Annotated in this window: 55 protein-coding genes and 1 tRNA gene (2 of these 56 cut by a window edge); 32 read left to right on the forward strand and 24 right to left on the reverse strand. The window is 64.1% G+C overall.

Annotation, left to right across the window (positions count from 1 at the left end):
* The 3 genes in view from AAA989_RS05040 to AAA989_RS05050 are tightly spaced (at most 21 nt apart) and all read right to left on the reverse strand, a layout consistent with a single transcriptional unit that may run on beyond the window.
* Window positions 1-886: the 5' portion of an NHL repeat-containing protein gene (locus AAA989_RS05040; protein WP_338241593.1), read on the reverse strand. 332 nt of this gene lie to the left of the window's left edge; the window shows 886 of its 1218 coding nt (coding positions 1-886); it begins with the start codon at window positions 884-886; the stop codon falls past the left edge of the window.
* Between the two features lie 16 nt (window positions 887-902).
* Window positions 903-2033 carry a pyridoxal phosphate-dependent aminotransferase gene (locus AAA989_RS05045; protein ID WP_338241594.1) on the reverse strand — a complete coding sequence of 377 codons (1131 nt, stop codon included), beginning with the start codon at window positions 2031-2033 and terminating at the stop codon, window positions 903-905.
* 21 nt (window positions 2034-2054) lie between these two features.
* The gene (locus tag AAA989_RS05050; RefSeq protein WP_338241595.1) at window positions 2055-2873 is read right to left on the reverse strand and encodes a sulfite exporter TauE/SafE family protein; all 819 of its coding nucleotides are present in this window, start codon (window positions 2871-2873) and stop codon (window positions 2055-2057) included.
* A gap of 93 nt (window positions 2874-2966) precedes the next feature.
* Between AAA989_RS05050 and AAA989_RS05055 the strand changes: the two genes are divergently transcribed.
* Window positions 2967-3770: a class I mannose-6-phosphate isomerase gene (locus AAA989_RS05055; RefSeq protein WP_338241596.1), complete on the forward strand. Its 804-nt coding sequence runs from the start codon at window positions 2967-2969 to the stop codon at window positions 3768-3770.
* Window positions 3771-3790: 20 nt separating this feature from the next.
* Here AAA989_RS05055 and AAA989_RS05060 read toward each other — a convergent pair whose 3' ends face one another.
* The 4 genes from AAA989_RS05060 to AAA989_RS05075 form a co-directional block, all read right to left on the reverse strand.
* On the reverse strand, window positions 3791-4576 hold the full coding sequence (locus AAA989_RS05060; RefSeq protein ID WP_338241597.1) for an enoyl-CoA hydratase-related protein: 786 nt from the start codon (window positions 4574-4576) through the stop codon (window positions 3791-3793).
* A gap of 53 nt (window positions 4577-4629) precedes the next feature.
* A complete protein-coding gene (gdhA, locus tag AAA989_RS05065) occupies window positions 4630-5979 on the reverse strand; it encodes an NADP-specific glutamate dehydrogenase (RefSeq protein ID WP_338241598.1) in 1350 nt (449 codons plus the stop codon).
* An 80-nt stretch (window positions 5980-6059) separates the two neighbouring features.
* Entirely contained in the window at window positions 6060-6932 is an 873-nt protein-coding gene (mmsB, locus tag AAA989_RS05070; protein ID WP_338241599.1) for a 3-hydroxyisobutyrate dehydrogenase, read from the reverse strand.
* A gap of 13 nt (window positions 6933-6945) precedes the next feature.
* Complete coding sequence (locus AAA989_RS05075; RefSeq protein ID WP_338241600.1) at window positions 6946-8442, reverse strand: CoA-acylating methylmalonate-semialdehyde dehydrogenase; 1497 nt, start codon at window positions 8440-8442, stop codon at window positions 6946-6948.
* A 283-nt stretch (window positions 8443-8725) separates the two neighbouring features.
* Here AAA989_RS05075 and AAA989_RS05080 point away from each other — a divergent pair, with 283 nt between their 5' ends.
* Complete coding sequence (locus AAA989_RS05080; RefSeq protein WP_338241602.1) at window positions 8726-10324, forward strand: alkaline phosphatase D family protein; 1599 nt, start codon at window positions 8726-8728, stop codon at window positions 10322-10324.
* Here the strand turns inward: AAA989_RS05080 and AAA989_RS05085 are convergent, their stop codons facing one another.
* Both AAA989_RS05085 and AAA989_RS05090 read right to left on the reverse strand, forming a co-directional pair.
* Window positions 10325-10756, reverse strand: coding sequence for a cytidine deaminase (locus AAA989_RS05085; RefSeq protein ID WP_338241604.1), 432 nt, complete (start codon window positions 10754-10756; stop codon window positions 10325-10327). It lies immediately after the preceding gene.
* A complete protein-coding gene (locus AAA989_RS05090) occupies window positions 10753-11424 on the reverse strand; it encodes a queuosine precursor transporter (RefSeq protein WP_338241605.1) in 672 nt (223 codons plus the stop codon). Before AAA989_RS05090 ends, AAA989_RS05085 begins: the two co-directional genes overlap by 4 nt.
* Window positions 11425-11535: 111 nt before the next feature.
* Between AAA989_RS05090 and AAA989_RS05095 the strand changes: the two genes are divergently transcribed.
* From AAA989_RS05095 to AAA989_RS05105, 3 genes are all read left to right on the forward strand, one after another.
* Window positions 11536-12858, forward strand: a complete 1323-nt coding sequence (locus AAA989_RS05095; protein ID WP_338241606.1) for a NupC/NupG family nucleoside CNT transporter — start codon at window positions 11536-11538, stop codon at window positions 12856-12858.
* 11 nt (window positions 12859-12869) lie between these two features.
* Window positions 12870-13793: an isopenicillin N synthase family dioxygenase gene (locus tag AAA989_RS05100; protein WP_338241607.1), complete on the forward strand. Its 924-nt coding sequence runs from the start codon at window positions 12870-12872 to the stop codon at window positions 13791-13793.
* A 233-nt stretch (window positions 13794-14026) separates the two neighbouring features.
* A complete protein-coding gene (locus AAA989_RS05105; RefSeq protein WP_338241608.1) occupies window positions 14027-16573 on the forward strand; it encodes a TonB-dependent receptor in 2547 nt (848 codons plus the stop codon).
* Between the two features lie 289 nt (window positions 16574-16862).
* Here AAA989_RS05105 and AAA989_RS05110 read toward each other — a convergent pair whose 3' ends face one another.
* Complete coding sequence (locus tag AAA989_RS05110; protein WP_338241609.1) at window positions 16863-18617, reverse strand: DNA methyltransferase; 1755 nt, start codon at window positions 18615-18617, stop codon at window positions 16863-16865.
* Window positions 18618-18895: 278 nt separating this feature from the next.
* Here AAA989_RS05110 and AAA989_RS05115 point away from each other — a divergent pair, with 278 nt between their 5' ends.
* Both AAA989_RS05115 and AAA989_RS05120 read left to right on the forward strand, forming a co-directional pair.
* Window positions 18896-19564, forward strand: a complete 669-nt coding sequence (locus tag AAA989_RS05115) for a recombinase family protein (protein ID WP_338241610.1) — start codon at window positions 18896-18898, stop codon at window positions 19562-19564.
* Between the two features lie 180 nt (window positions 19565-19744).
* Window positions 19745-20524, forward strand: a complete 780-nt coding sequence (locus tag AAA989_RS05120; RefSeq protein ID WP_338241611.1) for a ParB N-terminal domain-containing protein — start codon at window positions 19745-19747, stop codon at window positions 20522-20524.
* Window positions 20525-20611: 87 nt separating this feature from the next.
* Here AAA989_RS05120 and AAA989_RS05125 read toward each other — a convergent pair whose 3' ends face one another.
* On the reverse strand, window positions 20612-22432 hold the full coding sequence (locus AAA989_RS05125) for a DUF6538 domain-containing protein (RefSeq protein WP_338241613.1): 1821 nt from the start codon (window positions 22430-22432) through the stop codon (window positions 20612-20614).
* Between the two features lie 110 nt (window positions 22433-22542).
* A tRNA-Leu gene (locus tag AAA989_RS05130) sits at window positions 22543-22629 on the reverse strand.
* Between the two features lie 266 nt (window positions 22630-22895).
* Between AAA989_RS05130 and AAA989_RS05135 the strand changes: the two genes are divergently transcribed.
* Window positions 22896-23837, forward strand: coding sequence for a complex I NDUFA9 subunit family protein (locus AAA989_RS05135; RefSeq protein ID WP_338241614.1), 942 nt, complete (start codon window positions 22896-22898; stop codon window positions 23835-23837).
* Between the two features lie 25 nt (window positions 23838-23862).
* On the opposite strand, the gene AAA989_RS05140 is transcribed toward AAA989_RS05135, so the two are convergent.
* Window positions 23863-24636, reverse strand: a complete 774-nt coding sequence (locus tag AAA989_RS05140; protein WP_338241616.1) for a hypothetical protein — start codon at window positions 24634-24636, stop codon at window positions 23863-23865.
* Between the two features lie 34 nt (window positions 24637-24670).
* Entirely contained in the window at window positions 24671-25606 is a 936-nt protein-coding gene (locus tag AAA989_RS05145; protein ID WP_338241617.1) for a hypothetical protein, read from the reverse strand.
* A gap of 139 nt (window positions 25607-25745) precedes the next feature.
* On the opposite strand from AAA989_RS05145, the gene AAA989_RS05150 reads away from it, so the two are divergent.
* Window positions 25746-26936 carry a transaldolase family protein gene (locus AAA989_RS05150; RefSeq protein WP_338241618.1) on the forward strand — a complete coding sequence of 397 codons (1191 nt, stop codon included), beginning with the start codon at window positions 25746-25748 and terminating at the stop codon, window positions 26934-26936.
* A gap of 10 nt (window positions 26937-26946) precedes the next feature.
* Here the strand turns inward: AAA989_RS05150 and AAA989_RS05155 are convergent, their stop codons facing one another.
* Window positions 26947-27798: a PfkB family carbohydrate kinase gene (locus AAA989_RS05155; RefSeq protein ID WP_338241619.1), complete on the reverse strand. Its 852-nt coding sequence runs from the start codon at window positions 27796-27798 to the stop codon at window positions 26947-26949.
* 98 nt (window positions 27799-27896) lie between these two features.
* Between AAA989_RS05155 and AAA989_RS05160 the strand changes: the two genes are divergently transcribed.
* The gene (locus AAA989_RS05160) at window positions 27897-28031 is read left to right on the forward strand and encodes a hypothetical protein (protein ID WP_338241621.1); all 135 of its coding nucleotides are present in this window, start codon (window positions 27897-27899) and stop codon (window positions 28029-28031) included.
* Here the strand turns inward: AAA989_RS05160 and AAA989_RS05165 are convergent.
* Window positions 28028-29650: an AMP-binding protein gene (locus tag AAA989_RS05165; protein WP_338241622.1), complete on the reverse strand. Its 1623-nt coding sequence runs from the start codon at window positions 29648-29650 to the stop codon at window positions 28028-28030. The two genes, AAA989_RS05160 and AAA989_RS05165, sit on opposite strands and share 4 nt — an antisense overlap.
* Window positions 29651-29904: 254 nt before the next feature.
* On the opposite strand from AAA989_RS05165, the gene AAA989_RS05170 reads away from it, so the two are divergent.
* Both AAA989_RS05170 and AAA989_RS05175 read left to right on the forward strand, forming a co-directional pair.
* A complete protein-coding gene (locus AAA989_RS05170; RefSeq protein WP_338241623.1) occupies window positions 29905-30747 on the forward strand; it encodes a glycine/sarcosine N-methyltransferase in 843 nt (280 codons plus the stop codon).
* Window positions 30737-31567 carry an SAM-dependent methyltransferase gene (locus AAA989_RS05175; protein WP_338241624.1) on the forward strand — a complete coding sequence of 277 codons (831 nt, stop codon included), beginning with the start codon at window positions 30737-30739 and terminating at the stop codon, window positions 31565-31567. The genes AAA989_RS05170 and AAA989_RS05175 overlap by 11 nt, the downstream gene beginning before the upstream one ends.
* A 16-nt stretch (window positions 31568-31583) precedes the next feature.
* On the opposite strand, the gene AAA989_RS05180 is transcribed toward AAA989_RS05175, so the two are convergent.
* From AAA989_RS05180 to AAA989_RS05190, 3 genes are all read right to left on the reverse strand, one after another.
* The gene (locus AAA989_RS05180; protein WP_338241626.1) at window positions 31584-32468 is read right to left on the reverse strand and encodes an amidohydrolase family protein; all 885 of its coding nucleotides are present in this window, start codon (window positions 32466-32468) and stop codon (window positions 31584-31586) included.
* Complete coding sequence (locus AAA989_RS05185; RefSeq protein WP_338241627.1) at window positions 32461-33534, reverse strand: 4-oxalomesaconate tautomerase; 1074 nt, start codon at window positions 33532-33534, stop codon at window positions 32461-32463. The genes AAA989_RS05180 and AAA989_RS05185 overlap by 8 nt, the downstream gene beginning before the upstream one ends.
* Window positions 33535-33697: 163 nt before the next feature.
* The gene (locus AAA989_RS05190) at window positions 33698-34369 is read right to left on the reverse strand and encodes a 4-carboxy-4-hydroxy-2-oxoadipate aldolase/oxaloacetate decarboxylase (protein ID WP_338241628.1); all 672 of its coding nucleotides are present in this window, start codon (window positions 34367-34369) and stop codon (window positions 33698-33700) included.
* 169 nt (window positions 34370-34538) lie between these two features.
* Here AAA989_RS05190 and AAA989_RS05195 point away from each other — a divergent pair, with 169 nt between their 5' ends.
* From AAA989_RS05195 to AAA989_RS05235, 9 genes are all read left to right on the forward strand, one after another.
* A complete protein-coding gene (locus AAA989_RS05195; protein WP_338241629.1) occupies window positions 34539-35384 on the forward strand; it encodes an NAD(P)-dependent oxidoreductase in 846 nt (281 codons plus the stop codon).
* Window positions 35385-35386: 2 nt separating this feature from the next.
* On the forward strand, window positions 35387-36412 hold the full coding sequence (locus AAA989_RS05200; RefSeq protein WP_338241630.1) for an amidohydrolase family protein: 1026 nt from the start codon (window positions 35387-35389) through the stop codon (window positions 36410-36412).
* Complete coding sequence (locus AAA989_RS05205; RefSeq protein ID WP_338241633.1) at window positions 36409-36726, forward strand: DUF2218 domain-containing protein; 318 nt, start codon at window positions 36409-36411, stop codon at window positions 36724-36726. The genes AAA989_RS05200 and AAA989_RS05205 overlap by 4 nt, the downstream gene beginning before the upstream one ends.
* Window position 36727: 1 nt before the next feature.
* Window positions 36728-37150 carry a protocatechuate 4,5-dioxygenase subunit alpha gene (gene ligA, locus AAA989_RS05210; RefSeq protein ID WP_338241634.1) on the forward strand — a complete coding sequence of 141 codons (423 nt, stop codon included), beginning with the start codon at window positions 36728-36730 and terminating at the stop codon, window positions 37148-37150.
* Between the two features lies 1 nt (window position 37151).
* Window positions 37152-38063 carry a class III extradiol dioxygenase subunit beta gene (locus AAA989_RS05215; RefSeq protein WP_338241636.1) on the forward strand — a complete coding sequence of 304 codons (912 nt, stop codon included), beginning with the start codon at window positions 37152-37154 and terminating at the stop codon, window positions 38061-38063.
* A gap of 99 nt (window positions 38064-38162) precedes the next feature.
* The gene (locus AAA989_RS05220; RefSeq protein WP_338241637.1) at window positions 38163-39125 is read left to right on the forward strand and encodes a Gfo/Idh/MocA family oxidoreductase; all 963 of its coding nucleotides are present in this window, start codon (window positions 38163-38165) and stop codon (window positions 39123-39125) included.
* Entirely contained in the window at window positions 39125-40129 is a 1005-nt protein-coding gene (locus AAA989_RS05225; protein ID WP_338241639.1) for an aldo/keto reductase, read from the forward strand. The genes AAA989_RS05220 and AAA989_RS05225 overlap by 1 nt, the downstream gene beginning before the upstream one ends.
* Before the next feature lie 2 nt (window positions 40130-40131).
* Window positions 40132-40935 (forward strand): CmcJ/NvfI family oxidoreductase, encoded by an 804-nt coding sequence (locus AAA989_RS05230; RefSeq protein WP_338241641.1) that lies wholly within the window; start codon window positions 40132-40134, stop codon window positions 40933-40935.
* 63 nt (window positions 40936-40998) lie between these two features.
* Window positions 40999-41967 (forward strand): alpha/beta hydrolase, encoded by a 969-nt coding sequence (locus AAA989_RS05235; protein WP_338241643.1) that lies wholly within the window; start codon window positions 40999-41001, stop codon window positions 41965-41967.
* 112 nt (window positions 41968-42079) lie between these two features.
* Here the strand turns inward: AAA989_RS05235 and AAA989_RS05240 are convergent, their stop codons facing one another.
* From AAA989_RS05240 to AAA989_RS05255, 4 genes are all read right to left on the reverse strand, one after another.
* Window positions 42080-42496 (reverse strand): DUF4168 domain-containing protein, encoded by a 417-nt coding sequence (locus AAA989_RS05240; protein WP_338241645.1) that lies wholly within the window; start codon window positions 42494-42496, stop codon window positions 42080-42082.
* Window positions 42497-42716: 220 nt separating this feature from the next.
* Complete coding sequence (locus AAA989_RS05245; protein ID WP_338241646.1) at window positions 42717-43223, reverse strand: YybH family protein; 507 nt, start codon at window positions 43221-43223, stop codon at window positions 42717-42719.
* 88 nt (window positions 43224-43311) lie between these two features.
* Window positions 43312-43845, reverse strand: coding sequence for a hypothetical protein (locus tag AAA989_RS05250; protein WP_338241648.1), 534 nt, complete (start codon window positions 43843-43845; stop codon window positions 43312-43314).
* Window positions 43845-44711 (reverse strand): dienelactone hydrolase family protein, encoded by an 867-nt coding sequence (locus AAA989_RS05255; protein WP_338241649.1) that lies wholly within the window; start codon window positions 44709-44711, stop codon window positions 43845-43847. Before AAA989_RS05255 ends, AAA989_RS05250 begins: the two co-directional genes overlap by 1 nt.
* A gap of 496 nt (window positions 44712-45207) precedes the next feature.
* Here AAA989_RS05255 and AAA989_RS05260 point away from each other — a divergent pair, with 496 nt between their 5' ends.
* From AAA989_RS05260 to AAA989_RS05300, 9 genes are all read left to right on the forward strand, one after another.
* Window positions 45208-45588 carry a curli assembly protein CsgF gene (locus tag AAA989_RS05260; protein WP_338241650.1) on the forward strand — a complete coding sequence of 127 codons (381 nt, stop codon included), beginning with the start codon at window positions 45208-45210 and terminating at the stop codon, window positions 45586-45588.
* Between the two features lie 26 nt (window positions 45589-45614).
* Window positions 45615-46562, forward strand: a complete 948-nt coding sequence (locus tag AAA989_RS05265) for a CsgG/HfaB family protein (protein WP_338241651.1) — start codon at window positions 45615-45617, stop codon at window positions 46560-46562.
* Between the two features lie 487 nt (window positions 46563-47049).
* Complete coding sequence (locus AAA989_RS05270) at window positions 47050-47424, forward strand: hypothetical protein (protein ID WP_338241652.1); 375 nt, start codon at window positions 47050-47052, stop codon at window positions 47422-47424.
* Window positions 47425-47472: 48 nt separating this feature from the next.
* Entirely contained in the window at window positions 47473-48717 is a 1245-nt protein-coding gene (locus AAA989_RS05275) for a hypothetical protein (protein WP_338241653.1), read from the forward strand.
* A gap of 155 nt (window positions 48718-48872) precedes the next feature.
* Window positions 48873-50963, forward strand: a complete 2091-nt coding sequence (locus tag AAA989_RS05280; protein WP_338241654.1) for a beta strand repeat-containing protein — start codon at window positions 48873-48875, stop codon at window positions 50961-50963.
* Between the two features lie 111 nt (window positions 50964-51074).
* Window positions 51075-51497, forward strand: coding sequence for a hypothetical protein (locus AAA989_RS05285; RefSeq protein WP_338241655.1), 423 nt, complete (start codon window positions 51075-51077; stop codon window positions 51495-51497).
* Window positions 51494-52243, forward strand: a complete 750-nt coding sequence (locus AAA989_RS05290; RefSeq protein WP_338241656.1) for a hypothetical protein — start codon at window positions 51494-51496, stop codon at window positions 52241-52243. The genes AAA989_RS05285 and AAA989_RS05290 overlap by 4 nt, the downstream gene beginning before the upstream one ends.
* Window positions 52240-52968: a hypothetical protein gene (locus AAA989_RS05295; protein ID WP_338241657.1), complete on the forward strand. Its 729-nt coding sequence runs from the start codon at window positions 52240-52242 to the stop codon at window positions 52966-52968. Before AAA989_RS05290 ends, AAA989_RS05295 begins: the two co-directional genes overlap by 4 nt.
* 18 nt (window positions 52969-52986) lie before the next feature.
* Window positions 52987-54510, forward strand: a complete 1524-nt coding sequence (locus tag AAA989_RS05300) for a hypothetical protein (protein ID WP_338241658.1) — start codon at window positions 52987-52989, stop codon at window positions 54508-54510.
* Between the two features lie 33 nt (window positions 54511-54543).
* Here the strand turns inward: AAA989_RS05300 and AAA989_RS05305 are convergent, their stop codons facing one another.
* Window positions 54544-55488 carry an SDR family NAD(P)-dependent oxidoreductase gene (locus AAA989_RS05305; protein WP_338241659.1) on the reverse strand — a complete coding sequence of 315 codons (945 nt, stop codon included), beginning with the start codon at window positions 55486-55488 and terminating at the stop codon, window positions 54544-54546.
* Window positions 55489-55576: 88 nt separating this feature from the next.
* Here AAA989_RS05305 and AAA989_RS05310 point away from each other — a divergent pair, with 88 nt between their 5' ends.
* Window positions 55577-56305, forward strand: a complete 729-nt coding sequence (locus AAA989_RS05310; RefSeq protein ID WP_338241660.1) for a nuclear transport factor 2 family protein — start codon at window positions 55577-55579, stop codon at window positions 56303-56305.
* Window positions 56302-56387, forward strand: partial view of a nuclear transport factor 2 family protein gene (locus AAA989_RS05315; protein ID WP_338241663.1) — the beginning only. It continues 454 nt past the right edge of the window; only the first 86 of its 540 coding nucleotides appear in the window; it begins with the start codon at window positions 56302-56304; its stop codon lies off the right edge, out of view. The genes AAA989_RS05310 and AAA989_RS05315 overlap by 4 nt, the downstream gene beginning before the upstream one ends.

Below are 56387 nucleotides of genomic sequence, written 5' to 3' on the forward strand. Positions count from 1 at the left end.
GACGATTGTTGCGGCGGTCGCATACGTAGATGGTGTCGTCCGGCCCGCGGGTCACGCAGTGGACGATATCGCCGAAGCTTTCGCTTTCCGGATTGGCGCCGCCATCACCGGTGCTCGATGCCTGCGACTGGTCGAATTCGCCTTCGCGCGTGCCCCCGTCGGGATCGGTGCCATAGGCGCCCCACAGGTGTTCGAAGGCGAGGTCGTCGGCTCCGAACTCGATGATGCGCTTGTTGATGTAGCCGTCGGCCACCAGCACGCTCTCGCCGTCGAAATTGATATCGGCGGGGTTGCCCAGGTACTGCTGCGACATGTTGCCATCGGTCTGCTGGCGCGTGCCGATCTGGCGGATGTATTCGCCGTCCGTGGTGAAGTTCAGCACCACGTGGTCGCCGCCGCCGTTGCCGCCGATCCACACGTTGAGATCGTCATCGACGTAGAGCCCGTGGACGTTGGCAGGCCACTGCTCGTCACCGATCTCGGTGCGGTCGCGGCCCTCGCCTTCATAGGTGCTTTCGCCCGGCGCCAGATCGGTGCCGCCCCAGCTGCGCAGGATATTGCCGTCCTGATCGAACTGGATGACATGCGGCGGGGCGTTGCAGCAGGCAACGCTCATCCCGCTGTCCGCGCCGGTATCGGTGAAGTCCAGCGAATTGGGGCGATTGAGGATCCAGATGTTGTCGTTCCGGTCGACCGCGAGACCCGGCGTCTGGCCCAGGGTGATGTTCTCGGGCAGCTGCGGCCAGCTGGCATCGACCGCGAAGGTGGGCATGGGAACGGCCTCGTTCAGATGCTCGCTTTCCACCTCGACCAGGGTGTCGGCCAGGGCGGGCGAACTTGCCAGAAGCGCGGCACCCATGGCCGCCGAACTCAGAAACTTGGGCATCAATTCTGTCTCCCTTTCATGCGGCCCCGAGGCCATCGATCACTTCCGGCAATGCGGCGGTGTAGCGCGCGACGTCTTCGAGCCTGCCGGTACTCACACGCGAATATTGCGTCCACGGGCCGTAGGCGCCGCGAATGATGATGCCGCGATCGCGCATCGCCGTCTGCACGGCGTCGGCGTCGGGCACTTCGATGTAGACGAAGTTGGTCTGGCTGGGCAGCGCCGTCAATCCGCTTCGCGCGGCGGCGTCGAGGATCATTTCCCGCCCTTCGAGGATGGCCGCCCGGCTCTGGTCGAGAAAGCGGGTGTCGTCGTAGCTGGCGATGGCGGCGGCAAGGCCACAGGTGTTGCCGCCAAAGCTCATCATGTGGCTGCGGATGCGCTCGGCGTTCTCCTCCGAGGCGATGGCATAGCCCACGCGCATGCCCGCCATGCCGTAGATCTTGGAGAAGGTGCGGCACACGATCACGTCGCGCCCCTCGCGCACCAGATCCACAACCGAATTGCCCGGGGGATCGTCGGTCAGCTCGTTGTAGGCTTCGTCCACCAGCAGCGTTGCCGTGGGCGTCACCGTATCCGCCAGCGCACGCACTGCCGCAGGGGCGATCAGCATGCCGGTGGGATTGTTGGGATTGCAGATCTGGACCAGCGACACGCTTTCGTCGCAGGCGGAAGCGATGGCCGGCATGTCCACGTTCATGTCGCCCGCCAGCGGCACGCGGATGGCTTTCACGCCCTGCCGCTCTCCGTATTGCACGGTCGTATCCCAGAACAGGCCCGGACAAAGGATCGCTCCCTGGCGCCCCCATGCCAGCGCGATGGCGGAAAGGATCTCGGTCGAGCCCTCGCCGACGACCACGTTCTGGGGACTTACCGAATGCCGTTCGGCAATCATCTCGTGCAGCTTGCGAAGGCCACGGTCGGAGTAATAGCAGCCCTTGGCGGCCGCCTCGCTCGCTGCTCTCAGGGCGCTGGGGGCCGGGCCGTAGGGGTTCTCGTTGCGCGCCAGCATCGCGATGCCGTCTCCGGGTCCGAAGTGGTCTGGGGCGGATCCGGCCGCCGCGCCATGCGCGCGAAGCGGCGGACTTGCCGCCAGGGTTGCCAGCGCGGCTGAACCGCCGAGAAAATTCCGTCGTGCCATGGTCATGGTTTGGGCCCCTTGCATGCGTTACGAATTGAAGATCATCGTCACTCCGACAAAGACGAGGTAAATTCCGAACACCCGCCGCAGCAGCTTGGCAGACAGGCGGTGCGCCAGCGCGACGCCCAGCGGTGCGAACAGCACGCTGGTGACGATCACCGTCAGCGCGGCGGGCAGATTGACATATCCCAGCGATCCCCACGGGAGACCGCTTTCGTCGAGCCCGATCAGCACGAAGCCGATGCTGGCGGGCACGGCGATTATCGCGCCCATGCCGCTGGCCGTGCCGATGGCGCGGTGGATGCTGGTGCCGCACAGCGTCATGGTCATGGTGGTGATGGTGCCGCCGCCGATACCCAGCAGCGAGGACACGAGGCCAAGGCCGCCGGCCAGCCCCGCACGGGTGACGCCGCCGGGCATGGCCTCGGCCAGTTGCCGCTCGTGCACGCGCGGGCTGAGGAAATGCACGGCGAAGGCCAGCACGCCGACGCCGAAAATCAACGCCAGGGTGGAGGAGGTGACGAGGTCCGCCACCCACGCACCCACCACCGTGCCGCCGACCACCCAAGGCGCCCAGCTTTTCAGCACCGATGTATCCACCGCATCGCGGCGCGCATGGCTGAACACCGAACGCAGCGAGGTGAAGATGATCGTGGCAAGACTGGTGCCGACGGCGACATGGGTCAGCTGATCGGGAGCGGTGCCCAGCAAAGGCAGGATCAGAACGAGCGCCGGCACGACCACGAAACCGCCGCCGATGCCGAAAAGTCCGCCCGCAAAGCCCGCCGCCGCGCCTGCCGCCAGCAGGGCGAGAAATGGCATCAGCAAGGCGGTGTCCCCGGTCACGATCCGGCACCCTACGCTGCACCGCAGCATCGGGCGAGACAATTTTTGGTCCGTACTGGTTTTGGCAATGGTTGCCGCCTAGACAGGCTGACGATGCTGCTGCCGATCCGAACCGTGGAGAAAGTCTGGGGCCGCGACGCGCTGCCCGCGCCGTTCGTCGCTCCCCAGGGCAAGCGCATCGGCGAGATCTGGTTCGAACCGCCCGAACGGATGTCCGACCTGCTGGTGAAGTACCTGTTCACCAGCGACAAGCTTTCGATCCAGTGCCACCCGAACAGCCAGCAGGCGCAGGCAGCCGGACACGGCTCCGGGGGCAAGGACGAATGCTGGATCGTGGTCGCCGCCGATCCGGGCGCGACGCTCGGCATAGGGTTCGACCGAGCCCTCGATGCCGACGCCCTGCGCGCCGCCGCGCACGACGGCTCGATAGAGGACCTGATGACCTGGTTCGAGGTGCAGGCGGGCGACGTTTTCTACATTCCGGCGAACACAGTGCATGCCATCGGGCCGGGATGTTCGATCATCGAGATTCAGCAGAACTCGGACATCACCTATCGCCTGTACGATTACGGCCGCCCGCGCGAATTGCACCTCGATGCGGGCATGGAAGTGGCCGATGGCTCTCCGTACGATCGCGACCTGATGCAACGCCTGCCTGGCCACGGCAGCGCGTCGCTGGTGGACGGCCCGTTCTTCCGCATCGACTGGGTCGACGGCGTGCCTGCCGAAGACCTGCTCTACAGCTATGCCGCGCCGCTGCTTGTGCTGCCGCTCGCGGGCGAGGTGCTGGCCGACGGCGAGGTGGTGAAGCCCGGCGAGTGCGCGCTGGCACCCGACCTTGCCAGCGTAACCTTCGCGCCGCAGGGCAAGGCGCTGGTGACCGCGCCTGTCGATTGACGACTATCGCTGCGGGACGCCTAGCGCCCCGTCCACTTCGCCTCGCGCTTCTCGACGAAGGCCTTCATGCCTTCCGCCTTGTCTTCCGTCGCGGCCAGTACCTGGAACAGGCGGCGTTCGTATTTCAGGCCCTGGTCCAGCGTGGTCTCGAAGGCCGCGTCCACCGCTTCCTTGTTGGCCACGGCGGCGAGCGGAGCCATTCCGGCAATTGCCTCGGCAGCCTTCATCGCCTCGTCCAGCAGGTCGTCGTGAGGGACGAGGCGCGCGACGAGGCCGCTTCGCTCCGCTTCCTCGGCGTCCATCATCCGGCCCGTGAGGCACAGGTCCATCGCCTTGGCCTTGCCCACGGCGCGGGTCAGGCGCTGGCTGCCGCCCATGCCCGGCAGCACGCCCAGCTTGATCTCCGGCTGGCCGAACTTCGCATTCTCCGAAGCGATGATGAAATCGGCCATCATGGCCACTTCGCAGCCGCCACCCAGCGCGAAACCGTTGACCGCGGCGATCCACGGCTTGCGGGTACGGCGGGCAAAATCCTCGGTCCACCCGGAGAAGAAATCCTCGGCGTACATCTCGGCAGAAGGTTTGTCGGCCATCTCCTTGATGTCGGCACCGGCGGCAAAGGCCTTGTCGCCGCTGCCGGTCAGCACCAGGCAGCGCTGGCCCTTGTCGGCATCGAAGGCGGCGAAGGCCGCGATCAGTTCGGCCAGCACGCCGGAATTGAGCGCATTGAGCGCCTGGGGACGATTGAGCGTGACGAGAGTAACCGCGCCGCGCTGTTCCACGAGAATGTTCTGATAGTCTGCCATGTGCCTCCTGATAGGCCCGCCGCCGCGCGACATAAAGGGCCAAGCTCGATTGCCTACACCACGCCGAATGCCAGCATGGCATCGGCCACTTTCTTGAAACCGGCGATGTTCGCGCCCCTGGCATAGTCGACGTAACCGTCGTCTTCGCCGTACTCCACGCACTTGCCGTGGATGTCGCGCATCAGGTCGGCGAGCATGTCTTCCAGCCTGTTTCGCTCCCAGCTCACCCGCTCGGCGTTCTGGCTCATCTCCAGCCCGGATACGGCAACGCCGCCAGCGTTCGCCGCCTTGCCCGGCGCAAAGAGCACCCTGGCATCGCGCAGGATATCCACTGCGTTCGACGTGGTGGGCATGTTCGCCCCTTCCACCAGGGCACAGATGCCGTTCTCCACCAGCGCCTTCGCCTCCTCGTCACCGATCTCGTTCTGGGTCGCGCAGGGCATGGCGATATCGGCATCGACGCTCCACGGGTCGCCGCCTTCCTTGAACGAGGCGGAGGAGAACTTCTCGGCATATTCGCTGATCCGTCCGCGCCGCTCCAGCTTCAGGTCCTTCACCCATTGCAGCTTGTCCGCATCTAGGCCCTCGGGATCGTGGATGCATCCGTCGCTATCGGAGAGGGTGAGCACTTTCGCGCCCAGCGCGACCAGCTTTTCAGCTGCGTGCAGGGCGACGTTGCCCGAACCGGAAATGACGACTTTCTGCCCTTCGATGTCGCGGTCGATGCCCTCCAGCATGTTCCGCAGGAAATGCACCGCGCCATAGCCCGTCGCCTCCACCCTGACGGCCGAGCCGCCATATTCGCTGGCCTTGCCCGTCAGCACGCCTTCCCAGCGTCCGGTGATCCGCTTGTACTGGCCGAACAGGTAGCCGATCTCGCGGCCGCCGACGCCGATGTCGCCGGCAGGCACGTCCACCTCTGTGCCGATGTGGCGATAGAGTTCGGTCATGAAGCTCTGGCAGAAGCGCATGACCTCTGCCTCGCTCTTGCCCTTGGGGTTGAAATTGGCCCCGCCCTTGCCCCCGCCCATGGGCAGGCCGGTAAGCGAATTCTTGAAGGTCTGCTCGAAGGCGAGGAACTTCAGCACGCTTTCGGTCACCGAGGGATGGAAACGCAGGCCGCCCTTGTACGGCCCGATGGCGTTGTTGTTCTGCACCCGCCAGCCGCGCTCCACGCGGATGTTGTGATCGTCGTCCTCCCAGCAGACGCGGAACGAGACGATCCGGTCCGGCTCCGCCATGCGCCGCAGGATTTCCGCCTCGTGATATTCGTGCTTGTCCTCGATCCAGCCGAAGATGTCCTTCGACACCTCGTGCACGGCCTGGACGAACTCGTCCTGGCCCGGATTGCGCTTCTTCACGCCCTCCATGAACGTATCGAGATCGGGACACTGGGCAGACATCGGCGCTCCTCGTGCAATCGCGGACGCGCGGCCTTGCGCGCCTCTGGATCAGGCGCTTGAAGGACCCGTCGGTTCCTGACCTAGTCGTATTCGGTGATGATCGCCGAGAAGTCGCGGCTGCCGTTGCCCGCTCCGTCGAACGCCTCGTAAAGCTCCTTCGCCAGCGAGCCGATGCGCGGATTGACGTGCGCGGTGGCCGCGGCGTCCATCGCCAGTTTCAGGTCTTTCAGCATCAGCGCGGTGGCAAAGCCGCCTTGGTAATCGTTGTCCGCTGGCGACTTCGGCCCCACGCCGGGCACGGGGCAATAGCTGGTCATGCTCCAGCACTGGCCCGAACTGACAGAGGAGATGTCGTAGAAGGTCTGCGGATCGAGGCCGAGCTTCTCGGCCATCTTGAACGCTTCCGCCGTGCCGATCATCTGCACCGCCAGCAGCATGTTGTTGCAGATCTTGGCGGCCTGCCCGTTGCCGGCGTCGCCCGCATGGATCACGGCCTTGCCCATGTCCTTCAGCACCGCCTCGGCGCGCTTGAAGGCCTTGTCCGTGCCGCCGACCATGAAGGTGAGCGTGCCGCCTTCCGCCGCGGCAATGCCGCCCGATACCGGCGAATCCACCATGTCGTGTCCGGCCTCTTCCGCCGCCGCGATCACCTCGCGCGCGGTGGCGACGTCGATGGTGGAGCAATCGATCAGCACGGCATCGCCGGGAGCGTGACCGATCACCTCGCTTGTGTAGACCGTCTTCACGATCTGGCCGTTGGGCAGCATGGATACCACGGCCTCGACGCCTTCACAGGCCTCGGCCGCGGTGGCGAAGGTCTCGCAACCGTTTTCGCGCGCGGCCTCCAGCGCCTTTTCCGAGAGGTCGAAGGCGCGCACCTCGTGCCCCGCCTTTGCCAGGTTCGCGGCCATTCCGCCGCCCATGTTGCCAAGGCCGATGAATGCGATTTTCATGCTGTCCGCTCCTTCAGAGAGTGGGAATCAGGAATGCGTTCGAACCATTGCCGCCGCCGTCCGGCCAGCGCTGGGTCACGGTCTTCACCTTGGTCCAGAACTTCAGCCCCTCGGTGCCGTACTGGTTGGTGTCGCCAAAGGCGCTGCGCTTCCAGCCGCCGAAGGTGTGATAGCTGACCGGAACCGGGATCGGCACGTTCACGCCCACCATGCCGACCTCGACCCGGCTGGCGAACTCGCGCGCCGCGTGGCCGTTGCGGGTGAAGATGGCCACGCCGTTGCCGTACTGGTGCTCGCTCGGCAGGCGAACGGCGTCCTCGAAATCCTTGGCCCGCACGATCTGCAGCACCGGGCCGAAGATCTCTTCCTTGTAGCTTTCCATGTCGGTGGTGACATGGTCGATCAGGGTCGGGCCGACGAAGAAGCCGTCCTCGTGCCCCTGCAGGCTGAAGCCGCGCCCGTCGATCACGATCTCCGCGCCTTCCTTCTCGGCGGTGTCGATCCAGTTCTCGATGCGGGTGCGATGCTCGGGCGTGACGACCGGGCCGTAATGCGCCTCGGGATCGTTGGACACGCCCACGCGCAGCCCCTCGATCGCGGGGATCAGCTTTGCCTTCAGCCGTTCCGCCGTATCCTCGCCCACGGGCACCACCACCGGCAGCGCCATGCAGCGCTCTCCGGCAGAGCCGAAGGCCGCACCGGCAAGGTCGTTCACCACCATGTCGAGGTCGGCGTCGGGCATCACGATGCCGTGGTTCTTGGCCCCGCCCATCGCCTGCACGCGCTTGCCGTTGTCCGCGCCGCGCCGGTAGACGTAGTGCGCGATATCGCTCGAGCCCACGAAGCTGATGCCAGCGATGTCGGGATGGTCGAGAATGGCGTCGACCATTTCCTTGTCGCCGTGCACCACTTGCAGCAGGCCCTTGGGCGCGCCCGCTTCCACGAACAGCTCCGCCAGCCGCACCGGCACGCTGGGATCACGCTCGCTGGGCTTGAGGATGAAGGCGTTGCCCGCCGCCGTCGCCATGCCGAACATCCACATCGGGATCATGGCCGGAAAGTTGAACGGAGTGATACCCGCGCCGATGCCGATCGGCTGGCGCATGGAGTAGACATCGATGCCGGTGCCCGCACCCAGGGTATGCTCGCCCTTGGCGACCTGCGGGATGCCGCAGGCGTATTCGATCACTTCCAGGCCGCGCTGCACGTCGCCCTTGGCATCGTCCACCACCTTGCCGTGCTCGCTGGAAAGCAGCTCGGCCAGTTCCTGCATGTTGGCCTCGATCAGCTCCTTGAAGGCGAACATGACGCGCGCCCGCTTCTGCGGGTTCATCGCCGCCCACTCGGGCTGCACCTTCCTGGCGCCTGCCACCGCGCGCTCCAGCAGCTGCGCGTCGCCCAGCGCAACCTGCGCCTGGACTTCGCCGGTCGAGGGGTTCCAGATATCGTGAACACGCCCGCCTTCGCTGGCGTAGTGTTCTCCATCGATGAAATGCCGGACCTGGCGCATGGCTGTGGGTTCCTCTCTCGCGATTGGTCTTGCCGCCCCGCCTGTCAGGCGAGATAGTTTCACGCAAGACTATTTTTCCGGGGCGTGCCGCAACTGCGCCCGTTCGTGCTCCAGCCCCGAAACGCAGGCGCGGCGGCATTGGTGCCCGGAAAGACAGAACGACGACCTCGCAGGGGCCCGACGGTCCGGACTATGCGCACAAAAATCAGCGCGATGTAAGAATGGCTTCACAAGCGCGGGGCACGGGGCACGCGTCGTCCACTCTCAAGAAAGCGCGAATCGCATGTCGGACCTGCTCGGCAAACGACTGGAACTTTCCCGCCGGCACCTGCTTCAACGCTTCGGCGGCGGCGCGGTAGCCGCAATGGCGCTCGTGCAGGCAGGCCCGCTGCTCGCCTCGCCGGTGTTCCGCACCTATCCCTTTCAACTGGGCGTCGCATCGGGAGATCCGGCCCCGGACGGGTTCGTCATCTGGACGCGTCTGGCGCCGGACCCCCTCGACATCGATTACGGCATGCCCGCAGCCGCCGTGGAAGTGGGCTGGGAAGTCGCCGCGGACGAAGTCTTCCGCGAAATCGTGCAGACCGGCACGGCTCTCGCCCGGCCCGAACTTGGCCACGCGGTCCACGTGGAAGTCGCGGGCCTGCAACCGGGTCGCCCCTACTGGTATCGTTTCACGGCCGGGCGCGAGCGCAGCCTGTGGGGACAGGCCCGCACGCTGCCCACCGCAGGCGCGCCCGTCGAAAGGTTGCGCTTCGGCGTCGCCGGGTGCCAGCACTTCGAGCAGGGCTATTACACCGCCTATCGACACCTCGCGGCAGAGAACCCCGAATTCGTCTTCTGTTACGGCGACTACATCTACGAAGGGCGGTCGAACCGCGTCTGGAACGGCGGGGAGATGGGCCCGATCGAGAACGTACGGCAATACGCCGGGGACGAGCTCTATTCGCTAGGCGACTATCGCCGCCGCTACGCCCAGACGCGCATGGATACCGATCTCCAGGCGGCGCATGCCGCAGCCCCCTGGTTCATGACCTGGGACGACCACGAGATCGACAACAACTGGACGGCCGAGATCGACCAGGACGGAACGCCTGCGGCCATATTCGCACTGCGCAAGCAGGCGGCGATGCAGGCCTACTACGAGCATATGCCGCTGCGCGCATCGTCCATGCCCGTGGGGCCTGCCATGCGGCTCTATCGCCAGGCCAGCTATGGCGACCTGCTCGACCTGAACCTCCTCGACACGCGGCAATACCGGAGCGACCAGCCGTGCGAAGACCGGTGGGGCCAGCCCTGCGACACGATAGGCCGCCGCGATGCAGAGGTGCTGGGCCGCGCGCAGGAGAGCTGGCTTTTCGAGAGGCTGCGGCAGTCGCAGTCGCGCTGGCAGGTGCTGGCGCAACAGGTGATGATGATGGACCTCGACCGGACGCCGGGAGAGGTGCGCACCGAGAACCTCGACAGCTGGGCCGGCTACCGCGAACCGCGCCGCCGCCTGCTGGAAACCGTGCGCGAACAGGGCCGCGGCAACGTGGTCGTGCTGACGGGCGACGAGCACCAGAACTACGCGGGCGAACTGCACCTCGACGGCCAGCGGCCCGACGCACGCCCGATCGCGACCGAATTCGTCACCACGTCGATCTCGTCAGGCGGGAACGGCGTGGACCAGCGCGCGGACACCGCCGCCATCCAGCAGGAAAACCCGCAACTCAAATGGCATAACGCCCGGCGCGGCTACGTGATCTGCGACGTGACGCCCGATGTCTGGACTACCGAATACAGGACGCTGGACAGCGTGACCGAACGCGGGGCGGAGATCCGCACCCGCATGCGCATGGCGGTGGACCACGGCAGGCCGGGCTCGCTGGCCGAAGCGTGATCAGCCGCTGGTCAGAGTGAAGGCGGAGGGCAGCAGCGCACCGATGGTCGTCGTCACGCGTTGCCTGCCGCTGTGATCGCAGCAGACGACCGCGATGTCCCGGCCCGATAGGGTGGCGGCCTCCATGATTGCCTGTCGACATCCGCCGCAGGGCATCACCGGCTCTCCCTCGTCGCTGGCGGCGAAGCGCGGACCACCGACCACGGCCAGCCGCGCGACGTTCTCCAGCCCGAAGGCGATCTGCGCCGCCGCCAGCGCCGATTGCTCGGCACACACGCCCAGCCGGTAGCAGGCGTTTTCCATGTTCGCGCCCAGGGCGATGACACCCTGCGTGCTTTCCACGGCGCACCCGACGAGGAAATCGGAATAGGGCGCATGGGCCTTCCCGCGCGCATCCAGTGCGGCCTTCACCAGTTCGTCCGTGTCACTCATTGCGCGATCCATCCTTGCCGTGCGTCGAGCCGTCGCGCCACTGCAATCGCGCCGACGATGAGGAAAGGCACCAGCACGAAGGACAGGACGACCTTGGTCACGGCCTGCCCCACCAGCAGGCCGCCGATCGGAAACTCGCCATAGAATGCCAGCGTGATGAAGATCAGCGTGTCCACCGCCTGGCTGATGGCCGATGCGATGGCACCGCGCGCCATCAGACGGAACCCGCTTCCCTCTCCGGCCCGGCCGCGCAGCCTGTCGAAAATCCACACGTTGAGCAGCAGCGAGATGCCGTAGGCCACCGGTCCCGCCGCCATGATGCGCGGGGTCTGCGCATGCACCCGCTCGAAGGCGGCCAGATTTTCCGTGGGCATGTCGGGCGAAGGCGGAAGGACCAGAACCAGCCCGATCAGGGCGATCGAGGCCGCCAGCGGAAGGAACCCCCACAGCACCATCCGGTCCGCCGTGGCCTTGCCATGCAATTGCGACACGGCGCTGGAAATGACGACCAGCAGCAGGAAGGCGAGAATTCCGCTCTCGACGATCAGCGGACCAATGGCGAACTGCTTGTAGGCCAGCACGCCCGCGATCACCGTCATCCCGCCGTAAAGCATGGCGAATACGAAGAGAGATCGTGGCGGCGATTCGACGGGCAGCGTACGGTCCATTCCGGTTCGCTATTCAAGCCGGATGGCAATTGAAAGACTGCTGCCGAGAATTCGTTTGAACCGCGTCTTGCCATGGGCAAGATGACGGCCCGCACAGCCACAGGAGTATGCGTGCCTCCCCAGTTTGTTTCGCTTGCGGGGATCGCCGTGATCCTGCTGATCGCGGTTGTGCTGTCCAGTGCCAGGCGAAGCATCAGGCTGCGCGTCGTGGCCTCGGCCTTCGCCCTGCAGGCCGGGATCGCGGCCCTTGTCCTGCGGACCGAATGGGGCGCGGCGATGATCCAGGCGATGGCCAACGGCGTGGCCGCGCTGCTTTCCTATGCCGATGCCGGCACGCAGTTCCTGTTCGGCAGCAACGATGCCAATCCGCTGTCCGACACCTTCGCGCTGGGCGCGCTGCCGGTGATCGTGTTCTTCGCCTCGCTGGTGTCGATCCTCTATCACTTGGGCGTGATGCAGCGGCTGGTCCGCTGGCTTGGCGGAGCGATCGGCTGGATCACCGGCATATCAAAGGTGGAATCGCTCGGCTCTGCTGCGAACATCTTTGTCGGACAGTCCGAAAGTCCGCTGGTCGTGCGCCCGTATCTCGCTGCGCTCTCGCCCTCGCGACTGTTCACCCTGATGACCGTGGGCATGGCGGGCGTGGCCGGCACGATCCTGGCCGCCTACGCCGGGCTGCTGGGCGCGAGCTACCTTCCCGTGCTGCTGGCCGCAGCCTTCATGTCCGCGCCCGGCGGCATCCTGATGGCCAAGATCATCATGCCCGATACAGAGGAGGCTTCGCCCGAGGCGGAGGGCGAGCTGACTCTGCCGCGCAGCCGGATCAGCGCCGAAGGCCCAGCCGCGATAACCGAGGGCGGCGAACTGCCGCACGAGGTCGAGGTGGCCGCGCATTTCGATGCCGATGGCCGCGCCGCCAACATCATCGAAGCCGCGGCGCAGGGCGCGCAGACCGGCCTGCGGCTGGCCGTGGCGGTCGGAGCCATGGTGCTGACGTTCGTTGCCCTGATCGCGCTTGCCAACGGCATCCTCGGCGGCGTGGGCGGATGGTTCGGCGTGCCCGACCTGTCCTTCCAGCAGATCCTCGGCTGGGTGTTCGCTCCGATCATGTATCTCATCGGCGTGCCCTGGGCGGAGGCGGGAACGGCGGGAGGCCTGTTCGGCACCAAGATCGTGCTCAACGAATTCGTCGCCTTCATAGACCTTGGCGCGCTGGAAGACGGGACGCTGGGCCCGCGCTCAGCCGCCATTGTCACCTTCGCCCTGTGCGGCTTTGCCAATTTCAGTTCCATCGCCATCCAGATGGCCGTCACCGGAGGTCTCGCTCCCAACCAGCGGCCCGTGATCGCCCGGCTGGGGCTGAAGGCGCTCGCCGCCGGTTCACTCGCCAACCTGATGAGCGCGGCCCTCGCCGGGCTGCTGCTGCCGCTGTAAGGATTTCGCCCATGGATTCGATCGCCACCATTTCGCTCGCCCGCCCGCTGCCGGAAATCGCAGACGAGCTGGGGCGAAGCTTCGCCGAGTACGGCTTTGCCATCGTGCGCGATCACACGATCCCGCAGGACCTGATCGACCGAGCCGAGACAATGGCGCGCGAATTCTTCGCCCTGCCCGCTGACGTGAAGCATGGCTATCATGTCGAGGGCGGCGGCGGTGCGCGCGGCTATACGCCGTTCGGGACGGAGATCGCCAATGATGCCGAGGTTCACGACCTCAAGGAATTCTGGCACATCGGCCGCAGCCTGCCCGCCGATCACCCGCTTTCCCGCTACATGCAGCCGAACATCTGGCCTGCCGAGGTGCCGGGCTTCCGCGACACCTTCGAACGCCTCTTTCATGCCTTCGAGGACACCGGATCGCTGATCCTGGGCGCGATCGCCCTCCACCGGGGCCTGGATGCCGACTGGTTCGAGGACAGCGTGAAGGATGGCAACTCGGTGATGCGGCTGCTGCATTACCCGCCCCTGCCCGCCGATGCGGCGCCGGGGGCGATCCGTGCGGCGGCGCATGGTGACATCAACACCATCACCCTGCTGCTTGGCGCGGAGGAAGCGGGGCTGGAATTGCTGGACAGGCGGGGCAACTGGATACCCGTGTCGCCGCCGCCCGGCGCTCTGGCCGTGAACGTTGGCGACATGCTGGATCGCCTCACCAACGGCAGGCTCCGGTCCACCACTCACCGCGTGGTCAACCCCACTGGCGAGGCGGCCAGGCGCTCGCGCTATTCCATGCCGTTCTTCCTGCATTTCCGGCCCGACTTCCTGATCGAGCCGCTGGAGAGCTGCGTCGAGCCCGGAGAGGAACCGCAGCCCCCGATCCTTGCGCACGATTACCTGCTGCAAAGGCTGCGCGAGATCGGGCTGGCCTGAGCCACCCGAAAGCCGGGAAAGCAGCCCGGCCCCTTTCCGAATCCGCCCCATTCCTGTTGCAATGCAGCAACAGGCTGCATGCCGAATGCTGCAATGCACCAAATGTGTCCGCGACGGGTTCGCCAGCGGGCCGGATGACACGCGGGTGCAAAAAAACTGTTGGGATCGAAAGCTAGGGGGAACGCGGCAAGCCAGACGGCTCCGATTCACACCTTTCTTGGGACATTCCTGACATGAAACTCCGCTATCTCCTCGCGGCGAGCGGCATCAGCCTTGTTGCTGTCGCCCTGGCCAGCCCCGCAGCCGCCCAGTCGACGGGCTCCACCGATTTCGAAGAGAGCACGATCATCGTCACCGGCGCGGTGAACCGCGATGTCGGCGGCGTACAGATCCCCGAAACACCCCGCGCAAAGCAGGTGCTGGACGAGGAAATCATCCGCCGCCAGCGTCCAGGCCAGTCACTCAACGACATCGTCAACCTCGTGCCCGGCGTCAGTTTCCAGAACAACGACCCCTGGGGTTCGTCCGGCGGCGGCTTCACGATCCGCGGCTTCGGGGCGGACCGCGTCTCGCAAACGCTCGACGGCATTCCGCTGAACGACAGCGGCAACTACGCGCTCTACACCAACCAGCAGGTCGACACCGAGGTCCTGTCCTCGATCAACGTCAACCTCGGCACCACCGACGTCGACAGCCCGACTGCTTCTGCCGCCGGTGGCACGATCAACATCCGCACGCGTGAGCCTTCGGACTTCGCCGCCGTCACCGCGACGGCCACCTACGGCCAGGTGCTGGCCAGCAATTCCGAGAACACCGATTACTATCGCGGTTTCGCGATGATCGACACCGGCGACATTACCGGCAACGGCCTAAAGATGTTCGGCGCGATCAGCTACACGAACTATGGCGTGCCCTACAATCCGTACGGCGAGATCGACAAGACGCAGGTCAACGCCCGCATCTGGCAGGACCTTGGCAGCAACGGCGACTTCATCTCGCTGACCGGCCACTTCAACGAGAACGTCAACAACTTCGCCGGCTCGGAAAGCTTGGGCGCACTCGTCGCGCTTTCGGACGGTGACGTTCAGGAAGCTCTGGAGGAAGAGACCGGCCTCTCCGTTGGCGAAGCACGCTTCGAACTCTACCGTTTCAGCGGCGAATTCCCCTGCACCGTCCCCTCCAACGTCCTTCTCGGCGGCGGCGGCACGAACGGCGAATCCGAACGCTACGACGATCGCAACGGTTGCGGCGCGGCGTTCTATCGCCGCTACAACCCCTCGCGCACCGGCAACCTTCGCGCGAACTCGCTGTTCACCCTCACCGACCAGCTCACCTTCGCGCTCGATGCGAGCTACCAGTACGTGAAGGCCAACGGCGGCGGTCCCGACGACCTGCGCGAGGCATTTTTCGTGCCGGACGGAACGACCTCGGAACTCACCGGGGCGTTCAACGGCGGTTATTACTTCGGGCGCGACCTCAACGGCGACGGCGACATGCTCGACCGCATCGCTGGCAACGACCCCAGCCAGACCCGCACCGACCGCTTCGGCGTGGTGGCCAACCTGATCTACGAGATCAACGCGGACCATAGCGTGCGCGCGGCCTATACGCTGGATCACGCCCGGCACCGCCAGACCGGCGAGATCACCACCATGCTGGAGAACGGCGAACCCCTCGACGTCTACGCGATCGACAGCCCGCTGCTCGACGTCAACGGCATTGAGGTGAACAAGCGCGATCGCCTGTCCTACGCAATCCTGAACCAGCTCTCGGCGGAATATGCCGGCCACTTCGGCGACCTCAACGTGGTCGCCGGCCTGCGCCTGCCGTTCTTCACCCGCGAGCTGAACCAGTATTGCTACACCACGTCGGACAACGGCTTCGTCGATTGCCCGAACCCGGGTCAGGATCTAGCCGCATACGAAGCGGCCAATCCCGACTATGTGCCGCCGATCTCGCGCGAATACGACTATGACAAGCTGCTGCCCTCGGTCGGCTTCGTCTACGAGATCACCGACGCGGTATCGGCCTTCGGCAACTATAACATGGGCATCTCGGTGCCGGGCACCGACCCGCTCTACGATTCGCTCTACATTCCCGAAGACCAGCGTGCCCGCCCGGTTCCGGAAACCACCGACAGCTTCGATGCGGGCTTTCGCTACACCAGCGGCCGCATGCAGGCGCAGATCGCCGGCTGGTACACCCGTTATTCGAACCGCCTTGCTTCGGCCTTCGACCCGACGGCGCGCAACGGCGAAGGGGCCGTGGTGTTCCGCAATCTGGGCCGCGTCGACAAGTACGGTCTCGACGCCTCGGTATCCTACGCGCCTACCGACGACACGCTGCTGTACGTCTTCGGCTCGCTGAACGAATCCGAGATCAAGGACGACGTCCAGACAGGCGTGAACGATGCCGGCAATCCCGTCTTCCTGCCGACCGGTGGGAACGAGGAATCGGGCACGCCGAGCTACAGCTTCGGCGGCCGCGCCCAGGCGTTCATCGGCGACCTGGAAGTGGGCCTGCAGGCCAAGCACACCGGCCCACGCTGGATCAACGACCTCAACACCGACAAGGCACCCTCGTACACGCTGGTCGACATCGACCTGCGCTACAACATCGCCGAGTTCGGCAACGGCACCACCGCCGCATTGCAGCTCAACGTCACCAACATCTTCGATGAATACTACATCGGCTTCTTCGGCGGCTCGCTGGACGGCTTCGGCTTCGCCCAGATCGGCGCTCCGCGAGCGGCCAGCGTTTCACTGATCCTGGGCTACTAGAGGGAGAAACCTGGGGCCCTGGGCGGCGGCACCCTAACGGGTTGCCGCCGCCAACTTTTTGGCGCCTCGACGTTTGTTGCACGGGGAAGCGAAGACTGCATCGCGCAAGGCGGGATTTGGGCGAGAAGGTCGGAATTTGCTGAAATGGTGCCAGAAGAGGACCCACACCCTGAAGTTCAAAACAAACGGATTTCCGCCGTTTCTCGTAAGCTTCACTTTGGCGTATGTGCTCTGCATTTGCACCTTCTTCAAGTGCGGAAAGCAGGAGCAGCAGCCAACTAAGGGTGACTTACAGGAATGACGACTGCTTGCTGGCGCCAGCGGCCTTTTTGTAAATCACGGTTGGATCGACATAGGGCAACCTGGGCCTTTCGCCTTCCAGAATTTCCTCAACTGTCAGGATTTGAAGAGCGTCATATTTTACGCCGTGGACCTCGATTTTACCGGCCTTGCGAGCGAATTCTTTCATCTTCGCAGTTGGCTTGTTCAGGCACACGAATACCCCAAATCCCATGCTTTTGTTATCGTCGCGGGTAACACCGTGAAGATCGCGAAGGTCTGAAAGCTGAGACTTGCCGGATTTTACCGAGACCACAGCCCACTTCGCTGCTTTTTTGTAGCCATTCGGTTTGAACGGTATGCGACCATCTACGCCTCCGTCAGCGCCTTTTTTCTCATTCGGCTTGCCGTCGACCGTAGTTACTGCCCATATCTCAAAGGCCTTCCGATCTCGCAGGGCGAGCAATTCAGCTCCTTTGATATCTTGTGGTAGCCCATTGACTTCGTAGTCCTTTCCAATGCCTTCTTGAAGGTCTGGAAACGAGCCTCCCAACCTTGTTCGTTTGATCAATTGAATAGCAAACGACGAAATGTCGATTCCTACCCATTGGCGCCCCAGACGCTCGGCGGCTTCGATTGTGGTGCCGCAACCACAGAAAGGGTCGAAAACCACGTCATTGGGATTTGAGCTTGCCTCGATAATTCGCGTCAGCAGGGAGAGGGGCTTCTGAGTTGGATATCCCAACCGTTCAGCTGCGCGAGTGGAAAGCCACCTAACATCTTCGTCTATTCCATCGGTAGTGCCGAACACCGTGCCAGATGTGTAAGGCTGGAATGCCCAAATATCAGAAGCAGCGACGCCTCTAGTGGGGTCAACTTCCATATTGGGCAACGGCCAAGCTTCGCCGGGAGTGATGGTGATCAACCCCTCTTTGTAAAGTAGCTCCAATTTCTCGGGGGTCGACAGATCTGAGATGTCAGGCTTTTCAGCGAACCCTTCCCAGATAGATTTGGGAATTGCCCAATGGCGACCCTTTGCTGTCGGATTGAAGCCCCGCCAACTATCACCGGATGAGCCGGTCCGCGTGCCGCTTCCCGTCAGCACATTGCCGTAGTAGTCGGTGCGATACTTTCCGTCTGCACCACGAACCAAGTGTTCCTTCACGTGACCAAGCATGTATGGCCGTCGAGGTGGGTTCCAAACGAATTCATCAGACTTTGTGTAGTAAAAAATTATGTCGTGTATGGGAGCCCATCTCTTGGCCTTCCCATGGCTCCCCGTGCGTCTCCAAACGATTTCGCTGCGGAAGCGGCTGGGTCCAAATATCGCGTCGAGGACCAATTTGAGATAGTGGGACGCGGTGGGATCGCAATGAAGATAGAGCGATCCTGTTGCCTTCATGATCCGGTGAATTTCGATCAGGCGAGCAGCCATGTTCACCAAATATGCCATCATTGGAGAACGACCCAAGCTTTCCCTGAGCGCATCTACCAGAGTGACAAGCCTTACCGCGCCGCGTTCACGAACGCGCTCTAGCGCCTCGTCCGCCGCCTCATCCCATATCCAAGTATCTTTAAAGGCGGTCCACTGGGCCTCATCAACATCGAGCTCTTCATTCTCAAAGAAGACGTTGTAATCTTCATCCGACTTGAAGGGCGGATCAAGATAAACAAGGCCGACTAACCCATCGGGCAGCCGCCCCATCACCTCAAGGTTATCGCCGAAATATAGTCGCCGGAGCGGTTTGGTCGCCTCAGAGCTCACCTGCAATCCCTTCAAACATCTCGAAACAACCACACCACGTCGCATCGCCGAGAACAACAACAGAGCGTTGGCTTTACCGGAATTTTTGAGGTCAGCTCATAGCGCCGCTCATGGGACCTTATGCGCCGAGATATGGGACCCTATTCCAAAAGCGAGCGTCAACGGTTCCATTTTTTGGACCCCCGACAATCCCGCGCCCGCCGTGGTCCAAAGCGGTTGCGGGAATGAGGTTTTTCTGTATGATTTCTGACAACGTCCGTTGACTGAAAGCATACACAATGACCACATTCGTCGCCTACGCCCGTGTATCGACAGCAAAGCAAGGCCGCTCAGGATTGGGGCTGGATGCTCAAGAGCAGGCAATTAGAGCCTTCGTCGGGCCAGGGGATAACCTTCTCGCACCAACATACGTCGAAGTGGAGAGCGGCAAGCGTAACAATAGGCCGGAGCTCGCGAAGGCGCTCGCCCACGCAAAACTTACTGGGGCCACACTCTTGGTAGCCAAACTCGACCGGCTCGCGAGGAACGTTCGGTTTCTCCACACTGTTTTGGAGAGCGGCGTAGAGGTGGCGTTCTGCGACTTGCCGCAGGTTAAAGGGGCGATGGGTCGCTTTATCATCAACCAGATGGCTGGAGTGGCCGAGCTCGAGGCTGGACTGATCTCAGAACGGACGAAGGCTGCCCTCAGTGCGGCAAAGGCGCGAGGCGTCCAGCTTGGGGGCTATCGCGGAGGTCGCAAAGTCGACCCAGCTCATGGCCTCGCTGAGCGCCAGCGCAGAGCTGCAGAGTTCGTCGAACGCGTTTCGCCCGCTATCACAGAGGCTAGGCAAGAGGGGGCGAAAAGCCTGCGGGAAATCGCCTCCTATCTGACAGAGCAAGGTGTTAAGACCCGCCGCGGAGGGCCTTGGGATGCGGCGAAGGTCCGTCAGGTCATACTAGCGACCTAACTGGTTGTTCTCCAAAGCTTCTGGCTCTTGCGGAAACTTGGCCCAAAGCGTATCAGCGCGTGTGCCTATGCACACTGCATAGGTCTTTTTCATAGACTGGACCTGACCTTGAATGGTGTCGACGCCCCCAATCGGATGGCGTGGAAGCATGAAGCTGACACGCTTGTCACACTTGATCGCATGACGACCGAACTACTCGAAGCCGAGCCGTCCGAACTCCAGCTCGACGAGATCAACCAAGCCCCGGCTGTCTTTCAGGTTCGTTATGACAGCTTGGCCTTTTCTCCCGGGCAGAGCGCCAAACACGTCGAGAACCTATCGAAGGCAATACGGAGTGATGGAGCTCTCGACCCAGTCAGCGTCGCAGCTTTTGGCAATAAGTGGTATCTCCTTGATGGCCACCATCGTATCGAAGCCTACCAGCGGACCGGCTGGCACGCCGCTATTCCGGTGAGGCCGTTCACCTCTCCTGAGAGAGGGCTTCCCCGCGTCCTTTGGGCTCAAAGTTTAAGCCTCGCGGAAAACAAGAAAGACCGGCTCAACATTAGTGGAGCCGACCGGCAAGATGCCGCTTGGAGGGCCGTGCTCCAAGACTTCGGCTCAATCAGCGAAATTGCCAGCATGGGCGGTGTGTCGCGGAGACAAGTTTCTAACATGCGGCAAGCAAAAACTGCGCTGCTGGAGGCCGGTCATAAGTTACCACGCTTGATGAGCTGGGGCTGGCGACAGGCCATGTTCGAGAGAAGAAGGCTAGACGACGACGGCCCGTCTAATTTTGACTTTCAGGAAAAGCTGAGGCGCGATCTGGCCAAACGCGTTAAGGCCGCGTTGGACCTTCGCCCACCGGCTGCAACTCTGCTCGAAATGCTCGAGGCCATGAGACCCGGGATTTCGCTCGAGCTAGAGACCGTAATACATGCAGCCAAGAAGGAGAGCCGAAATAGCGAGCCGAAAATCTAGTTCCTGTTTGGCGTAAAAGGACAAGCCCAGAGCGAGGGAGAATAACCTAGACGATTGGCTGGATAGGCAGCTTCCCATCATCCTTCTTCAAGACGAACAGGGCGCTTTCCACCGCCTGACTGAAGCAAGGTCGACCCCGAAGTTGGAGATTTTTGCGATCTCCGCACCAAGGGGCGACAAGTCGCCGTATCTCCCAGTCGTCCCAATGGTTTTGTGCCCCATCAGGTAAGCAAGAGCCTCGAAGGATACACCACTGCTCCTAGCTACCGTAGGGAAATTATGACGCAGTTCTCTGAGTTGGCGCTTGCCTTCGCCGATCACGCCATGTGCGCGAATATACTCGCCCCACCATCGCGCCCAGCCGTCATAGAGGCCCTTCGTCGTTTGGGTCAGTTTCGGAAAAAGAGCCAGCTCTGCCTGATCTTCTAGCCAGCGGAGATAATCTGGAAACCCAAGATCAAGGAGAGCCTGAGGGATTGGGAAGGTCCTTTGACCAGAACCATGCTCGGAAGTCTTGAGGCGTCTCGGTCCCATTACTGGGTGGTCGCCTTCGTCGGTGTATCTCATCATCCATTGGCCGCGGCTGTCCTGCCAGAAATCTTCGCAGACCAACTGCGCGATTTCTCCCGGCCTCGCGCCGGTGCACAACGCGAGTAGCGGTATCCAATACGCAGCCTCTCCTCTACCCCGGCTGGGGCGTTCGTGCTGAGTGAAGACCGGCAGTGCAAACATAGCTCGCAATTCGTCTCTGCTCAGTGCGTTACCGCCACTTCTTTTTTCTACGTTGATGGCGTAATCTCGGAAGGGATTGTCATCGCGCTCAATTAGGCCTCTGCGACGAGCTTTGCCCCAGATTGAAGAGAGCACTCCCAAGTGCTGCTGCAAAGTTTTGCCGGTCAAACGCCGCACATCTTTGCGACCGGAATAAAGCTCGACGAGTTTGGGAAGCGGCATTGACGACTGACGCCGATCTAATTTGGCCGGCCTTTCTGCTACCAGATCAAGCCATCGAGTGACGTCTGCTCGAGTGATTTCCTTCCATCCAATGTCGCCATGAACTTCTCGCCACAAGCGCAGCCCTGTTTGCCAGATTTGACGGGTGGAACGGCTGACCGGATTGACCTTCTGCGCTAACAGGTCTTCCGCAAGCGCGTCCATCGAGAGGGAAGCGGTAGGTCTTTGGGGGGTCGACCTCGCAACGGCGACTTCGTTACGCTCCGGCTGGGCCTCCACCTCGACGTCTGCGCCCTCGTCGAGCAGCAGGGCCAATTTTGTGGCGGAGGCCATGTCTTGAGCCAGCAAAGCACGGCAGAGCTGAAAAAACTCATCCGAACGTGTGTCGAAGGTCAGACCATACTCGCAAAGAAGATTTTCGACTGTGTTTCCTTCTGCCTCAATCACCCCGCGTCTATCGCCGTCCGCGACCAGTCGCCTCCAGTGTTCGCGAAGTCCGGGTAATGCCTCGCGCAACCTTTCGGCGTTCGACCACGGTCCTTCTCGACCGGCTAGCGCCGCCCCAGCCGTGTCCATGAAACCAAGAGGTGCGTAGCGCCACGCGGAGGCAGCCAACCACCCTCGCCGTGCGTCATTCTCGTCAAAATGCGTGTCGACAAGGCTAGCCTGGAGCCTATGAGCATGGGTCTTCGCCAAGAATGGTATGTCCGCTTCCGCTAGCGCGGGAAGCTTACCTTCGACCTTTATTCGCGCAGATCGCTCCAGCCGTTCATACTCTGCCTCCGCCTCGCTGAAGCGGCGCTGCGCTTCTGGGTCGGACAAAGTCTTGGCCTTGAGCGACCGTTTCACCTCCCGGGAGGGCACGAATGGCCGCAGCTCGGCTGGGAACACGCGACGATAAGACAAGCGACCAGTCCGCTTATCCCGCTCGATATGCTTGGTCATGATACCCACGAATAACGCCTCCGACGCGAGGCGTTTTGCACCGCCTCTTTGTGCTGCGAAGCGTCCGAAAGCAATGGATTTCAGGGATTTCCGCAGATTTCCGCCATCTGCGAGATTGTTGGTGCCCAGAAGAGGACTCGAACCTCCACGGGGTTGCCCCCACCGCCACCTGAAGACGGCGCGTCTACCAATTCCGCCATCTGGGCACCCTTGGCGTCGTGCGGTCGTGCCGCTGTCGCCGGGTAGGGGCGGGCCGATAGGACAGGTGAGGCGGGCTGTCAACGAGTCGTATCGCGCTGTGCTGTAAAAAGTTCTCCGCCGGGGACGAGCACCGGCGCCGGCATCGTCCATCCCCCAGGCGCGGCGCGACGATGGCCCGACAATCGACCTAGGGAGGCATTGAAGGCCGCGCGCGTTTCGGGCTAAGGGCACCGCGTTCGAAACATCCCTTTCGCTAAGGATCATGGCGCACATGGCACGCACTTCCCCGCTCGACGGCAAGCTGGTTACCCTGATCGGCGGCAACGGCTTCATCGGCAGTCACGTGGCGCAGGACCTGCTGGAGCGCGGCGCGCGCGTGCGTATCGCCGCGCGCGAGCCCGAGAAGGCATTCAAGCTGAAGCCGCTGGCCAACCTGGGGCAGCTGCAGTTCGCCCGCTGCAACGCCATGGACGAGCGCAGCATAGAGGCCTGCGTCGAAGGGTCGGACGCGGTGGTCTACCTGATCGGCACGTTCGAGGGGAACCAGCAGAAATTGCAGGCCGACGCCGCCGGCCACGCCGCGCGCGCCGCCGCGAAGACAGGGGCGACGGGCTTCGTCTACATCTCCGCCATCGGCGCCGATCCCGAAGCCAGCACCGGATACTACCGGACCAAGGGCGATGGCGAACGACAGGTGCTGGACGCCTTTCCGAAGGCCACGGTGATCCGCCCCTCGGTCGTGTTCGGGGAGGAGGACGGTCTCGTCCCCATGTTCGCCGACATGGTGCAGATGATGCCGATCATGCCGGTGTTCGGGGCCGACAGCGAATTCCAGGTCGTGTGGGTGGACGATGTCGCCGCCGGCGTCGCCGCCGCGCTGGAAGACCCGGCTTCTCATGGCGGCAAGACCTACGAGGCGGCAGGCCCGGAGAAGCTCACCATGATGCAGATCCACCATATGATCGCGGACGGTCAGGGCCGCGAACGCAGGTTCTTCGCCATGCCCGATTCCATCGCGAGCATCTTTGCCAGCATGCCGCTGACGCCGATCAATTCGGATCAGCTGGCCATGCTCAAGGAAGGCAGCGTGGCGAGCAAGGGCACGCCCGGCCTGGCCAAGCTGGGCATCAGTCCGAAGCCACTGTCGCTATTCCTCGACAGGTGGATGGTTCGCTACCGCAAGCACGGTCGGTTCAGCGAAAAGCGGGCCTGACACAGGGCCCGTCGCTCGCCCCCGGCTAGTCGTTCTCCGCCACTTCGACGCCGCGAAGGCGGGTGGATGCGGGCAGGTTCGGAATGCCTTCGTACAGGCGACTTAGCCAGGCCGCGTCGAAGTCGCTCAGCTCTTCCGGCTGCTGGTCCTGCGCCGCGAAGAGGTTGAGCATCGTCCCCTCGCGCTCGTTCGCCTCGTCCGGGTATTCGGTCGCCAGCGCGCGCAGCGTGGCGAAGTCGGCGATCTGACGCAGGGTGAGGCCCTGCACGCTTTCCTTGTCCATAAGCACCAGCGCATAGGTAATGTCGTGGCGGACGGGTCGGTAGATGCGCGAATGGGCCTGCCACATGCCGGCCTCGGGCGGAGTGACCAGGTTCTCGTTCCGCCCCACGCGAATGCCGTCGCGGGTACGCGGCGCAACCTGATGCCAGACGCCGAAGGGCCCTGCCTCGGCCAGCATGTCCGCCCGGTCGGCCGGATCCATGTCGCGGAACAGGTAGCCGCGCCGCTGAACAAGGTCCGCAAGATAGGCCTGGCTGTCATCGACGATGGCCACCACGAGGTTGGGATCGCAGTCCCCTTCTTCCGCAAGGCGCAGGCCGAAGCGCTCCGCATTCATGCGCAGGCGCGTGACCACCAGTTCGGCATATTCCTGTTCGAGGCCAAGGATGCCGGGGCATAGCCGGTCCTCGAACCGCGGAAGCGGTTCCTCGATGATGCCGTCCGCCTGGGCGGGCATAGCCACAGCGAGGGCCGACACAGCGGCGGCGATCAGGGTCTTGCGAGCGATGTCGAACATGCAAAGCGACTCCTTCGGTCCTTGCTTATAGCATCTATTCGCCCGCCGCGCGCGCAGCGGCTTCGGCGTCCTCCTCTGCCATCAGGCGCAGCTGGCGCGCGGTGCCGCTGATCTTGCGGTAGGCCGGCAGGTTGGGAATGCCGTCGTAGAGCGAACGCAGGTAGGCTTCGTCGAATTCGGTCATTCCCACCGGGGGCGTGTCGCTGTCGAACAGCGAGAGGATCGAATCCATTACCGTGTCGCGCGGTGCGCGCGTCTGCGCCAGGCCGCGCATGGTGGCATAGTCCGCCAGCTGGCGCAGCGACATGCCGGCAACGGCAGCGCGATCGAAAGTGATCATCACGCTCGAGATGTCGTTGCGGATGGTGGTGTAGATGCGGGTATGCGCGCCGAAGGACCCGGTGCTGGGCGGCGCGGCCAGGTTGCGCACCTGGGCGATCGGCATGCCGGTCAGCGTGCGCGGCTCCACGTTGGTCCACACGTGCACCGGTCCGGGCTCCAGGATGTCGTTCTTCTGCCCGCTGTCGAGAAAGCGGAAGTATTCCGGGCTTTCCTCCATCAGCTGGCGGAACACCGCCTCGCCATCCTCGGCGAACATGATCACGAAATTGGGGCGGCAATCGTCATCCAGCAGGCGGATGCCCAGCCTGTCCGCGTTGGCGCGGATACGCGCGTTGAGGGCGAAGGCGAAATCCTCCTCCAGCCCTACCACGCCGGGGCACAGCCGATCCTCGAAACGGGCGAGCGGCGCTTCCAGAACTCCGCCGTTGCCGACCGAAATATCACGTGCCTGGCGTTGCACCTGACCGACCGAGACCGATTCCTGCGTGCCGGTCACGACGATCTCGCCGCTTTCGCCCTCGCCGCTTTCGTTCGGCGGCGAATCGCGCTCGTCCTGCGCTGCTGCGGCGGCGGGCAAAGACAACGCCGCGAAGGTGGCGAGCCAGGCGAGTCGGGCGGACAAAGTCATCTTGCAGGCACGATAGAAGCCATGGTTTGCGCTGCAAGACGGCAAAAGGTCACAAAACGTCGCACAATGGGTGCCAGTATTTGACTAGCCCCGCCCGGCAGTGCGAAGGCGCACTGCAAACAGATCGGAGAACCGTCCCATGTCCAAGCACGTCCTCGAAAATCTAGCCGATACTAATCCCGATGCGGAAATCTGGTGGGACAGTTCACCGCTGGTCTATCCCAGCTGGAAAGAGGAAACGCTGGCCGCCGCGCCCGACGGCAAGAAGGAAGAGTGGGAAGCTCAGCTTACCCGGTTCTACAAGCCGGATGCCCCCGCAGACATGGGCTTTCGCGGCGTCACCACCAATCCGCCGCTGTCGCTGCAGGCCGTGCAGCTCGACCCCGAAGGCTGGCGCAAGCTGGTGAAGGATATCGCCGCGTCCGATCCCTCGCTCGACGTCGAAGGGGTATACTGGAAGATGTACCTGCACCTGGTGAAGCTGGGCGCCGACGCGATCCGCCCGAAGTTCGAGGCATCGGGCTACAAGTACGGCATGCTTTCGGGCCAGGTCGATCCGCGCTTCGTTACCGATGGCGAGGCCATGCTGGAGCAGGGCCTGTCGATCGCCGCGCAGGGCGACAACGTGATGGTCAAGCTGCCCGGCTCCAAGGAAGGGTACGAAGTGCTGGAGGAACTGACCGCGCGCGGCATTTCCACCAACAACACCACCAGCTTTGCCGTGGCGCAGTACAGCGTGTGCCGCGCGGCGGTGACGGCGGGCCTGCAGCGCGCGAAGGCGGCGGGCGTCGACCTGTCGAAGTGGCGCAGCGTCATCACCCACATGTCCAGCCGCCTTGGCGAAAAGGGCGACTGGAAGACGCAGGCCAAGCAGCGCGGGATCGAACTGTCACTGGACGAAATCCGTGATGGCGAGGAAGCCGTGCTGAAGCGCGCCTACTGGCACGGCAAGGACATCGACCATCCCAGCAAGATGCTGCAATGCTCGATGCGCGTGGAGAAGGACAAGGACGGCAACACCGTCTCGCGTCATATCGAGGACTTTGCCGGCAGCGACATGGTCTACACCTGCCCGCCCAGCTACATCAAACAGCTGATGGACGTGGAGGATGAACTCGCTCCGCTCGATCCCAAGGCAATCGAGCGCGAGGCGAACCCGGCCAGCGTGGAGAAGCTGATGAAGCTCCCCTCCTTCCGCCAGGCCTACGAATTCGAAGGCATGAAGCCGCACGAATTCGCGCAGTTCGGCAGCTTCCAGGCGACCGCGGCCGAGTTCGCCGCCGCCACGCGGCAGACGGTCGACTTCGTGCGGATGGTGATGGAGGGGTAAGCCGCGCGGCTTACAGATCGGCGATCCACTTGCGCGTGCCGAGGTGGCGACAGCTTCGTGCAGCCACCTCGGCGGCGCGGGTCAATGCTGTCGGCACATCTTCGCCCGCCGCCAGGAAGTGGCAATAGGCACCGTGGAATATGTCGCCTGCGCCCAGCGTGTCGATGGCATCGACGCTGGGCGCGGCCACCTCTCCCTTCGCCCCGCCCGCACTCCATGAAATCGGCCCCGGCCCGCGCGTGATTGCCGCGACCGACGGGCCGAGCGCGTGGACCGCCTCGAGAATGTCCGCGTCGCCGTGTCCGGGCGGATGGAACCGCTCCGACACGATGGCGTGATCGACATGGGCGATCAGGTCGCCGGTCCACGGTTTCCACGATCCGCCGTCCAGCACCACGGGGATGCCGCGCTCACGCGCTGCCTGCGCCAGCGGAACGGCGATCTCGGGCAGGAAGCCATCGCAGTAGAGCACATCCACACCTTCGAGGCAGGATGGACCGGGCACCGCGCGGGCTACCGCCTGCGGGGGCTGCTGATCGACGATCGTGCGCGTGCCGCCATCGGGCACGACGATGATGCTGGAAACGGGAAGCACCTGGGCCTCCGGATCGGCAAAATCCTCAACAGGCACGCGGTAATGATCGAGCTCGCCGCGCACGGCGTCGGCGAATGGGCCCGCGCCCAGCAGGGCGAACAGCCGCACTGCGCTGCCGAGCGCCTGCGCAGTTACCGCTCCGTTCAGGGCGGACCCGCCCGCCCCGGCCCAGAACTGCGTTGCCGAAAGCTTGCCGTCTTCCACGGGGAATGTGGGACAGGAATAGCCGAGATCGAAAGTGGCGCGGCCGACGCAAAGTATGCTCATGCAGTTCCCTTAGCCGATCTGCGACGGCCGGGGGAACCGGCCCGCCCGCCAGCCGCTTCTGGCAGGTGCGCTCTGTTGTTGAATTCTTTGTCCACTTCGTGATGGCGATCACCGGCGCGCTGGGCGTGGCGATTGCCTGGGTCGGTGCGCTGTCGCTGCTCGGAGCATTCGGCCTTGTGGGCGGCGGCTGGTTCTGGCGCAGCAGGAAGCGCCGCGACAAGCACCGGCGCTAGACGGCGCCTGCCTTACCTGCCCGCTCCTCCACCCACTGGTCGCGCAGCTTGAACTTGCGAATCTTGCCCGAGCCGGTCAGCGGCCATTCGCTCACCTGCTGCCAGTGCGCGGGGCATTTCTGCGGGCTGATCTGCGAGCGGCAATGGGCGCGCAGGGAATCGGGATCGAACGTCGCGCCCTCATCCACCCGCACGAACGCGGCCACCGCTTCGCCCAGCACGTCGTCGGGCACGCCGACGACGGCACATTCGGCGACGTCGGGGTGTTCCAGCAACACGTTCTCGATCTCCGCCGGGAACAGGTTCTCGCCGCCGCGGATGATCATCTCCTTCACCCGGCCGGTGATCTTCACATAGCCCTGATCGTCCATCGCCCCGAGGTCGCCGGTGTGCAGCCAGCCCTCGCCGTCAACGGCGGCGGCAGTCGCTTCGGGATCGTCGTTGTAGCCGAGCATGGTGGAGGCCGAACGGCAGCGTATTTCGCCCACCTCGCCGCAGGCCACGACCTCGTTCGTCTCGGGGTTGAAGATGCCGACCTCGCAGCCGAGAGCCGGCTGGCCGATGGTGGTGATGATCTTTTCGAAATCGTCGTCCGGGCGGCCGCTGGTGATAAGCGGGCTGCTCTCGGTCTGGCCATAGGCGACCAGCGTATCGGCGCCCAGCACGTCGCGCACGTTGCGCGCCAGTTCGGGGGCGACCATGGCCCCGCCCATGCCGATGCGCTGGAGCGAGGATAGGTCGCGCGGCTTCGCCTTCTGTGCCGCCACCATCGCCACTGCCATGGTTGGCACGCAGATCGTCCAGCTGATCTTCTCCGCCTCGATGATATCAAGCGCGGCACCGGGATCGAAGGCCAGCAGCGGACAGTAGGCTCCCGCCGATTGCAGTGCACCCAGCACGCCCATCGAACAGCCCATGGTGTGGAACAGCGGGGTGAGGCCGATGGTGCCGAGGCCGCGCGGCAGGTCGCCCACCTCGATGAACAGGCGCGCGTTGTTGGTCAGGTTGCGGTGCGACAGGACCACGCCCTTGGGAAAGCCCGTGGTGCCGCTGGTGTACTGGATCTGGGCCGGATCGTGTGTATCGACATCGGGCAGCGAGCCCGAGGGGTCGGTGAACAGCGCCGCCTCGTCGTGCAGGTCCACGATCTCGCGCAGCGCGGGCAGGTCGTCCGCGACCTCCGCCGCGATGGTCGCCATCGGGTTGCCGCGGAATTCCCGCACGAGGAAAAGCGCGGCCGAGGTGCTCTGCTCCAGCACGTAGGCAAGTTCGCGTTTCTGGTAGGAAGGATTGACCGTGACCAGCGTCAGCCCGGCCAGCGCCGCGGCATATTCCACAAGCACCCATTCGGGCACGTTGGGCGCCCATACCGCCACCCGTTCTCCCGGCTGGAATCGAGTGGCAAGGCCCTTCGCCAACCGTTCCGCGTCCGCCAGCAATTCCGCATAGGTCCAGCGCCTGCCGACCGTTCCGTCGGGCAGGCCTTCGAGCAAGGCATCCTTTTCGCCGTTGTCGGCCGCCTGCTGGCGCAGCAGACCGCCGATCGTGGTGTCGTGGATTTCGTCGTCGGCGAACCAGTCGCACAGCGCGCGGTCCAGCCTGCGCTCTTCACCAGCCATGTCTCTCTCCATGCCGTGCCCGCCTGCGGGAAATCTGCAGCGAGACTGTTTTCTGCCCCGGTTATAACCACTTCGCCGCCATGACCAAGAGATGGCCGTTGCAACGTCGAGAATTCTATGGAACGCATGGGTCTCTGCAGGGTCATAACTGTAACGGACCGTCCGTTTCGGACCCACTGCGCACGCCCGGATCGGGGATGGACCCGCCATGGCCCGCCAGCAGCGTGCATTTAGCATCGAGAGGGGATCAACCGATGGCAGAACGCGATTCCAGCGCACGGAGCGCGCCCAGCGTATTCGCTCCGCACGACAAGCAGGATTACGGCGAAGATCCGAACGCCGTTCGCGATACGGATACCTATACCTCGGAATACATCCGCGGTTTCGTGGACAAGTGGGACGAGCTGATAGACTGGGACTCGCGCGCGAAGAGCGAGGGCCAGTTCTTCATCGACATGCTGCGCGCGAGGGGAAAGACCTCCGTCCTCGACGTCGCCACCGGCACCGGCTTCCATTCCGTGCAGCTGTTGAAAGCCGGGTTCGACGTGTCGTCCGCCGACGGTTCGGCTGAGATGCTGGCCAAGGCATTCGACAACGGCGTGAAGAACGATGTCGTGATCAAGACCATCCACGCCGACTGGCGCTGGCTGAACAAGGACGTTCACGGCAAGTACGATGCGATCATCTGCCTCGGCAACAGCTTCACCCATATCCACGATGAAGACGACCGACGCCGAGCGCTTGCCGAATTCTATGCCGCGCTGAAGCACGATGGCATCCTGATCCTGGACCAGCGCAACTACGACACGATCCTGGACGACGGCTTCTCCACCAAGCACAAGTACTATTACTGCGGTGACCAGGTGACGGCGGAACCCGAATACGTCGACGAGGGGCTGGCCCGGTTCAAGTACACCTTCCCCGACGGGTCCACGCACAACCTGAACATGTTTCCCCTGCGCAAGAAGTACGTGCGCGACCTGCTGCACGAGGCTGGCTTCCGCAAGATCACCACCTACGGCGACTTCCAGGAGGAAGGCGACGAGACCCACCCCGACTTCTTCATCCACATCGCGGAGAAGAGCTATGACGGATGATGTGGCGCAGGGCGTCGCCACCGCACGCGACTACTACGATTCGGACGAGGCCGTCGGCTTCTACAGCCAGGTATGGGGCGGGGAGGACATTCACGTCGGCCTCTATCACGATACCGACGATATCCGCGAGGCGAGCCAGCGCACGGTTCACGCCATGGCAGGGAAGTTGGCCCCGCTGGCAGGCAAGCGCGTGCTCGATCTGGGGTCCGGATACGGTGGCGCGGCGCGCGTGCTGGCCGGCGAATACGATGCGCGCGTGACCTGCCTCAACGTCGCCCAGGTGGAGAACGAGCGCAATCGCAAGCTGACCGCCGAAGCTGGCCTTGCCGACGCCATCGAGGTGATCGATGCCAGCTTCGACGACATGCCTCTAGGCGATGCGCAGTTCGATGTCGCCTGGAGCCAGGACGCCATCCTGCACGCGCCGGATCGCGGCGCAGTGCTGGACGAGGTAGCCCGCGTGCTGAAGCCTGGCGCGCTGTTCGTCTTCACCGATCCCATGCAGGCCGACGACCTGCAGGACAGGCAGGCCATGCAGCCCATCTACGACCGCATCCACCTGCCCGACCTCGCCTCCATCGGCTTCTACAGGTCACAGCTGGAGCAGCGCGGGTTCGAGACGGTCGAGATCGACGAGATGACCGACCAACTGGGCACACACTATCGCCGCGTGCGCGAGGACATGCTGGCCCGGCAGGACGAACTGGGTCTCTCCGACGAATTCGTGGAACGCATGTCCGAAGGGCTCGGCCACTGGGTGAACGGCGCTGCAGAGGGTCGCCTGAGCTGGGCGATCATGGTGTTCCGCAAGAAGGGCTGACCCCCCCGGCGGCTTGCTAGTCTGCCCAGTAGAGCCGCATGGGGTTGTCCACCAGCAGCTTGCGCTGCAGTTCGGCGGAGGGGGCGATGCGCGGGATCATGTCCACCAGGTGCCCGTCATCGGGCACTTCGTCCTGCATGTTGGGATGCGGCCAGTCCGTTCCCCAGATGCAGCGATCGGGATAGTCCGCCACCAGCGGCGCCACGGCAGTCGCGAAATTGTCCCACGGATCGCCCTGTCCGCCTTCCTTGATCGCATCCAGCCGGTCCGGGCAGGTGGGTTTGAACCAGATGTCCTCCCGACTGTCGAGCAGGTCGCGGAAGGCGCGCATGTCCGGCCCGTCGGGCCCCTGCGTCACGTCGGGGCGCCCCATGTGGTCGATCACCACCGGCACCGGAATTTCCTGCACGAAGGATTCCATCTGCTCGAGGATGTCGGCCTCGAAATAGATTACCACGTGCCAGTCGCGCGGCAGGCGGTTGGCGACGGCCAGGAACTTGTCCTTGGGGGCGTTGTCCACCAGCCGCTTCAGGAAATTGAACCGCACGGCACGGATGCCGCCATCGTGGAGGGCGTCCAGCTCCTCGCGCGAAATGTCGGGATCGACCACGGCCACCCCGCGCGCCTTGCCCTCGGCCTTGGCGATGGCGTTCAGCGTGGCGGCGTTGTCGGTGCCGTGACAGCTGGCCTGGACGATCACGTTTCGCGAAAAGCCCAGGTGATCGCGCAGAGCGAAGAGCATTTCCGGCCCCGCGTCCTCGGGAATGTACTTCGCCTTCGCACTGAAGGGGAACTGCGCCATCGGCCCGAACACGTGGCAGTGCGCGTCAACCGCGCCGGGCGGCGGGGTATAGGCAGGCTTCGACGGGCTGGGATGCCACGAGGTAATGCGATCAGACATAGACTGTCCCGTCCATCAGTTTTCTTGCGGTGCGCAGCAACGCGGCGCTGGTGACGTCGCCATTCTCGTCGACCTTCATGACGCAGGTCGTCTCGCCGCTTGGATGTTCGATGCTCAGCGTCTTTTTCCGTCCATCGGGGATGTCGGCCACTTCGGCAGCGGGCGATCCTTCCACGAGGCAGGCTGTCGCCGCCGTGACAGCGCCCAGCACGCCGATGCTGGCGTGGGCGCGGTGGGGTATGAAGACGCGGGTGGTGACGGCGCCGCCATGCTTCGGCGGGGCGACCAGTGTCATCTTGGGCACAGACTTCTCTTTCACGTCGCCTAGGTTCATCATCTTGCCGGCCGCCAGCCGGATCGCCTCGATCTTTTCGCGGATCGGCTTGAAGGCATCGGCCTCCAGCTCCTCGCGCGTCTCGTAGCCGGTTGCGCCGACGTCCTCCGCCTTGAAGACGATGCAGGGCATGCCGTTGTCGATCAGCGTGCAGCGCACGCCCTCGATCTCGTCCACCGCGTTGCCGGTGGGCAGGAGAGCGCCGCAGCTAGAGCCCGCCGTATCGCGGAATTCGACCGGGATCGGCGCATGGCTGCCGGGCACGCCGTCGATCTTCGCATCGCCGTAGTAATTGACGTGCCGGCGGCCGATCTCGTCCGCAGGCGTCTGCACGCTGGCGACGGCGGTCTGTCCGGTGTTCTCCATGAAGATGGTGACGTCGGTCACGTCCGTGGTCGCTTCGACCAGCCCGCGCTCGATGGCGAAGGGGCCGACGCCTGCAAGGATATTGCCGCAGTTCTGCGCGTCGGAGACGATGGCCTGGTCCACGAAGACCTGCAGGAACAGGTAATCGACGTCGCAGCCATCGCGCTCCGACTTCTTCACGACCGCCACCTTGCTGGTAAGCGGGTCCGCCCCGCCCATGCCGTCGATCTGGCGCGGATCGGGACTGCCCATCACGCCCAGCAGGAACTGGGCGCGCTCGTTCTCTTCGGCGGGGAGATCGGAGGCGAGGAAATAGCCGCCTTTCGACGTGCCCCCGCGCATCCACATGACCGGTGCCTGGTTCATTGCATGAGGTCCTTCCTCAGTCTCGGTCGATCAATTCAGCAGTTCCGCCGCGATCCATATCAGGAACAGCGCCAGTGCCATGCCCACCACATAGGTGGTGCATGCAGTGGAAAGGACGGTCGGCAGATGGAGTTTCGGCCTGCTCATCGAGCACGTGTCGATCTCAGACCCACTTCAGCCCCATGTCCTTCAGCTTGTCGCGGAAGCCGTACATGTCGAGACCAAGCTCACCGCTTTCCAGCCGCTTGCGCTTCTCTTCCTCGTTGGCCTCGCGCGCCTGCGCCTTCTTCAGCACTTCCTCTGCATCCTCGCGCTTCGTCACGCACACGCCGTCGTCGTCGGCCACGATGATGTCGCCGGGGCGGATGAAGGCGCCCGCGCACACCACGTCGACGTTCACGCTGCCAAGGCTCGCCTTGATGGTGCCCTGCGCAAAAACGCGCTTCGACCACACGGGGAAATCCATTTCCTTCAGGTCGCGCACGTCGCGGATACCGGCGTCGATGATGAGGCCCTTAACGCCGCGCGCCTGGGCGCTGGTCGCCAGCAGGTCGCCGAAATAGCCGTCCTCGCACGGGCTCGTCGGCGCGATTACCAGCACGTCGCCCTCGCGGCACTGCTCGATCGCGGCATGGACCATGTAGTTGTCGCCCGGCGGCACCGAAATCGTCACGGCCGAGCCGCCGATGCGCGCTCCCGGATAGATCGGGCGCATGTAGCTGGCGAGCAGGCCGGTGCGGCCCTGCGCCTCGTGCACTGTGGCGACGCCGCAGGCCCCCAGCGCGCTTACAGTCTGCGGATCGGCACGATCAATATTCTGGACGACGACACCCATAGCTGGCGATTCTCCTCTCGGTATGCTTTTGCCCCGCGTGAACCCGCGACCCGTCCCTCGTCAAGGAGGGGTCGCGACATCAGGCAAACTTGTAAGTAACACTTACAATTGATAGGAGGCCGCGTCGAGAGCGATGTCCGGACAAGATTCGAAAACGAAACCGCCCAAATTGGCAATTATTGGCTTCGGGGAGGCCGGGGAGACCTTTGCGCGCGCCGCGGAATGGGATGGCGCGAAAGGTTGGGACATGCTCCCCGCCCGGCGGGAGGCGATGGCCGAAGCCGGAGTCGGCTCGGCCGAGCATTTCGACGACGTCCTGTCGAGCTGCGAGGCGGTGCTCTCGCTCGTCACCGCGGACCGCGCTCTGGACGCCGCGCGCGAATATGCGCCCTACCTGCCGCAAGAAGCCTTCTGGTTCGACATGAACTCGGTCGCGCCCAAGACCAAGAAACTGGCCGCCGAGGCGATCGAGGCCGTCAACGTGCGCTATGTCGACGTCGCCATCATGGCGCCGGTCGACGTCGGGCTGTCGGTGCCACTGCTGGTATCCGGGCCGATGGTGGACCAGGCCGTGGACATGCTGCGCGCCCTAGGCTTCACCGACGTGCGCGGCGTGGGCCGCGAGGTGGGCAAGGCCAGCGCGATCAAGCTGTGCCGCTCGATCATGGTGAAAGGCGTCGAGGCGCTGACCGCAGAGATGGTGCTGGCCGCGACCGAGGCGGGCGTGCTGGACGAGGTGCTCGACTCGCTCGATGCCAGCATGAAGCCGCAGAGCTGGGCCGACCGCGCCAACTATAACCTCGACCGGATGCTGCTGCACGGCGGCCGCCGCGCGGCAGAAATGATCGAGGCGGCGGAAATGTTGCGCGATCTGGGCGTTTCAGCAGCGATGAGCGACCAGACCGTGGCCTGGCATGCGCAGCTGGGCGGTCTGGAACTCAGGCCGGTGCCGAGCGGCCTCGCCGACAAACTGCAGGCCCTTCGCGCGACGGAGCCTTTCAAGGGAGAGAACTGACAATGACGCTGATCATCGATTGTCACGGCCATTACACCACTGCCCCGCCGCAGCACGACGAGTGGCGTTCGCAGCAGGTGCAGGCCTGGAAGGACGGCGGCACGCCGCCACCCTATCCGGAGATCACGGACGACGAGATCCGCGAGACGATCGAGAGCAATCAGCTCAAGCTGATCAAGGAGCGCGGGGCGGACCTGACCATCTTTTCCCCCCGCGCCAGCCGCATGGCCCACCACGTGGGTGACCAGGGCGTGAGCGAGACCTGGTCGCAGCACTGCAACAACCTGATCTACCGCGTCACCCAGCTGTTTCCCGGCACCTTTGCCGGCGTGTGCATGCTGCCGCAGAGCCCGAAGGCGGACCTTGCCGCAAGCGTGAATGAACTGCGCCGCTGCGTGAACGAGCTGGACATGGTGGGCTGCAACCTCAACCCCGATCCGGGCGGCGGCCACTTCGAGCACCCGCCGCTGACCGACGAGTACTGGTTCCCGCTCTACGAGGAAATGTGCGAGCTGGACGTGCCCGGCATGATCCACGTCTCGGGCAGCTGCAACCCGGCCATGCACGCGACCGGCGGGTTCTACCTCGCCGCCGACACGGTGGCCTTCATGCAGCTGATGGAAGGCGACCTGTTCGCCCGTTTCCCCAAGCTGCGCCTGATCATCCCGCACGGCGGCGGCGCGGTGCCGTTCCACTGGGGCCGCTACCGGGGCCTGGCGGACATGCTGAAGAAGCCGGCGCTCAGCGAATACATCATGAACAACGTGTTCTTCGACACCTGCGTCTACCACCAGCCGGGCATCGACCTGCTGGCCGACGTGATCGAGAACAAGAATATCCTCTTCGGCAGCGAGATGGTGGGGGCGGTGCGCGGCATCGATCCGCAGACCGGCCATTATTTCGACGATACCAAGCGCTATGTTGATGCGCTGGATATCCCCGACGAGGAAAAACACATGATTTTCGAGGGCAATGCGCGAAAGGTCTATCCCCGACTCGACGCCCAGCTGAAGGAGCGCGGGCTGTGAGCGAACAGGCCTTCGTCGCGCAGGGTTTCGCAAAGTGCGAGAATCCCGAGAGGTATATCCAGCAGCTGGTGAAGCACTGGAGCCACAAGATGGCGGCCACCTACGACGAGGGCGACGGCATGGGCGCCTTTCCCTTCTCCGACGTGGAAAGCGCCGTGATGACGGCCAAGCCTGCGGGCATCGCCATCACCCTCACCACCGCGGAGCAGGAGCGCAACGAACACATGCGCGGGGTGATCGAGCGTCACCTCGATCGCTTCGCCTTTCGCGAGGCCCCGCTGGAATACGAATGGAAAGATGCTGAGGAGGCCTGACATGACCGAGAAAAAGAAGGAACGGATCAACATCCACGAATACCTTGCCGAGATGGAGGACATCCCCGGCACGCGCGTGTTCACCGCCCAGCGGGCGCGCAAGGGCTATCACCTCAACCAGTTCGCCATGAGCCTGATGAAGGCGGAAAACCGCGAACGCTTCCTGGCCGACGAGAAGGCCTATCTGGATGAGTGGAACATTTCCGAGGAAGCCAAGCAGGCGGTGATGGATCGCGACTACAACGCGATGATCGATCACGGCGGCAACATCTACTACCTCGCCAAGCTGTTCTCCACCGACAAGAAGAGCTTCCAGTTCGCCGCCGGTTCGATGACCGGGATGAGCCAGGAAGACTATGCCAAGATGATGCTGGAAGGCGGTCGCTCGCCCGAAGGCCAACGTTCGAAGAAGGGAGGCTACTGAGATGGCCCGCGTAACCACAGGAATCACCTCCAGCCACATTCCCGCACTCGGCGCGGCGATCGAGACCGGCAAGGCGAACGACGATTACTGGGGCCCGGTGTTCAAGGGCTACCAGCCGATCAAGGATTGGATCGCCAAGCCGGAAAACATGCCCGACGTCATCGTGCTGGTGTACAACGATCACGCCTCGGCGTTCGATCAGAACATCATTCCCACCTTCGCCATCGGCTGTGCGGAAAAGTTCACGCCGGCCGACGAAGGCTGGGGCCCGCGCCCGGTGCCCGACGTGATCGGTCACCCCGACCTCGCCTGGCATATCGCGCAGAGCCTGATCCTCGACGATTTCGACATGTGCATCATGAACGACATGGACGTCGACCACGGCTGCACCATTCCGCTCACCATGATGTTCGGCGAACCGAAGGAATGGCCGTGCAAGGTCATCCCCTTCCCGGTGAACGTCGTCACCTATCCGCCTCCCTCGGGCGCGCGCTGCTATGCCCTTGGCGACAGCATCAGGGCCGCCGTTGAAAGCTTCCCGGAAGACCTCAACGTGCACGTGTGGGGCACGGGCGGCATGAGCCACCAGCTGCAGGGACCGCGGGCCGGCCTCATCAACAAGGAATTCGATCTCGACTTCATCGATCAGCTGATCAACGACCCCGAGGCGCTGAGCAAGAAGCCGCATATCGAATACCTGCGCGAAGCAGGCAGCGAAGGTATCGAGCTGGTGATGTGGCTCATCATGCGCGGCGCCCTGCCGGACAAGGTGAGGGATCTCTACAACTTCTACCACATCCCCGCCTCCAACACCGCGCTCGGCGCGCTGATCCTGCAGCCGGAAGAGACGGCGGGCGAACCGCTGGAACCCCGGCGCGTCCTGAGCGGCGGCAGCCTGGCCAATGTCGCCTGACCGCCGAACCTGACACTGACGGCGCCAGCGGAACAATCGCCGCTGGCGCCCTTTGATTAGGCAAGCACGCAAGACCCATTCTCGACAGGAGAACCCCCCATGAAAATCGCACTCGCCGGTGGCGGCGCATTCGGAGAAAAGCATCTCGACGGCCTCAAGAACATCGATGGTGTCGAGGTCGTCAGCCTGGTCGGCCGCACTCAGGACAAGACGCAGGCCCTCGCCGACAAATACGGCATCGGCCACGCGACCACCAATTACGAGGAAATGCTGGAAAACGACGACATCGACGCCGTGATCCTGTGCACTCCCACGCAGATGCACGCCGACCAGGCGATCAAGGCGATGGACGCAGGCAAGCACGTCGAGGTGGAAATCCCGCTGTGCGACGATCTTGCCGATGGCGAGGCGGTGCTGAAGAAGCAGCAGGAAACCGGCCTCGTCTGCATGGTGGGCCATACCCGCCGCTTCAATCCTTCGCACCAGTACGTGAAGAACAAGATCGACGCGGGCGAGTTCACGATCCAGTCGATGGACGTGGAGACCTTCTTCTTCCGCCGCGAGAACAAGAACGCCAAGGGCGAGCCGCGCAGCTGGACCGACCACCTGCTGTGGCACCACTCCGCCCACACCATCGACATCTTCCAGTACATGACCGGCAACAAGATCGTGGCCGCCAACATCCTTCAGGGGCCAAAGCACCCTGACCTCGGCATCGCCATGGATCAGTCGATCCAGATGAAGACCGACAAGGGCCAGATCCTGACCCTGGCGCTGTCGTTCAACAACGATGGCCCGCTGGGCACGTTCTTCCGCTATATCGGCGACACCGCGACCTACATCGCCCGCTACGACGACCTGGTGAACGGCCGCGAAGAGCCGATCGACCTTTCCGTCGTCGACGTACCGAGCGACAACGGTATCGAACTGCAGGACCGCGAGTTCATCTCCGCGATCCGTGAAGGGCGAGAGCCGAACAGCTCGGTGGCCGACACCATCGAATGCTACCGCACCATCGGCAAGCTGCAGAAGAGCCTCGAAGAGCAGGACGGCTGGTCGTAATGGCAGGACTTGCGAAGCGTGAAATAGCCGGCCGCGCCGTCCACCCCGTGGGGCTGGGCTGCATGAACCTGTCGTGGGCCTATGGCTCCCCGCCCCCGCACGAGGAGAAGGTGAAGCTCCTCAACCGGGCACTGGACATCGGCTACGACCACTTCGACACCGCCAACATCTACGGCGGCGGCGACAACGAGGAACTGCTGGCCGAAGCAGTGATGCACCGCCGCAAGGACTTCTTCCTCGCCAGCAAGTGCGGCATCATAGTGGACGGCGCCAAGCGCGGCGTCTCCTGCGCGCCGGAAAGCATCGCCGAGCATCTCGACAAGAGCCTGGCCCGGCTGAAGACCGACCATATCGATCTGTTCTACATGCACCGCTTCGATCCGAAGGTGCCGGTAGCTGACAGCGTGGGCGCCATGGTGCGCGCGATGGAAGCGGGCAAGATCGGCGCCTATGGCGTGTCGGAATGGAATGCCGCGCACATCCGCGAGGCGCATGCCGTCCATCCCGTTGCCGCCGTGCAGCCCGAATATTCGCTGTGGACCCGCAACGTGGAACTCGGCGTGCTCGATACCTGCAAGGAATTGGGCATTGCGCTCGTGGCGTTCAGCCCGACCGGGCGCGGCGCCTTCGGCGGCGTTCTGCGCGACCCCTCCACCCTGGAGGACAAGGACCTGCGCACGAAGATGCCCCGGTTCAATTCCGACAACTGGCCGAAGAACCTGAAGGTAATCGAGCAGTTCGAGGCGCTGGCGAAAGAGGTGGGCGTGACGCCCGCACAGCTCGCCAACCGCTGGGTGCTGGAGCAGGGCGACAACTGCCATGTCATTCCCGGCACCACCAGCATCGCGCACATGGAAGAGAACTTCCAGGCCGCCAATGTCGACGTGCCCTCAGATGCCATCGCCAGGGCGGGCGAGATCGTCAATCACGCGACGGTGCACGGCCATCGCTACCACGACGCGATCCGGCCGACGATCGATACCGAGGAATTCGAGGACGCCTGACAATGGCCACGGTGCGTGCTCCGATCGGCTATTGCGAGCGCACCGAGAAGCGGCCCTATTTCTACGCCAACGCGCATGAGAAGGACTTCGTGCCGGTGCAGGCGGTCGACGTGGAGATCACCGATGCCCGTGGACTGGACTGTTCGCTCGATGTCGAGGGTTTCACGCTGGTCGAACATGCCAGCGCGCTCGACGACCTGACCGATCTCGACGCGGTGAAGCGGGATCATTCGGGCGAGATCGCCGAACTGTTGACAGCCGTGACCGGCTGCGACCACGTGGCGATGACGCCCATGGGCATCCTGCGGTTTTCCGAGCGGGCGGGCGCGAATGCCGTGCACGACAATTCGCACCCCGCCCGCTTCGTCCACGTGGACATGTCGACGGAGGCCGCCGCCGTCGCACGCGCGAAGTTGGCGCCTGAAGGACGCGAAATCGTCCGCAGCGCGCAATACAACGTGTGGCGCGTGCTCAGCCCGCCTCCGCAGGACGTGCCGCTGGGGCTGTGTGCCTGGAGCTCTCTGAGCCGGGACGACCTGATCGATTGCGACGCGATCTTCGACCCGCTCGACGGATCGCCCGAATGGGGCTTTCCCAATTACCTGCTGGAATACAATCCCGCCCACCGCTGGTTCTACTACAGCGCCATGCACGTGGGCGAGGCGCTGATCTTCAAGACCAGCGAAAGCGATCCGGACCGCGCGCAGTTGATGCCGCACGGCGCATTCGACAACCCGCTCGCCCCGAAAGATGCGGCTCCACGCATCAGTCTGGAAATGCGCGGCACCGCCTTCTGGTTCGCATGAAAGCGCTTAACCTATTCGCCTGACAGGTTAAGATCGTCCCCGAATTAGATGGGGAGAGACCACATGAACAAGACGATCCCGGCCATACTTGCCTCCTGCGCCATCGGCCTGGCCATGCCCGCTGCCGCACAGGTCGACGCGCCTGAAGAAAGTTTCGAGGAGATGATGGCGCGGGTGAACCTGTTGCCCGATACCCAGGGCGATGGTCCGTTTCCCTCGTTGATTGAGACAGTCGATGCCCTGCCCCAGCACGTGGTCTACCGCCCGCAGGACCTTTCCGCCGTCGGACCGGACGGCCTCGGCGTCTTCGTGTGGGGCAACGGCGGCTGCGCGGCCGACGGCACCAGCAGCCGCTTTCACCTCTCGCAGATCGCCTCCTACGGCTATGTCGTCATTGCGCCGGGCCTGTGGCGCAGCGGACCTGGTGCTCAGGCGGAGCCGGAAGCGCCGCGCGGGCCGCCGCGCGAAGGCGAGATGCGACCCTCGCCCACCACTGCCGAACAACTGATCGAAGCGCTGGACTGGGTCCTGGCGCAGAACGCAAACCCCGAGAGCCCCTATTACGGCCTCGTCGACGAGGACGCGCTGGCCGCCGGAGGTTTCTCCTGCGGTGGAGTGCAGGCGCTCAGCGTCGCAGGAGACACACGGCTCGATACGGTGGTGGTGCAGAACAGCGGTCTTCTGCCGGACGATGCGCCGCGCATGGGGGGAATGGAAGCGGGCAAGGATGCCCTGCAGGCCTTGCACACGCCCGTCATCTATCTCGACGGCGGGCCGACCGATATCGCCTATGAAAACGGCCTGGACGATTACAACCGGATCGACCACGTGCCCGCGTTCTGGGTCAACACCCCCACCGGCCACGGCGGCACCTATCACGAGCCCATGGGTGGACGGAACGCGATGATCGTGGTCGACTGGCTCGAATGGCAGCTCCGCGACGATGCAGCTGCCGCGCGCACGTTTACCGGCGCGAACTGCCGCCTGTGCACCGATCCGGAAGCGACCATCGAGTACAAGAACTGGCCGTAAGGCCTTCAGTCAGAGCCTGGGAGCCGGACGCAATCGGGGCTCCGCGGCCCGTCCGCCGCGGAGCCCCCGCCGGAGACCCTGGTCACTCGTCTCCGGCCTGTTCCTTGCGTGGTCAGCCGTCGGCTTCGGTCGGCGCCTGAGGCATGGCATCACGCACGCGCTGGGCTACGACCGGGTCGCTCTGCGCCGCCTGGCCGATGGCGGCATAGGTCTGGTAGTCCAGCCCCTCGCTCGCGAGAATGGCCCGGGCCTGTTCGCGCCTCTCGTCGGCAGCGAGCGTATCGTCGAGGTCGTTGATGGCCATGGCCGCCGACACGAAGCTGGCGATCTGGGCATCGGTGAAATCGTCCGCGGCGGTGTCCTGCGACGATGCTGCGGGAGGTGTGCCTTCGGGCGGCAGTGCCTCGGCCTCTGCCTGGGCATCGTTCTCCATGTGCGCCGGGTCGAGCGGGTCGTGCCCGTCCTGCGCGGCGGCTGCGGTCGCCACCAGGGCAAGGGGTCCTGCGGCGAGAAACAATACAGTCTTCATTATCAATCCTTCCAGCGTGCTGGTCACGCCCCCGCCAACTCGCTGCGCCGGGCGAGGCGGCGCGGCAATCGGCAAGTGGCTGAAATGGCCGGGGCAAAAGCCGGAAGGAAGGTTCTGTGCCGTAGCTGCGACGAACGGTGTGCGCCGGGCACCTCCCAAGTGCTCGGCGCGTTTCGGCCCGTCCTCGACCAGCGGCGCTTCGCCGCCAGTCAGGAGCGAATCACTCGGCTGCCGCCAGGTCCGGCTGCGTCGCGGGGACCTGGGTATCGTCCTGCGCGACGTTGTAGGCGGAACGGATCATCCAGGTGCCGCCGGGGGCCTTGGTCCAGACCGTCTGGCTCGTCATGGGCAGCGTGGTCGGCTCTCCGGTCTCGGGGTCGCTGGTGGTGAATTCGACCAGGCTGGTGAGCACCGCGAGGTCGTCCCCCGATGAGGCCCAGCCGTGGGTCGGTTCGATCGTCAGCGCGAAGTTCGGGTCCTCCACCAGCGCGGCATATTCCGCGCCGATCTCCGCGCCGCCCTGCAGCACCGTGCCATCGGGCCGGACCAGCCGGGCATCGTCGGCATAGAGACGGGCGATACCCACCACGTCGTCGCTTGCTATCGCCTGCAGCTGCGACTGCTCGGTCTGCCGCACGGTATCGACGACATCGTCCGGTTCGGCTCCGCCCGTGCATGCACCCAGCAGAATGGCCGCAACCATGGTTGCAATCGGTCCCCTTGCCATTGATCACCCTCTCTCTTTCGCCCCTCGAACGGGGCACCGGGTATCTGGCTAGGGTTGCGGGCCGCCCCGCACATTGATCTGGCGCAATCTAGATTTGCGCGAACAGGCCTTTCCAGAATGCCTTGGCCTCGGCCACGGCATCGGCGTCGGCCAGCTTCTCGTGATTGACGCCGATGGTCGCCTTGCCTCCCGCCTTGTCGGAGAAATGAACGGTGACCTTCGAGCCGTCGTCGAGGTCGACGCGCCAGTAGCGCCAGTTGTCGCTTTGCGTCACGCGCGGCTCCTCGCCAGCAACCGCGCCTGCATAGTCGGTGCGCTCACCCACCAGCTCGCGCCAGGCGGCAAGCGCCTCGTCCTTGTCGCCCGGAAAGGTCTTGCTGACGTTGGCGGCGAAGGTGCCCGCGCAGGTCTGCCCAACTTCGCGGCGACCGATCATTCGCTCGTATCCGACGGCCACCATCTGCGACCACCAGGCGGGCACGCCCTCGCTTTTCAATAGCCTCGCGATCTCGGCATGGCTCATGTCGGCAGCGCCGGCGCCGTCGAGGTGCGCCTTCCACGCAGCCCAGTCGCGGCCCGTGGCCTCTGCCACGGGCGCGTCCGCCATGCCGGCGCTGGGCATCACAGGGTCTTGGAATACATCTCGAGCAATTCGCTCCACGCCCGCTCGGCTTCCGCCTCGGCGTAGACCGGACTGTCGAGAACGGTCCAGCCGTGGTCGCCGTCGTACACCTCCACCTCGATATCGGCGGCGGCTTCCTCTGCCGCTTCGCGCAGCTGGGCCTTAGCATCGGGATTCTCGGCGTCGTCATCGCGGGCGATGGCGATCAGCGCCGCGGCGTCGGCGGCCAGGTCGTCCAGCAGGTTGACCGGAGCCATCGCCCCCTCGCCCACCAGGCCCCCGCCGTGAAAGCTGGCGGCGGCCTTCACCCGGCTGGGCACGGCGGCGGCGGCGTAGATGGTCCAGCTGCCCGTCATGCAATAGCCCTGGTTGCCGATCCCGCGCGAGGAATCGACCGCGTCCTGCGCATCCAGCCAGGCCACCACGGCGCGCGCGGTTTCCTGCACCGCCTGGGGCGTATTGGCCTCGCGCCACGGGGTGACCTTGTTCCAGCCGTCGTTGCTGCGCCAGTCGTCGAAATCCTCGAACTGCTGGCCGGCAACGCTCCTGTAATAGGGATTGGCGACCAGGACGGCGTAGCCGCTCTCGGCAAGGCGCCTGCCCATCTGCACCTTGGCGGGGCGAAGGCCGGCGATGTCGGGCCACAGGATCACGGCCGGATGCGAGCCCTCGGCCGGATGGATGAACACGCCATCGAAGGTGCCGCCGGGCGCATCAAAGGTTACCGCGTTCTCGACCAGCCCGCCGACTGCCTGGGCATTTCCGTCCATCGGCGCGCAGGCGGCGACCGCCCCTGCTCCGGCCAGGGCGCCGAACTGGCGCCGGTTGATCGTCGGCATCGCACGAAGCTGATTCTGGTCACACATCGGTCTGTCTCCCATGGATCTTGAACGTGATCGGGCCAAAGCTAGCTGATCGAAGCGGGCCCTCCAAGCAGCCCTTTTCGCAAATTCGCTACGTGAACTATTCGTTCGCGCGCCTGAAATTTGTAGAAAGACGACAAAATGGTTGTCCGCCGTGTCTCGCGCGGGACCGAGCCGGCTTTGCGCGGCGATCCCGCAGGTCCGCAGAAACCGGCGATTCGCGCAATTTCACAGGGTCGTTGAGGCGACGAATCTGGCCGGACATTGCCCATCCGTCCCGGCTTGAGACATGCGCCAGGTAGCGTTTGGGCTGACCGGAAATTCGTCCAGATAGGGGGGTGCGAATCGAACTAATTGCTGTTAACCAATTGGAAAGATTCGGCTCAGCCAGGGGCAATGAATGGCTCGCCGAAGGCTTAACATGGGGGAATGTCGAATGGTTTCGCGACGTAGAACTTGCGTCCACCTGGCAATAATATCGCTTTCCGTCGGGATCGGGATGCAAGCCGTACCGGCCCTGGCGCAGGACATGGTCTACGAACCAATCGACCCTTCTTTTGGCGGCAACCCCTTCAACTCCGCGCACCTGCTCGGCGTTGCCAATGCGCAGAACGATTACAAGGATCCGAACGCGCGCAATTCCAACAGCCAGGCGGATATCTTCGCCCGCCAGTTGCAGTCGCGCCTGCTCTCGGCCCTGTCGTCGCAGATCGTCGATGCGATCTTCGGCGACAATCCGCAGGAGCGCGGCACGATCAGCTTCGGCGGGCAGACGATCGATTTCGTTCGCGGCCTGACCGAGATCACCCTCACCATTACCGACGATGAAACCGGTGAAGTCACCGAGATCGTCATCCCGACGTTTCTCGAGATCGACTAATGGCGCCAGGTCGAATTGCACGGGCCGTGGGCCTGATTTGCGCAGCCATGGCGATGGCCGGCTGCGCCACGGTGACGGAAGACGGCCGCACCATGTGGCCGGAAACGCGTTCCAAGGCCTACATTCCCGACCGTACGCAGACCCAGGTCCTGCTGGGCCAGCTGCCCGCGCCCACGCGTCCGATTTCCGTGGCGGTGTACAATTTCGTGGACCAGACCGGCCAGTACAAACCGGTTTCGGCGGGGCAGACGCTTTCACGCGCGGTCACCCAGGGCGGCGGCTCGATCCTGGTCAAGGCGCTGCAGGACGCCGGCAATCGCCAGTGGTTCTCGATCGTCGAGCGTGAATCGCTGCGCAACCTGCTGAACGAACGCCAGATCATTCGCGAGATGCGCGAGCGCTATCTCGGCGAGGAAACCGTCAATCCCGATGCGCTGCAGGCCCTGCTGTTTGCCGGCGTACTGCTGGAAGGCGGCATCATCGGATACGATTCCAACACCGTCACCGGCGGAGCGGGCGCGGCCTTCCTGGGCATCGGCGGCCGCAGCGAATACCGGCAGGACACGGTGACGGTTTACCTGCGCGCGGTTTCCGTGCGCACGGGCGAGGTGCTGACCACGGTCACCGCCTCGAAGACCATCGCCAGCCGATCGATCGGAGCGAATGCCTTCCGCTATGTCGCGTTCCGCGAACTGCTGCAGGCGGAAGCGGGCTACACAACGAACGAGCCCGATCTCATCGCTCTCCAGCAAGCCGTGGAAAAGGCGGTCTACGCGCTGGTGCTGGAAGGCGTGGAACTGAACCTGTGGCAGTTTGCCGATCCGGACGCAGGCATGCCGTTGCTGCTGTCCTATCAGCAGGAACGCGATGGACATGTCGACGAGGCCGAATTGGCGCAGGCGCTGCGGTCCCTGCCCGAGATGGAGCCTCAACAAATCGTTCGCCGGACAGCCGGCGGAGAATTGGACGAATAGCAGATGAGCGAAGGAGACGTGGTCCGCTGAAGGGACCGGCTTGAAGGGAAGCGGTAGTCGGAGCCGTTTCCAGTTCCAGATGATCCGACGGCTTTCCGTGGATGTTGCAGCATCCAGGGGCAGTCCAGAAAAGAGGCGCGCCGGAGTTGCAGCCCCGACGCGCCCGGTTTGACCAAGTTGCGGTGACAACCAAGTCGTACCGTATGCGAGCATACGGCGCTGGCGTGGTATTGGAATCCTGCGGGTGTTTCAACCGATTGCATGGCGGGCTCCCCCGTTTCATGCAGGTGTCAGGGCCTTAGCCAGGCTCTCGCGGAAGAAAACTCCAGGTCTGGATAAGAGCGATCGGCCGCGAGACGGCCGCCTCCGTTCCTTCGATCCAAATGGTCATGGCAACTCCTGCAGGGGCACCCCGCACCGCGGTGCGATCCCCGGCAGACCCAGGTTGCAGTGCGAATGACCATTTTGGAAATTGAAGGAAAATATCATGAAAAACCTTATACTTGCATCGGCATCGGTGGCGGCCCTCGCCATCGCTGCGCCTGCCATGGCGCAGAATAATCAGAGCAATGTCACCCAGGGCGGCCAGTTCAACGACGCCGAGGTGAACCAGGTAGGCTCGAACGCCACGGCCACCGTCACCCAGACGGGCACGGGCGCCGCGGGCGAGCGGATGAACGAGGTCCTGATTGACCAGAGCGGCGACGGAGCCGAGGCGTTCGTGTCGCAGGCCGGTTCGGACCGGAACGAAGCGCAGGTCGACCAGAACGGCGACAGCTATGCGTCGATCGTGCAGGACGGCACCGCGCAGGGCGGCGAGATCTGGCAGACCGGCGACGACAACGAGGCCTACATCGACTAGGCCGGCAATTCCAACCAAGTCGGCAATGCGCTGAACGATGGCCCCAACATGATTTCGGGCATCGTCCAAACGGGCGATGGGAACCTGGCCGATGTCGACCAGAACCCTTCCGCCTTCTCGTCCGCGCTCATCGGCCAGGCCGGCAACCTGAACACGGCCACCGTGCAGCAGGAGCAGAACGGCGGCCCGGGCACCAACCGTACGCGCGCGAACATTGCCCAGACGGGAGACGAGAACGCGGCGACGGTTCTGCAGAACACCGATTTCAACAACGCCAGCAACGATGCGTTCGTGGTGCAGACCGGGAACAACAACGATGCGACAATTGACCAGTCGGGACCGTCCAACACGGCAACCGTGAACCAGCTGGCCAACGGCAACCTCGCCACCGTGTCGCAGGAAGCCGACGCCGGGGGTGTCGTGCTGATCAACCAGACGAACGACGACAACGAGGCCAATGTCTCGCAGACCTCCGCCAATGCCGATGCCGAGGTCCAGCAGTCCGGTACGGGCAACCTCGTGAACCTGTCGCAGGGCCGGGATGCCGCGACCCTGTATCAGAGCAACAGCCAGCAGGCCCTGATCTTGCAGAGCGGAGACGACAACGAAGTCGATGCCAGCCAGGCGGGCACCGGGGGCGATCTCAACGTCAACCAGTCGGGCAACATGAACTTCGCCAGCGTCGACCAGTCCGGCTTCTCCAACGACACGGGCAATGTCGCCAGCAGCGCCGGGATCGATCAGCAGGGCTTCGACAACGATGCCTACGTGACGCAGTCGGGCCAGCTGTCGAGTGCATTCATTCAGCAGATCGGCGATTTCAACACCGGCACGATCAACCAGTCGGTGAACAATGCGCCGAACCCTCCCGGCGGCCCGGATCCGGCAGTGGTCACGGCCTCGCTGACGCAGGGCGGTAACGGCAACACCGCCACCATCAACCAGCTCGGCGGCAATTCGACCCAGAGCGCACGCCTGATGGACGCGTCGACCGACCAGTCGGGTGACGGCAACACCAGCACCATCAACCAGACGAACAATCTGGTGGACTCCGACTACTCGGCGAATGTGGCTTCGGTCTTCCAGTCGGGCAACGGCAACGAGTCCCTGCTTTCGCAGAACGGCGTCGACAACTCGGCCACCGTCAACCAGTCGGGCGACGACAACGACAGCTTCATCACCCAGATGGGCACCGGGAACATGGCCGATGTGAGCCAGTCCGGCATCGGCGACACCTCGACCGTCAACCAGTCGGGCATGACCAACAGCGCCGTGGTGAGCCAGGGAATATGAAATTGAGGGGGCCGGAGCGATCCGGCCCCCTTTCTTATCGCCCGTCTCGACGGGTCAATAGCCCCACTTCGATCGCCGGGAGGGCGACATGAGGGCCGCAAACAGTGCCGGGCCGATCACGTGAAAGGCCTTTCAGAACGCAACAGGAGTAGAACATGAAGAAGCTTATTCTCTCTTCCGTCTCGGTGGCAGCCCTTGCCATCGCCGCGCCCGCGATGGCGCAGAACGTTTCCAGCCTCGACCAGAACGGAAGCGGCAACGGTGCCGCCGTCACCCAGTCCGGCTCGAACACCTCGGACATCGATCAGGATGGCGACGACAACAGCGCCAGCAACGATCAGACCGGTTCGGGCAACAGCTCGACCATCGATCAGGACGCCTTCACGGCATTCGCCGACGTCACCCAGAACGGCGCGGACAACACGTCGAACGTCATCCAGGACGATGCAAACGCAAGCGGTGGGACGACCGGAGTGGCCGGTTTCGATCCCGATGCCACTGTCAGCCAGGATGGCGAACGCAACCTGTCGAACGTCAACCAGACGATCGTGGCCGGCGGCGGCTTCAACCAGACCGTCAACGTCGCTCAGACCGGTGACGACAACACCTCCAACATCGATCAGAACTCGAACGGTCCGGGCTACACCGGCGGCCTCGGCGCCAAGGTCATGCAGACCGGCGGATCGCTGTCGGACATTCTGCAGACGGGCACCAACGGCGGCAACAACATGCGCGCCAACGTGACGCAGGACCAGTCGATCTCCAACATCGTTCAGACGGCATCGGATACCAGCGGCTTCAACCCCTCGGCGAACGCCACGGTAAACCAGGCCGGCAACTCCACCTCGGATATCTTCCAGACGCTGACGGGCGACATGACCGGTGGTCTGAATGCGCGGGTGACGCAGGACAATGGCGCCACCTCGGTGATCACGCAGAATGCTTTCGGCGCGGAATCGCTGACGCAGGATGCCATCGTGAACCAGGACGGCCTGAGTTCGTCGGACATCACCCAGACCTTCAACAACGACGGTTCGAACACCTTCCTCGCCACCGTCGATCAGACCGGTGACGATCACACCTCCGTGATTACCCAGGAAGATCAGGGTGGCGCACCTCCGGGAAGCCCCGACAACGGCCTCACCGCCAACGTCACGCAGTCCGGCTATGGCAACGACTCGGTCGTCAACCAGTTCAATCGCGGCCAGCTTGCCGTGGTGAACCAGTCGGGCACGGACGAGACCTCTCTCGTGGTGCAGAACGGCCTGAACAACGAGGCCAATGTCGACCAGTCCGGCACGGACAACAATTCCGACGTGAACCAGGGCGGCTTCGGTCAGCTGGCCAACGTCATCCAATCCGGCACCAACAACGATGCCGATGTCGACCAGTTCGGCGATGGCAACAACGAAGCCAACGTGACGCAGGGAGGCACGAACAGCTTCGCGACGGTCAACCAGAGCGGCAATGCGCGCGGCGAAACCGCGAACATCACGCAGCTGGCATCGGCGGACAACAACACCGCCACGATCAACCAGACGGGCGATGCCTTCTCGGGTGCGCCGACCAACGACAGTGTCGGCTCGATCACGCAGGGCGGCGGCGCGGGCAATACCTCGCTGATCACCCAGTCTGGCATCAACCAGACGGCTGACTCGCTGCAGGATGGCAACAACAACGGTTCCGTCATCACGCAGAGCGGGGCGTTCAACAACGCCGACGTCGATCAGATCGGTGACGGCAACTCGTCGCTGGTGGTCCAGACCGGCGACAAGGGCTTCATTGCAGGCGTATCCGACGTGTTCGTGACGCAGATCGGCAACCTGAACCAGTCTACTGTCAACGCGCAGAACGGCGATGGCCCGAATCTCGTCGACGTCGATCAGACGGGTGACGAGAACGTCAGCACGATCGCGCAGGGTTCCGAACTTGCCACGGGCAATTCGATCACCCTGGCTCAGAGTGGCAATCGCAACCAGAGCACGATCAATCAGGCGCTGGGCATCTTCAACGACGGCAACGACATCGACGCTCTCCAGTCGGGGGATGACAACGTGTCCCTGATCACCCAGGCCGGATCTAGCAACAGCATCGATCTTGCTCAGACCGGTAACAACAACAACAGCACGATCAGCCAGTCGGGCAATAACCATAGCGCCATGGTCACCCAGTCGAGCGACTTCAACACCTCGACCATCACCCAGACCGGCTCCAACAACAGCGCCGTGGTCAATCAGGGTATCTAAGCGAGGCGGGGCCGGCCGCCTCCGGGTCGGCCCCGTCACCGGATCCGTCCGCCTCGCCAGAGGCGGGCGGTTCTGGTCATTTTCTGGTACAAACGGTAAAGGACAGGATCGATGACAAGAGCACCAATCGCGATGGCCTCGATCCTCGCTGCGGCCATATCGGCCCCTGCGGCAGCACAGCAGGATGCGTCCGTCTCCTGCGAAGGACACTTGGCGATGAACGACCACGCAGGGCGCACCACGATCATCCGCAGCGGCAGCGGCCACACGGCCCACGTATCCCGCGAAGGCGACGGCACGGTCCGCATCGAACAGGACGGCAAGGACCACGCGGGCCTGGTCGTCCAGTCGGGTGACGGCAGCCGGCTCGATATCGTCCAGCGCGGCGATGCGGCGCAGGCCGATGTTACGCAGGACGGCGCCTGCAACATCGCGGACCTCGCGCAATCGGGGTCGGGCAACTCGGCATCCGTCACGCAATCGGGCTCCGGCAACCGCGTCACGGTGCGCCAGGGCGGAGGCAGCGAGCAGTGAACAGGATCGGCCTTCTTTCGACCATCGCGGCCCTTTCGCTGGGCTGCGCTGCCGTGCCTGCCATGGCTGGTAACGACCAGACGCCGCCGGGCGATCCCTGCGGACTAGGTCCGGGCCAGGGCACCGGCAACCCGTGCAACGGAAACGACGGCAACCAGGGCGCCAACGGCAATGCGAACAAGGAAGAGGTTCGCATCGACGACGACCCGGCTTCTTTCGCGATCGAGCGGCCAGGCAGCGATCGCGGGGCCTACATCACCCAGATCGGTTCCGGCGCCACCGCCACGATCGGCCAGCGATCATCGAGCCAGTACGCCGGGGTGGTGCAGGAAGGCGATGGCAACAGGGCGCAGGTCGCGCAGGACGGACCGGGCGCGCACTTCGCATTGCTCACGCAGACAGGCGACGGCAACGAAGCCGACCTGCTGCAAGGCGGCACGTCCGAGCAGGTCGCGATCCTGTCGCAGCAGGGCGACGGCAACCTCCTGATGATCTCACAGGAAGGGCTGCTCGCATCGAACGGCGTGCTGGCGACGCAGCTGGGCAGCGACAACGAATTGAATCTGACCCAGCGCGGCGACGGCAACCAGGCGATGCTGGTGCAGGAGGGATCGGGCAACCTGATGACCGCGGCGCAGCTTGGCAACGACAACCAGCTTGCCTGGACGCAGAGCGGCGATAACCTGTCCGATCTCCAGATTACCCAGGGTGGCGGGCAGGCCATGCAGATCACGCAATCACGATGACTTGGCGGCCGCTTCCTCTGCTTGTCCTTGCCGCACTGGCGTTGCCGGCTGCGGCTCTGGCGCAGGACCGCGCGGACGCTACCCATGTCGACGAATTTACCATCGAACCCGGCTCCCGGTCGGCACAACAATCCGGAGTGGAACAGCTCGGCGAACGCGAGACGCTCGTGCCCACGCAGCAGGAACCGGGTCCGCCCGAAATCGATCCGCGCGAGGTCGGCAACTCGACGCGCGGCGCGATCGACCAGCTCTCCCCCGTCACCGCCGACACCGGCAGCCCGCAGCTGAGCGAACGCGACGCATCGCGAAACCTCGAAACCGCCGCCGTTTCCAGCTCTGCCGACAGCCGTCCGGAAACCGCGCAGGACATCGAGGGCGTCGACCGCCGCGACCCGGGACAGGAAACGACGGGCGCGGCGAGCTGCGAGGCCATTCTCGAAAGGCGGGCACAGGAATTCGCGGCGGCGGAGGCTCCGCGCATGAGCGCCGAGCAGGCCCTGCTTGCGGGACAAGGCGAGAGCGCGGAAATCCTGGCGCCCTTCTCCAGCGACCTGCGCACTCGCCTGGCGCAGGACAATCCCGATGCAAACGCCAGGTCCAATCAGGAACTGGCTTCAGTGGTCTTCCAGCAGAACGCTGCGCTGGCCGAAGCGCCGGATAATCTCGAGGAGGTTTCCGAATTGCTGCAAGCCCTCGATTTCGTTATACCACAGTCAGGACCATGATCGATGTCGGGGGGCACGATGGACAGATTCGAAGGCCTGAATGGCGATCGAATGCTTTCATTAAAGCGTGTTACGTCGCGGCAGAGCCGAGCCCGAATCGATAATACCGACAAGCGAGCGACTTACGCGGCAGGCGCCTTCCTGCTGACATCGGCAAGCCTCGTGGCCGTTGCCGGAGCCGTGCAGACCAACGGGCCTGTCGAGCCTGTGGTCGCCCAGCCCGCTCCCCCAACCATACGCGAGATGACCGCTGCCATACTGGCCGAGAGCCGCGGGAGCGCCGCGACCGAGGACCGGGAGAGCGCGCCCACGGCGCCAGCGGAAGAGCTTCCCCAGGTGCACTTCGCCTCGGTGTTCGAAATGCCTTTCGAAGCCGATCTGGAAGAAGGCGATTACCTCGCCCCGCAGATCACGCCGGAACTCGATCCCGAGCCCGCCGCACTGGTATCGTTTGCGGCACCGACTCCGGTCCGAGAGGCAAGGCCGTCCGGACTGAGCATCGGCGACTCGGCCGGTTTCAGCGCATCGGCAGAACCGCCGACGGACGACATCGTCGCGGTCAATTCCCGCACGGCGCGGCCCACCCCCAGGGGAGAAGGCCCCTCGGTCGCGCGGCCTCCCGCGGGCGGCGGGGTCAACCCGGCCCTGGCCTCTGCTCGCGATATGCGCGGCGAGTTCGGCGGAGAAGACCCGGCGAGCACAGATGATCTCAGCCTGGCAGAACTCGCCCGCGCGACGAGCGCGGAGGTCGAACCCGCGCCGCAGGCCCGCAGCGTCCCCTTGCCCGGGACCGTGGCACCAACCCGGCTCGCCACCGAAGTTTCGCTGACCGTTCCGGACGTCATTCCCGTGGCGCAGCCGGTCGCCGTGAGCCTCGGCGAGACGGTCGCACCGGCCTCGCAGCGCAAGCTGTTGACCGCCGGCGACATCGAGTTCGATGGCCAGCCAGCGCAGTCCTCATCCTCCAGCGACGAGGCCTTCCTGAGCAGAGCGGCAAAGATGCTGGGCGAAGCGAGCGAGGAGCCCGCGTCTCTCGCCGCCGCGTCAGACTTCGGCAGCGCGGTCGGCAGCAGTGCAGCCGCGTCGTCGATGCGACCGGTCGATATCGAGCAATTGCACGTTGCCACAGGCTCGCCCGCGCAGGTTGCACAGCTCTCGCCCGATCCGTCCAGCCTTGCCCGCATCGACCAGATCGGTGCGGGAGCCGCGAACTCGGTGCAGCTTGCCGATGCCGCTTTCCTGCCGCAGCTGAGCGACAGCGAACTGCAGCTCTACCGCGCGGAAATGCCGCAGCAGCTGGCCGTTCGCATCAGCGAGCGTGCCGTGGGCGAAGTGGGCTTCCGGGTGAACGACAACCGCGCGATCGAAATACAGGTCGGTGGCCTGCTCGCGCTGTTCCAGGGCGACATGGACGCGGAGACCTTCGAACGGCTGAGCAATTCGCTCGCGGCGCAGGAATTCATCACTCTCGACGATCTCGCCATGCGCGGCCTGCCGATGCGCTACAACGCCGCCTACGACGAACTGCGCTTCATCGGCTGATATCTCCGCGCCGCCGATGCGAAGCGCGGGACGCTACGTCAGGTCGTCCATTGCCACGTTCAGTCCCGCTTCTGCGTCGCGCATCGCCTTGCGGCGCAGGTTCTCGATATGCGCGCGGCCTTCCGGCACGGCCTCGACGGGAAGCGCGGCGATCTGCTTGGCGAATTCCTCGGTGAGGTCGACTGCATGCTCGGGATGGGTGAGGATCAGCCCGTCCTGCTGGCTCATCCCGCGCAGTATCTTGGCGCCGACCTCGTAGGGATCCATTCCGAACTGCTCGAAGGCGGTGCCGAACTGCTCGAGCTCGCCTTCTTTCGGCGGGGCAAATCCGGCGTCGGAGAATTTCTCGGGCCGCTTCTGCGCGCTGGCCCAGGCATTGGTGCGGGTCAGCGCCGGGCAGCACAGCGAGGTGCCGATGCCGTGCGGCGCGAGGTTGTAGCGCAGGCTGTCGGTCAGCCCGCGCACGGCGAACTTGCTGGCGGTGTAGATGCCCGCCTGCGGCCCCGGCAGGAAGGCGGCCATGCTGGCCACGTTCACCACGTGGCGACGCCCCTCGCTCGCCTTGATGCGGGGCAGGAAGCTTTGCAGCCCGTTCACCACGCCGCCGAAATTGACACCCATGATCCAGTCGTAATCGTCGTAGCTGGCCTCGTCCGTCGGGCCGAACACGCTGACCCCTGCGTTGTTAACCAGCACTTGGACTTCGCCGAAATGGTCGACCACTTCCTCCGCTACCTGGGCGAAGCGCTGGCGGTCGGTCACGTCCAGCTTGCAGAACAGCGGGATTTCATGGCCCTTGTCGACGAACCATGCCTCGGTCGCCGCGCGGTCGTCCTCGTTACGATAGCTCAGGGCCAGGCGCATGCCTGCGTCGGCGAAGGCCTGCGCGGTGCCAAGGCCGATGCCGGTGACCGCGCCGGTGATGAAGGCCACGCGGCCCTGCCATTCCTCGCTGTACTTCGCCGGATCGATCGTCATCGTTTGCCTCTCCCACCCTCGTTGGGGCTTCCATTGATTGTATCGTTCGTTAGTGTTGCACACAAAGAACGACATGGGGAGAGTCGATATGAGTGATGTGGAATCGCGCCTGGACGCACTGGAAAAGTCCGTTCACCGGCTGGAGGACGAAGCCGCCATCCAGCGCCTGCAGATGGCCTACGGCTATTACATCGATTACAACCGGCCCGAGGAAGTCGCGGGCCTTTTCGCCGAGGATGGCGTGGTCGTGTTCCTGTCCGGCGAGTATCTCGGACCCGAAGGCGTGATGCGCCTCTACGGCACGTGGTTCCAGAACCTGTTCACCCGCGGCCGTCGCGGCCCCGTGCACGGCCTGCTGCTCGACCATTTCCAGCTCCAGCCGGTGATTACCGTTGCCGAGGACCGCAAGACCGCCAAGGGACGCTTTCGCGGCATGCTGGCGGGCGGCTGGCATGACGAGGCGATGGACTGGAAGCCCGAAGGCCCACCGCAGCAGTTCTGGGAAGCCGGCATCTACGAGAACGACTACGTGCGCGAGAACGGCGTGTGGAAGATCAAGCGCCTCAATTACCTGATGCAGTGGCAGGGCGATTACGAGACCGGCTGGGCGCACACCACGGCGCACCTGCAGCCCGCGACGCAGACCTATCCGGAAAACCCGCTCGGCCCCGACCGCATCCTGCCCAAGGAAGAATGGCGCACCACCTGGCCCAATCGCCACCCGGTGGAAATGAGTTTCGCGCACCCGGTTCTGGGCGAAGCTTTCAAGGTTGGCCACTTCACCGACATGATGGTGAAGGACGAGTACGGAAATTGAGGTCGCGTCTTGCACTTGCGCTGGCGGCGGGACTCGTGCTCGCCGCCTGCGAGCAGGCGGGTACCGGGCCGCCGGACATGGA

It is taken from the genome of Aurantiacibacter hainanensis, assembly GCF_036321025.1.
GTDB lineage: Bacteria > Pseudomonadota > Alphaproteobacteria > Sphingomonadales > Sphingomonadaceae > Alteraurantiacibacter > Alteraurantiacibacter hainanensis.

Excerpts from the sequence above, each read along its gene's own strand:
- AAA989_RS05045 (WP_338241594.1), bottom strand. The coding sequence starts at position 2,033 with ATGACCATGGCACGACGGAATTTTCTCGGCGGTTCAGCCGCGCTGGCA.
- AAA989_RS05055 (WP_338241596.1), top strand. The coding sequence starts at position 2,967 with ATGCTGCTGCCGATCCGAACCGTGGAGAAAGTCTGGGGCCGCGACGCG.
- AAA989_RS05060 (WP_338241597.1), bottom strand. The coding sequence starts at position 4,576 with ATGGCAGACTATCAGAACATTCTCGTGGAACAGCGCGGCGCGGTTACT.
- gdhA (WP_338241598.1), bottom strand. The coding sequence starts at position 5,979 with ATGTCTGCCCAGTGTCCCGATCTCGATACGTTCATGGAGGGCGTGAAG.
- mmsB (WP_338241599.1), bottom strand. The coding sequence starts at position 6,932 with ATGAAAATCGCATTCATCGGCCTTGGCAACATGGGCGGCGGAATGGCC.
- AAA989_RS05075 (WP_338241600.1), bottom strand. The coding sequence starts at position 8,442 with ATGCGCCAGGTCCGGCATTTCATCGATGGAGAACACTACGCCAGCGAA.
- AAA989_RS05080 (WP_338241602.1), top strand. The coding sequence starts at position 8,726 with ATGTCGGACCTGCTCGGCAAACGACTGGAACTTTCCCGCCGGCACCTG.
- AAA989_RS05085 (WP_338241604.1), bottom strand. The coding sequence starts at position 10,756 with ATGAGTGACACGGACGAACTGGTGAAGGCCGCACTGGATGCGCGCGGG.
- AAA989_RS05090 (WP_338241605.1), bottom strand. The coding sequence starts at position 11,424 with ATGGACCGTACGCTGCCCGTCGAATCGCCGCCACGATCTCTCTTCGTA.
- AAA989_RS05100 (WP_338241607.1), top strand. The coding sequence starts at position 12,870 with ATGGATTCGATCGCCACCATTTCGCTCGCCCGCCCGCTGCCGGAAATC.
- AAA989_RS05105 (WP_338241608.1), top strand. The coding sequence starts at position 14,027 with ATGAAACTCCGCTATCTCCTCGCGGCGAGCGGCATCAGCCTTGTTGCT.
- AAA989_RS05115 (WP_338241610.1), top strand. The coding sequence starts at position 18,896 with ATGACCACATTCGTCGCCTACGCCCGTGTATCGACAGCAAAGCAAGGC.
- AAA989_RS05120 (WP_338241611.1), top strand. The coding sequence starts at position 19,745 with ATGACGACCGAACTACTCGAAGCCGAGCCGTCCGAACTCCAGCTCGAC.
- AAA989_RS05135 (WP_338241614.1), top strand. The coding sequence starts at position 22,896 with ATGGCACGCACTTCCCCGCTCGACGGCAAGCTGGTTACCCTGATCGGC.
- AAA989_RS05140 (WP_338241616.1), bottom strand. The coding sequence starts at position 24,636 with ATGTTCGACATCGCTCGCAAGACCCTGATCGCCGCCGCTGTGTCGGCC.
- AAA989_RS05145 (WP_338241617.1), bottom strand. The coding sequence starts at position 25,606 with ATGACTTTGTCCGCCCGACTCGCCTGGCTCGCCACCTTCGCGGCGTTG.
- AAA989_RS05150 (WP_338241618.1), top strand. The coding sequence starts at position 25,746 with ATGTCCAAGCACGTCCTCGAAAATCTAGCCGATACTAATCCCGATGCG.
- AAA989_RS05155 (WP_338241619.1), bottom strand. The coding sequence starts at position 27,798 with ATGAGCATACTTTGCGTCGGCCGCGCCACTTTCGATCTCGGCTATTCC.
- AAA989_RS05165 (WP_338241622.1), bottom strand. The coding sequence starts at position 29,650 with ATGGCTGGTGAAGAGCGCAGGCTGGACCGCGCGCTGTGCGACTGGTTC.
- AAA989_RS05170 (WP_338241623.1), top strand. The coding sequence starts at position 29,905 with ATGGCAGAACGCGATTCCAGCGCACGGAGCGCGCCCAGCGTATTCGCT.
- AAA989_RS05175 (WP_338241624.1), top strand. The coding sequence starts at position 30,737 with ATGACGGATGATGTGGCGCAGGGCGTCGCCACCGCACGCGACTACTAC.
- AAA989_RS05180 (WP_338241626.1), bottom strand. The coding sequence starts at position 32,468 with ATGTCTGATCGCATTACCTCGTGGCATCCCAGCCCGTCGAAGCCTGCC.
- AAA989_RS05185 (WP_338241627.1), bottom strand. The coding sequence starts at position 33,534 with ATGAACCAGGCACCGGTCATGTGGATGCGCGGGGGCACGTCGAAAGGC.
- AAA989_RS05190 (WP_338241628.1), bottom strand. The coding sequence starts at position 34,369 with ATGGGTGTCGTCGTCCAGAATATTGATCGTGCCGATCCGCAGACTGTA.
- AAA989_RS05200 (WP_338241630.1), top strand. The coding sequence starts at position 35,387 with ATGACGCTGATCATCGATTGTCACGGCCATTACACCACTGCCCCGCCG.
- ligA (WP_338241634.1), top strand. The coding sequence starts at position 36,728 with ATGACCGAGAAAAAGAAGGAACGGATCAACATCCACGAATACCTTGCC.
- AAA989_RS05215 (WP_338241636.1), top strand. The coding sequence starts at position 37,152 with ATGGCCCGCGTAACCACAGGAATCACCTCCAGCCACATTCCCGCACTC.
- AAA989_RS05220 (WP_338241637.1), top strand. The coding sequence starts at position 38,163 with ATGAAAATCGCACTCGCCGGTGGCGGCGCATTCGGAGAAAAGCATCTC.
- AAA989_RS05225 (WP_338241639.1), top strand. The coding sequence starts at position 39,125 with ATGGCAGGACTTGCGAAGCGTGAAATAGCCGGCCGCGCCGTCCACCCC.
- AAA989_RS05230 (WP_338241641.1), top strand. The coding sequence starts at position 40,132 with ATGGCCACGGTGCGTGCTCCGATCGGCTATTGCGAGCGCACCGAGAAG.
- AAA989_RS05235 (WP_338241643.1), top strand. The coding sequence starts at position 40,999 with ATGAACAAGACGATCCCGGCCATACTTGCCTCCTGCGCCATCGGCCTG.
- AAA989_RS05240 (WP_338241645.1), bottom strand. The coding sequence starts at position 42,496 with ATGAAGACTGTATTGTTTCTCGCCGCAGGACCCCTTGCCCTGGTGGCG.
- AAA989_RS05245 (WP_338241646.1), bottom strand. The coding sequence starts at position 43,223 with ATGGCAAGGGGACCGATTGCAACCATGGTTGCGGCCATTCTGCTGGGT.
- AAA989_RS05250 (WP_338241648.1), bottom strand. The coding sequence starts at position 43,845 with ATGCCCAGCGCCGGCATGGCGGACGCGCCCGTGGCAGAGGCCACGGGC.
- AAA989_RS05255 (WP_338241649.1), bottom strand. The coding sequence starts at position 44,711 with ATGTGTGACCAGAATCAGCTTCGTGCGATGCCGACGATCAACCGGCGC.
- AAA989_RS05260 (WP_338241650.1), top strand. The coding sequence starts at position 45,208 with ATGCAAGCCGTACCGGCCCTGGCGCAGGACATGGTCTACGAACCAATC.
- AAA989_RS05270 (WP_338241652.1), top strand. The coding sequence starts at position 47,050 with ATGAAAAACCTTATACTTGCATCGGCATCGGTGGCGGCCCTCGCCATC.
- AAA989_RS05275 (WP_338241653.1), top strand. The coding sequence starts at position 47,473 with ATGATTTCGGGCATCGTCCAAACGGGCGATGGGAACCTGGCCGATGTC.
- AAA989_RS05280 (WP_338241654.1), top strand. The coding sequence starts at position 48,873 with ATGAAGAAGCTTATTCTCTCTTCCGTCTCGGTGGCAGCCCTTGCCATC.
- AAA989_RS05285 (WP_338241655.1), top strand. The coding sequence starts at position 51,075 with ATGACAAGAGCACCAATCGCGATGGCCTCGATCCTCGCTGCGGCCATA.
- AAA989_RS05295 (WP_338241657.1), top strand. The coding sequence starts at position 52,240 with ATGACTTGGCGGCCGCTTCCTCTGCTTGTCCTTGCCGCACTGGCGTTG.
- AAA989_RS05300 (WP_338241658.1), top strand. The coding sequence starts at position 52,987 with ATGGACAGATTCGAAGGCCTGAATGGCGATCGAATGCTTTCATTAAAG.
- AAA989_RS05305 (WP_338241659.1), bottom strand. The coding sequence starts at position 55,488 with ATGACGATCGATCCGGCGAAGTACAGCGAGGAATGGCAGGGCCGCGTG.
- AAA989_RS05310 (WP_338241660.1), top strand. The coding sequence starts at position 55,577 with ATGAGTGATGTGGAATCGCGCCTGGACGCACTGGAAAAGTCCGTTCAC.